Origin of the sequence: Streptomyces sp. NPDC008001 (assembly GCF_042958085.1) — a bacterium.
Classification (GTDB): domain Bacteria; phylum Actinomycetota; class Actinomycetes; order Streptomycetales; family Streptomycetaceae; genus Streptomyces.
The window spans coordinates 167,576-224,911 of record NZ_JBIBIZ010000009.1; the positions used below are offsets into that span (position 1 = coordinate 167,576).

At 74.4% G+C, this 57,336-nt stretch carries 46 protein-coding genes and 1 tRNA gene (2 of these 47 only partly in view); 26 read left to right on the forward strand and 21 right to left on the reverse strand.

Annotation, left to right across the window (positions count from 1 at the left end; all coding sequences use genetic code 11):
• Positions 1-1,020: the final stretch of an ATP-dependent RecD-like DNA helicase gene (locus ACFZCD_RS24565; RefSeq protein ID WP_391834308.1), read on the forward strand. It extends 1,221 nt beyond the left edge of the window; 1,020 of the gene's 2,241 nt are visible here — the last part of the coding sequence; the start codon falls outside the window, past its left edge; it ends in the stop codon at positions 1,018-1,020.
• A 265-nt stretch (positions 1,021-1,285) separates the two neighbouring features.
• Entirely contained in the window at positions 1,286-2,572 is a 1,287-nt protein-coding gene (locus ACFZCD_RS24570) for a citrate synthase (RefSeq protein ID WP_391834310.1), read from the forward strand.
• A 460-nt stretch (positions 2,573-3,032) separates the two neighbouring features.
• Here the strand turns inward: ACFZCD_RS24570 and ACFZCD_RS24575 are convergent, their stop codons facing one another.
• The 5 genes from ACFZCD_RS24575 to ACFZCD_RS24595 all read right to left on the reverse strand — a co-directional run bounded on the left by ACFZCD_RS24575 (position 3,033) and on the right by ACFZCD_RS24595 (position 7,092).
• Positions 3,033-3,305 (reverse strand): heavy-metal-associated domain-containing protein, encoded by a 273-nt coding sequence (locus tag ACFZCD_RS24575; RefSeq protein ID WP_391834836.1) that lies wholly within the window; start codon positions 3,303-3,305, stop codon positions 3,033-3,035.
• Between the two features lie 161 nt (positions 3,306-3,466).
• Positions 3,467-3,673 (reverse strand): helix-turn-helix transcriptional regulator, encoded by a 207-nt coding sequence (locus tag ACFZCD_RS24580; protein ID WP_391834312.1) that lies wholly within the window; start codon positions 3,671-3,673, stop codon positions 3,467-3,469.
• Positions 3,674-3,861: 188 nt separating this feature from the next.
• Positions 3,862-4,878: a Gfo/Idh/MocA family oxidoreductase gene (locus tag ACFZCD_RS24585; RefSeq protein ID WP_391834314.1), complete on the reverse strand. Its 1,017-nt coding sequence runs from the start codon at positions 4,876-4,878 to the stop codon at positions 3,862-3,864.
• Between the two features lie 248 nt (positions 4,879-5,126).
• The gene (locus tag ACFZCD_RS24590) at positions 5,127-6,152 is read right to left on the reverse strand and encodes a Gfo/Idh/MocA family protein (RefSeq protein ID WP_391834316.1); all 1,026 of its coding nucleotides are present in this window, start codon (positions 6,150-6,152) and stop codon (positions 5,127-5,129) included.
• 19 nt (positions 6,153-6,171) lie between these two features.
• On the reverse strand, positions 6,172-7,092 hold the full coding sequence (locus ACFZCD_RS24595) for a sugar phosphate isomerase/epimerase family protein (RefSeq protein WP_391834318.1): 921 nt from the start codon (positions 7,090-7,092) through the stop codon (positions 6,172-6,174).
• Positions 7,093-7,288: 196 nt separating this feature from the next.
• Between ACFZCD_RS24595 and iolC the strand changes: the two genes are divergently transcribed.
• The 6 genes from iolC to ACFZCD_RS24625 all read left to right on the forward strand — a co-directional run bounded on the left by iolC (position 7,289) and on the right by ACFZCD_RS24625 (position 15,954).
• The gene (gene iolC, locus ACFZCD_RS24600; RefSeq protein WP_391834320.1) at positions 7,289-8,401 is read left to right on the forward strand and encodes a 5-dehydro-2-deoxygluconokinase; all 1,113 of its coding nucleotides are present in this window, start codon (positions 7,289-7,291) and stop codon (positions 8,399-8,401) included.
• Positions 8,398-9,276: a deoxyribose-phosphate aldolase gene (locus tag ACFZCD_RS24605; protein ID WP_391834322.1), complete on the forward strand. Its 879-nt coding sequence runs from the start codon at positions 8,398-8,400 to the stop codon at positions 9,274-9,276. The genes iolC and ACFZCD_RS24605 overlap by 4 nt, the downstream gene beginning before the upstream one ends.
• Before the next feature lie 232 nt (positions 9,277-9,508).
• A complete protein-coding gene (gene iolB / locus ACFZCD_RS24610; RefSeq protein ID WP_391834324.1) occupies positions 9,509-10,408 on the forward strand; it encodes a 5-deoxy-glucuronate isomerase in 900 nt (299 codons plus the stop codon).
• Entirely contained in the window at positions 10,405-12,285 is a 1,881-nt protein-coding gene (iolD, locus tag ACFZCD_RS24615; protein WP_391834326.1) for a 3D-(3,5/4)-trihydroxycyclohexane-1,2-dione acylhydrolase (decyclizing), read from the forward strand. The genes iolB and iolD overlap by 4 nt, the downstream gene beginning before the upstream one ends.
• Before the next feature lie 19 nt (positions 12,286-12,304).
• A complete protein-coding gene (locus ACFZCD_RS24620; RefSeq protein ID WP_391834328.1) occupies positions 12,305-13,798 on the forward strand; it encodes a CoA-acylating methylmalonate-semialdehyde dehydrogenase in 1,494 nt (497 codons plus the stop codon).
• A gap of 59 nt (positions 13,799-13,857) precedes the next feature.
• Entirely contained in the window at positions 13,858-15,954 is a 2,097-nt protein-coding gene (locus ACFZCD_RS24625; protein WP_391834330.1) for an FUSC family protein, read from the forward strand.
• Between the two features lie 102 nt (positions 15,955-16,056).
• Here the strand turns inward: ACFZCD_RS24625 and ACFZCD_RS24630 are convergent, their stop codons facing one another.
• Complete coding sequence (locus ACFZCD_RS24630) at positions 16,057-16,656, reverse strand: TetR/AcrR family transcriptional regulator (protein ID WP_391834332.1); 600 nt, start codon at positions 16,654-16,656, stop codon at positions 16,057-16,059.
• Between the two features lie 94 nt (positions 16,657-16,750).
• Between ACFZCD_RS24630 and ACFZCD_RS24635 the strand changes: the two genes are divergently transcribed.
• The 3 genes from ACFZCD_RS24635 (at position 16,751) to ACFZCD_RS24645 (ending at position 20,642) form a co-directional block, all read left to right on the forward strand.
• Positions 16,751-17,281, forward strand: coding sequence for a PH domain-containing protein (locus ACFZCD_RS24635; RefSeq protein ID WP_391834334.1), 531 nt, complete (start codon positions 16,751-16,753; stop codon positions 17,279-17,281).
• The gene (locus tag ACFZCD_RS24640; protein ID WP_391834336.1) at positions 17,278-18,819 is read left to right on the forward strand and encodes a PH domain-containing protein; all 1,542 of its coding nucleotides are present in this window, start codon (positions 17,278-17,280) and stop codon (positions 18,817-18,819) included. The genes ACFZCD_RS24635 and ACFZCD_RS24640 overlap by 4 nt, the downstream gene beginning before the upstream one ends.
• 170 nt (positions 18,820-18,989) lie before the next feature.
• Positions 18,990-20,642: a sigma-70 family RNA polymerase sigma factor gene (locus ACFZCD_RS24645; protein WP_391834338.1), complete on the forward strand. Its 1,653-nt coding sequence runs from the start codon at positions 18,990-18,992 to the stop codon at positions 20,640-20,642.
• Between the two features lie 80 nt (positions 20,643-20,722).
• Here the strand turns inward: ACFZCD_RS24645 and ACFZCD_RS24650 are convergent, their stop codons facing one another.
• The 3 genes from ACFZCD_RS24650 to ACFZCD_RS24660 are packed head-to-tail and all read right to left on the reverse strand — an operon-like array spanning position 20,723 to position 24,130.
• Positions 20,723-21,478 carry a succinate dehydrogenase/fumarate reductase iron-sulfur subunit gene (locus ACFZCD_RS24650; protein WP_391834340.1) on the reverse strand — a complete coding sequence of 252 codons (756 nt, stop codon included), beginning with the start codon at positions 21,476-21,478 and terminating at the stop codon, positions 20,723-20,725.
• Positions 21,478-23,424, reverse strand: a complete 1,947-nt coding sequence (locus tag ACFZCD_RS24655; RefSeq protein ID WP_391834342.1) for a fumarate reductase/succinate dehydrogenase flavoprotein subunit — start codon at positions 23,422-23,424, stop codon at positions 21,478-21,480. Before ACFZCD_RS24655 ends, ACFZCD_RS24650 begins: the two co-directional genes overlap by 1 nt.
• Position 23,425: 1 nt before the next feature.
• Positions 23,426-24,130, reverse strand: a complete 705-nt coding sequence (locus tag ACFZCD_RS24660) for a succinate dehydrogenase cytochrome b subunit (protein WP_391834344.1) — start codon at positions 24,128-24,130, stop codon at positions 23,426-23,428.
• A gap of 88 nt (positions 24,131-24,218) precedes the next feature.
• Between ACFZCD_RS24660 and ACFZCD_RS24665 the strand changes: the two genes are divergently transcribed.
• Positions 24,219-25,145: a LysR substrate-binding domain-containing protein gene (locus ACFZCD_RS24665; protein WP_391834346.1), complete on the forward strand. Its 927-nt coding sequence runs from the start codon at positions 24,219-24,221 to the stop codon at positions 25,143-25,145.
• A 7-nt stretch (positions 25,146-25,152) separates the two neighbouring features.
• On the opposite strand, the gene crcB is transcribed toward ACFZCD_RS24665, so the two are convergent.
• The 3 genes from crcB to ACFZCD_RS24680 form a co-directional block, all read right to left on the reverse strand.
• On the reverse strand, positions 25,153-25,512 hold the full coding sequence (gene crcB / locus ACFZCD_RS24670; protein WP_391834348.1) for a fluoride efflux transporter CrcB: 360 nt from the start codon (positions 25,510-25,512) through the stop codon (positions 25,153-25,155).
• On the reverse strand, positions 25,509-25,871 hold the full coding sequence (locus ACFZCD_RS24675) for a DUF190 domain-containing protein (RefSeq protein ID WP_391834350.1): 363 nt from the start codon (positions 25,869-25,871) through the stop codon (positions 25,509-25,511). The genes crcB and ACFZCD_RS24675 overlap by 4 nt, the downstream gene beginning before the upstream one ends.
• A gap of 95 nt (positions 25,872-25,966) precedes the next feature.
• Positions 25,967-26,446, reverse strand: coding sequence for a fluoride efflux transporter FluC (locus ACFZCD_RS24680; protein ID WP_391834352.1), 480 nt, complete (start codon positions 26,444-26,446; stop codon positions 25,967-25,969).
• A 522-nt stretch (positions 26,447-26,968) separates the two neighbouring features.
• Between ACFZCD_RS24680 and ACFZCD_RS24685 the strand changes: the two genes are divergently transcribed.
• The 3 genes from ACFZCD_RS24685 to ACFZCD_RS24695 all read left to right on the forward strand — a co-directional run bounded on the left by ACFZCD_RS24685 (position 26,969) and on the right by ACFZCD_RS24695 (position 31,562).
• Positions 26,969-27,937 (forward strand): polyprenyl synthetase family protein, encoded by a 969-nt coding sequence (locus ACFZCD_RS24685; protein WP_391834354.1) that lies wholly within the window; start codon positions 26,969-26,971, stop codon positions 27,935-27,937.
• Between the two features lie 377 nt (positions 27,938-28,314).
• A complete protein-coding gene (locus ACFZCD_RS24690; protein WP_391834356.1) occupies positions 28,315-28,554 on the forward strand; it encodes a chaplin in 240 nt (79 codons plus the stop codon).
• Between the two features lie 212 nt (positions 28,555-28,766).
• Positions 28,767-31,562 (forward strand): tetratricopeptide repeat protein, encoded by a 2,796-nt coding sequence (locus ACFZCD_RS24695; RefSeq protein ID WP_391834358.1) that lies wholly within the window; start codon positions 28,767-28,769, stop codon positions 31,560-31,562.
• A gap of 67 nt (positions 31,563-31,629) precedes the next feature.
• On the opposite strand, the gene ACFZCD_RS24700 is transcribed toward ACFZCD_RS24695, so the two are convergent.
• On the reverse strand, positions 31,630-33,156 hold the full coding sequence (locus ACFZCD_RS24700) for a hypothetical protein (protein ID WP_391834360.1): 1,527 nt from the start codon (positions 33,154-33,156) through the stop codon (positions 31,630-31,632).
• Positions 33,157-33,633: 477 nt separating this feature from the next.
• Between ACFZCD_RS24700 and ACFZCD_RS24705 the strand changes: the two genes are divergently transcribed.
• From ACFZCD_RS24705 to ACFZCD_RS24715, 3 genes are all read left to right on the forward strand, one after another.
• A complete protein-coding gene (locus tag ACFZCD_RS24705) occupies positions 33,634-35,121 on the forward strand; it encodes an AlkA N-terminal domain-containing protein (protein ID WP_391834362.1) in 1,488 nt (495 codons plus the stop codon).
• A 69-nt stretch (positions 35,122-35,190) separates the two neighbouring features.
• The gene (locus ACFZCD_RS24710) at positions 35,191-35,694 is read left to right on the forward strand and encodes a methylated-DNA--[protein]-cysteine S-methyltransferase (RefSeq protein ID WP_391834363.1); all 504 of its coding nucleotides are present in this window, start codon (positions 35,191-35,193) and stop codon (positions 35,692-35,694) included.
• A gap of 2 nt (positions 35,695-35,696) precedes the next feature.
• On the forward strand, positions 35,697-36,809 hold the full coding sequence (locus ACFZCD_RS24715; protein WP_391834838.1) for a DUF5937 family protein: 1,113 nt from the start codon (positions 35,697-35,699) through the stop codon (positions 36,807-36,809).
• 65 nt (positions 36,810-36,874) lie between these two features.
• Here the strand turns inward: ACFZCD_RS24715 and ACFZCD_RS24720 are convergent.
• Positions 36,875-36,947: transfer RNA gene (locus ACFZCD_RS24720), tRNA-Arg, on the reverse strand.
• A gap of 253 nt (positions 36,948-37,200) precedes the next feature.
• Here ACFZCD_RS24720 and ACFZCD_RS24725 point away from each other — a divergent pair.
• The 7 genes from ACFZCD_RS24725 (at position 37,201) to ACFZCD_RS24755 (ending at position 46,784) form a co-directional block, all read left to right on the forward strand.
• Positions 37,201-38,877 (forward strand): dynamin family protein, encoded by a 1,677-nt coding sequence (locus ACFZCD_RS24725; protein ID WP_391834840.1) that lies wholly within the window; start codon positions 37,201-37,203, stop codon positions 38,875-38,877.
• The gene (locus ACFZCD_RS24730; RefSeq protein ID WP_391834365.1) at positions 38,874-41,156 is read left to right on the forward strand and encodes a GTPase; all 2,283 of its coding nucleotides are present in this window, start codon (positions 38,874-38,876) and stop codon (positions 41,154-41,156) included. Before ACFZCD_RS24725 ends, ACFZCD_RS24730 begins: the two co-directional genes overlap by 4 nt.
• Positions 41,157-41,391: 235 nt before the next feature.
• Positions 41,392-41,910 (forward strand): single-stranded DNA-binding protein, encoded by a 519-nt coding sequence (locus ACFZCD_RS24735; protein ID WP_391834367.1) that lies wholly within the window; start codon positions 41,392-41,394, stop codon positions 41,908-41,910.
• A 269-nt stretch (positions 41,911-42,179) separates the two neighbouring features.
• Positions 42,180-43,682, forward strand: a complete 1,503-nt coding sequence (locus ACFZCD_RS24740; protein ID WP_391834369.1) for a Cys-Gln thioester bond-forming surface protein — start codon at positions 42,180-42,182, stop codon at positions 43,680-43,682.
• A 245-nt stretch (positions 43,683-43,927) separates the two neighbouring features.
• A complete protein-coding gene (gene ettA, locus ACFZCD_RS24745) occupies positions 43,928-45,592 on the forward strand; it encodes an energy-dependent translational throttle protein EttA (RefSeq protein ID WP_391834371.1) in 1,665 nt (554 codons plus the stop codon).
• A gap of 2 nt (positions 45,593-45,594) precedes the next feature.
• Positions 45,595-46,026 (forward strand): acyl-CoA thioesterase, encoded by a 432-nt coding sequence (locus tag ACFZCD_RS24750; RefSeq protein ID WP_391834373.1) that lies wholly within the window; start codon positions 45,595-45,597, stop codon positions 46,024-46,026.
• A complete protein-coding gene (locus ACFZCD_RS24755) occupies positions 46,023-46,784 on the forward strand; it encodes a hypothetical protein (protein ID WP_391834375.1) in 762 nt (253 codons plus the stop codon). Before ACFZCD_RS24750 ends, ACFZCD_RS24755 begins: the two co-directional genes overlap by 4 nt.
• 25 nt (positions 46,785-46,809) lie before the next feature.
• Here the strand turns inward: ACFZCD_RS24755 and ACFZCD_RS24760 are convergent, their stop codons facing one another.
• Positions 46,810-47,214 (reverse strand): globin, encoded by a 405-nt coding sequence (locus ACFZCD_RS24760; protein WP_391834377.1) that lies wholly within the window; start codon positions 47,212-47,214, stop codon positions 46,810-46,812.
• A gap of 128 nt (positions 47,215-47,342) precedes the next feature.
• Between ACFZCD_RS24760 and ACFZCD_RS24765 the strand changes: the two genes are divergently transcribed.
• On the forward strand, positions 47,343-48,338 hold the full coding sequence (locus ACFZCD_RS24765; protein WP_391834379.1) for a methyltransferase domain-containing protein: 996 nt from the start codon (positions 47,343-47,345) through the stop codon (positions 48,336-48,338).
• On the opposite strand, the gene ACFZCD_RS24770 is transcribed toward ACFZCD_RS24765, so the two are convergent.
• The 6 genes from ACFZCD_RS24770 to ACFZCD_RS24795 all read right to left on the reverse strand — a co-directional run.
• On the reverse strand, positions 48,319-49,515 hold the full coding sequence (locus tag ACFZCD_RS24770) for an FHA domain-containing protein (RefSeq protein ID WP_391834381.1): 1,197 nt from the start codon (positions 49,513-49,515) through the stop codon (positions 48,319-48,321). The genes ACFZCD_RS24765 and ACFZCD_RS24770 overlap by 20 nt on opposite strands.
• Before the next feature lie 113 nt (positions 49,516-49,628).
• Positions 49,629-51,002, reverse strand: a complete 1,374-nt coding sequence (locus tag ACFZCD_RS24775) for a VWA domain-containing protein (RefSeq protein WP_391834383.1) — start codon at positions 51,000-51,002, stop codon at positions 49,629-49,631.
• Positions 51,003-51,126: 124 nt separating this feature from the next.
• Entirely contained in the window at positions 51,127-52,437 is a 1,311-nt protein-coding gene (locus ACFZCD_RS24780; RefSeq protein ID WP_391834385.1) for a protein phosphatase 2C domain-containing protein, read from the reverse strand.
• A gap of 3 nt (positions 52,438-52,440) precedes the next feature.
• Complete coding sequence (locus tag ACFZCD_RS24785) at positions 52,441-55,056, reverse strand: tetratricopeptide repeat protein (RefSeq protein ID WP_391834387.1); 2,616 nt, start codon at positions 55,054-55,056, stop codon at positions 52,441-52,443.
• Positions 55,053-56,387 (reverse strand): hypothetical protein, encoded by a 1,335-nt coding sequence (locus ACFZCD_RS24790; RefSeq protein ID WP_391834389.1) that lies wholly within the window; start codon positions 56,385-56,387, stop codon positions 55,053-55,055. The genes ACFZCD_RS24785 and ACFZCD_RS24790 overlap by 4 nt, the downstream gene beginning before the upstream one ends.
• 94 nt (positions 56,388-56,481) lie before the next feature.
• Positions 56,482-57,336, reverse strand: the 3' portion of a protein-coding gene (locus ACFZCD_RS24795; RefSeq protein ID WP_391834842.1) for a glutamate ABC transporter substrate-binding protein. Its footprint extends 105 nt past the window's final position; only the last 855 of its 960 coding nucleotides appear in the window; the start codon falls outside the window, past its right edge; it ends in the stop codon at positions 56,482-56,484.

The window sequence follows — 57,336 nt, forward strand, 5'->3', positions numbered from 1 at the left end:
GAGCTCACGGGCGCCGAGGCGTCCACCGTCCACCGGCTCCTGGAGCTCAAGCCGGGCGGTGACGCCGCGTACGACAAGGACCGACCCCTGGACGCCGACCTGGTGGTCGTGGACGAGGCGTCCATGCTCGACCTGCTGCTGGCCAACAAGCTCGTCAAGGCGGTGCCGCCGGGCGCCCACCTGCTCCTCGTCGGCGACGTGGACCAACTTCCCTCCGTGGGCGCCGGGGAAGTGCTGCGGGATCTCCTGGCCCCCGGCAGCCCGGTCCCCGCCGTCCGGCTCACGCGCATCTTCCGGCAGGCGCAGCAGTCCGGAGTGGTCACCAACGCCCACCGCATCAACTCGGGGGCCCAGCCCCTCACCCAGGGGATGACGGACTTCTTCCTCTTCGCCGAGGAGGACACCGAGGAGGCGGGCCGGCTCACGGTGGACGTGGCGGCCCGGCGCATCCCCGCGAAGTTCGGGCTCGACCCCCGGCGGGACGTCCAGGTGCTGGCGCCCATGCACCGCGGCCCGGCCGGGGCCGGCACGCTCAACGGGCTGCTCCAGCAGGCCATCACGCCCGCCCGGCCCGATCTGCCGGAGCGGCGCTTCGGCGGCCGGGTCTTCCGCGTGGGCGACAAGGTCACCCAGGTGCGCAACAACTACGAAAAGGGACAGAACGGAGTCTTCAACGGCACCGTGGGCGTCGTCACCGGCCTCGACGTCGTCGAGCAGCGGCTGACCGTGCGCACCGACGAGGACGAGGAAGTGGGCTACGACTTCGACGAACTCGACGAGCTCGCGCACGCCTACGCGGTGACCATCCACCGCTCGCAGGGCAGCGAGTACCCGGCCGTGGTGATCCCCGTCACCACGGGTGCCTGGATGATGCTGCAGCGCAATCTTCTCTACACCGCGGTAACCAGGGCAAAGCGGCTGGTCGTGCTGGTGGGCTCGCGAAAGGCGCTCGGACAGGCCGTACGGACCGTCTCCGCAGGCAGGAGGTGTACCGCACTGGATCACCGGCTGGGAATGTGAGGGCGTTCGGGGAGGTTTTGTGAAGGGCCGGACGGCCCCCGGATCGGGGCGAAACGGTCCCGGACCAGCGGGAACCGGGGTGGGATTCGTCTCTCATCGGTTTACCAACCGGGGCGAAGGGGGCAGTATGGCCAGGCTGGACGGCACTCAGTGCCGTCTTTAGGCCCTATGGCCGACCCCGAGTGCACGTGCATCGTCCAAATGGGGGAAGGTAGGGGTAGTCAGGGCACCTCGAAGAAGAGGCACAACGTCGGTGAGGGATGACGTGAGCGACAACTCTGTAGTAGTGCGGTACGGGGACGGCGAATACACCTACCCGGTGGTCGACAGCACCGTCGGCGACAAGGGCTTCGATATCGGCAAGCTCCGCGCCCAGACCGGTCTGGTGACCCTGGACTCCGGTTACGGCAACACCGCCGCCTACAAATCCGCGATCACCTACCTCGACGGTGAGCAGGGCATCCTGCGCTACCGGGGCTACCCGATCGAGCAGGTCGCCGAGCGCAGCTCCTTCCTCGAGACCGCCTTCCTGCTGATCAACGGCGAGCTGCCGTCGACCGAGGAGCTGGCGACCTTCAAGGGCGAGATCACCCAGCACACCCTGCTGCACGAGGACGTCAAGCGCTTCTTCGACGGCTTCCCGCGGGACGCGCACCCGATGGCGATGCTGTCCTCCGTGGTCAGCGCGCTGTCGACCTTCTACCAGGACAGCCACAACCCGTTCGACGAGCAGCAGCGTCACCTGTCGACGATCCGGCTGCTGGCCAAGCTGCCGACGATCGCGGCCTACGCGTACAAGAAGTCGATCGGCCACCCGATCGTCTACCCGCGCAACGACCTCGGCTACGTCGAGAACTTCCTGCGCATGACCTTCTCGGTGCCCGCCGCCGAGTACGAGCTGGACCCGGTCGTCGTCAGCGCCCTGGACAAGCTGCTGATCCTGCACGCCGACCACGAGCAGAACTGCTCCACGTCGACCGTGCGCCTGGTGGGCTCCTCGCAGGCCAACCTGTTCGCGTCGATCTCCGCCGGCATCAACGCCCTGTGGGGCCCGCTGCACGGCGGCGCCAACCAGTCGGTGCTCGAGATGCTCGAGGGCATCAAGGCCAACGGCGGCGACGTCGACTCCTTCATCCGCAAGGTGAAGAACAAGGAGGACGGCGTCCGCCTGATGGGCTTCGGCCACCGCGTCTACAAGAGCTTCGACCCCCGGGCGAAGATCATCAAGGCGGCGGCGCACGACGTCCTCTCGGCGCTCGGCAAGTCCGACGAGCTGCTCGACATCGCGCTGAAGCTGGAAGAGCACGCGCTCTCCGACGACTACTTCGTCTCGCGCAACCTCTACCCGAACGTGGACTTCTACACGGGTCTGATCTACCGGGCCATGGGCTTCCCGACCGAGATGTTCACCGTGCTCTTCGCCCTCGGCCGGCTGCCGGGCTGGATCGCCCAGTGGCACGAGATGATCAAGGAGCCGGGTTCGCGCATCGGCCGCCCGCGCCAGATCTACACCGGTGTCGTCCAGCGCGACCTGCCGGTCGAGCGCGCCTGACGCACGGCTGTGCCGTAGAGCACGACAAAAGCCCTGAGAGCCGCCATGGCTCTCAGGGCTTTTCGCATGGCCGGGAAAAGCGCCCCGTTTCCGATCCCCCCACGGGTCGGAGCGGGGCGCTTCCCGTTCCCCGGTACGGATTCCCCCCACGGGATCCGGCCGGGAGCCGTCGGTGCGCGCAGCCGACGCGATCTGCCGGGACGCGTACGTACGGGAGGGCCGCTCAAAGCTCCCCGGAGTACGTGCCCCGGCCACGCGTGGCCGGTACCGTCCCCCAAGACGATCCAGCACTGCCCGGTTAGACCCACGACCCCCCGCAATGGTTACGTTGCCATTGCTGTGATCTAGGTCTCTTGCCATAACGGACGCACCGGGGCAAGAGCCCAAGTGTGTGGGTGTTGTGTCACTTATGTGGGTTACGTGTCGGCCCGGCGTGTGGCGGGGACGGCCCCGTGCGGCGTCAGGCGCGGCCGGCGAGCTCGTAACCGGCCTCGTCCACCGCGGCGCGCACGGCCTCCTCGTCCAGCGGGGCCGCGGAGACCACCGTGACCCGGCCGGTGGCGGCAGCGGCCTGCACCGACGTGACGCCCGCCAGGGCGGAGAGCTCCTCCTTCACGGCGGACTCGCAGTGGCCGCAGGTCATGCCGGTCACGCGGTAGACGGTGGTGGTGGCGGTGGGCTGGGAGCTCATGACGGTTCTCCTCGCAAAGGTCGTCGCGATGGTCGTCGCGATGGGCGTCGCGGTGTTCTCGAACGCGGTGTTCTTGAACGCGCTGTCCTCAAGTGGTGAACACCTTACCCCCTGGGGGTATTTCCGCGGGGGCGAAGCGGGGCAGGAAAGGCGCGCGAAGGGCCCCGGGCCGCTGCGGCCCGGGGCCCGGAAGGGGACGGGGGTCAGTTCTTCGGATCGCGCCGGGAACGGTTGCCCGGGCGGCTCGCCACCCAGGCGCGGACGGTGTCCGCGAACCAGAAGGGCTTGCCGCCCTCGGTGAGGTCGGGCTTGGGCAGCAGCCCGTGCTTGCGGTAGGTCCGCACGGTATCGGTCTGGACGCCGATGTGCGCTGCGATCTCCTTGTAGGACCAGAGTCGACGGTCGGTCATCTCACGCCTCTCCGCTGCGCGCAGCGACGGAGGGGGATCCGTCGGGGGAGCTGCGACGCGGCCTTGTCGATCACCACGACTGTTGTCCGTTGGAACGACGCAGAGTGACCGTCGATGCGGCGCCGTCGTGCGGCTGTGACGGAAGGGGAGCGGGAACGTGACGCCTGTGACGTACGTATGACCCGGTATCAGTCCGGGAGGGCCGTGAGGGCCGTGACGCGCACGGGCCGGTTCTCCCGTCGGGACGTCTCGCAGGCCTCGGCCACCAGCAGGGCGTGCAGCCCCTCGCGGCCGGGGCACGGGTTGGGCGCCTCGCCCCGGGCGGCGCGGACGAAGGCGGTCAGCTCGGCGCGGTAGGCGGCGGCGAACCGTTCCAGGAAGCCGGTCCAGGGGCGTGCGGGCGAGGGCGGGCCGGCGGGCTCGGCCGAGGTGGCGGGCGTCCGGGCGTCCAGGCCCACGACCCACTGGTCGAGCTCGCCCGACAGCTCCGTGCGGACGTCGTACCCGGCGCCGTTGCAGCGGGTCGCCGTCGCCGTGACCAGCGTGCCGTCGCCGAGGGTGAGGAGGACGGCGGCGGTGTCCACGTCACCCGCCTCCCGGAAGAGCGGGGCCGTGGCCCCGCCGGTCGCGCCGCGGGCGTACACCTCCGTCACCTCCTGGCCCGTCAGCCACCGGACGGTGTCGAAGTCGTGCACCAGGCAGTCCCGGATCAGCCCGCCGGACTGCGCCAGGAACGCGGCGGGCGGGGGCGCGGGGTCCGAGGTGACGGCGCGGATCGTGTGCACGCGGCCCAGGCGGCCGGCGCGCAGCGCGGCGCGGGCCGCGCGGAACCCGGCGTCGAAGCGCCGCTGGAACCCCAGCTGCAGCAGCGTCCCCGCCGCGTCCACCTCGCGCAGGGCGCGCAGCGTGCCGGGGATGTCCAGGGCGACGGGCTTCTCGCAGAACGCGGGGAGGCCGGCGCGGGCCGCCCGTGCGATCAGGTCCGGGTGCGCGGCGGTGGTCGCCGCGATCACGACCGCGTCGACGGTGCCGTCGAAGACGGCGTCGGGGGAGGGGGCGGTGCGCGCACCGACGCGTGCGGCCAGGGCCGCGGCGCGGTGGTGTTCGGTGTCCGCGACGACGAGCTCGTCGACTCCGTCGGCCGTGGCGAGGACGCCGGCATGATGCGCCCCGATCCGCCCGGCCCCGACGACTCCGATCCGCATGACTGACTCCGTCCTGTAGGCGATGTGCCTGGGCGCCGCGGCGGCGGTGCGGTGCCGGGTGACACCTGCCGGCTCGGCACCGCCGGAATGGTTGCGGGTGGCTGGTCGCCGTTGCGGCGGGGGTCGGAGCCCGCCCGGGGCGGCCTGGCAAGAAAATCCGCCGCGACGGCGCGCAACCCCCGCCGGGGTGTCCGGCGGTGCCCGACCTGGTCGGCTGCGGCTGCCTGCCGGACGCCCGGCACCGGGTGTCACGCGTACATCGGGGGCCGCGGTGGCAACGTGACTTCCGTTCGGGTGCCCGTGGACTGGGCTCGGACGCCCGCCTCGCAGACCGCCGCCGCCGCGTACCCGTCCCACACGCTCGGCCCCTCCGTCACCCCGCGCCGCGTCGCGTCGACCCAGTGCTGCACCTCGCGGTCGTACGCCTCGCGGAAGCGGTCGACGAAGTCCTGGGCGATGGCGCCGCCCCAGCGCCCGGCGGCGTTCACGTACAGGCCGTGCGCGTCGCCCAGCCGCGCGCTGCCGCGCTCGCCGACCGCCTCGCACTGCACCTGGTAGCCGAACCCGCAGTTGACGAAGACCTCGACGTCGGCCACGGCCCCGCCGGAGGTCTCCAGGAGCACCAGCTGAGGGTCGCTCAGGGCCCCCGGCGCGGCCGCCGAAGGAGCCGGCTTCACCACGCTCACCGCCGTGATCTCCTGCCCCAGCAGCCACCGCGTGGCATCGATCTCGTGCACCACCGAGTCGTTGATCATCATCGCCTCGGTGAAGCCCGGCGGCGTGGCCACGTTCCGGTGCCGGCAGTGGAGCATCAGCGGCCGCCCGAGCCCGCCGCCGTCGAGCAGCGCCTTCAGCTGCAGGTACTCCGTGTCGTACCGGCGCATGAACCCCACCTGGGCCCGCCGGCGCCCGAGCCGCACCTCCGCCTCCATCACCCGCAGGGCGGACTCCGCGCCGGTGGTGAGCGGCTTCTCGCACAGCACGGGCAGGTCCCGCGCGAAGGCGTCCAGCAGGGCCGCCTCGTGCGCGGGCCCGGGGGAGGCGATGAGGACGGCGTCCACGTCGCCGGCGTCCATCGCGGCGGCGGCGTCGCTGTACGCGGTGCAGCCGGGGACGCCGTCCGCCACCCGCTCGGCGCGCTCGCCGTCGACGTCTATGACCGCGCTCACCCGCGCCCCGCTGATGACGCGGTCGAGACGCCGGACGTGGTCGGAGCCCATCCGCCCCGTGCCGATGACCGCGACGCCGAGGGGGTGTCCGCCTTCGTGCTTCATCCGTGCAAGTCTCCTCGTCTCAGACGCCGCAGCCGCGCAGGAAACCCCGCGTGCGCCGGGCGACCGGCAGCGGGCGGTCCGGCGGGCACGGGTACATGTCCTGTTCCACGATGGCGAACAGGTCCGCGTCCAGCCGGGAGGCCGCGGCGAGGACGGGCTCCAGCGCCGGAACGCCCCGCGGCGGCTCGCACATGACGCCCTGCCGGACGGCGGGCCCGAAGGCCGTCCCCTTGGCGAGGACGTCCGCGAGGACCTCCGGGTCGACCTGCTTGAGGTGGAGGTAGCCGATCCGCTCCCCGTACGTCTCGATGAGCCTGACGCTGTCGCCGCCGCAGTACGCGTAGTGCCCCGTGTCCAGGCAGAGGCTGACCAGCGACGCGTCGGTGGCGTCGAGGAAGCGCTCGACGTGCGCCTCGGTGTCGATGTGCGTGTCGGCGTGCGGATGGACGACGATCCCGAGCCCGTACCGCTCGCGCACCTCGCGCGCGAGCCGCTCCATGCCGGCGGTGAGGTGCCGCCACTGCCCGGCGGTCAGCTCGGGGTCCTCGACGATCTCGGCCGTCTTGTCGTCCCGCCAGAAGGAGGGGATGACGACCAGGTGCCGCGCGCCCATCGCGGCGGTGAGCTCCGCGACGGGCGCGACGTGCGCCCACGTCGCCTCCCAGGTGTCCGGCCCGCGGTGCAGCGCGGTGAAGACCGTGCCGGCGGAGACCGTGAGGCCGCGCCGCTGCGTCTCGTCGCGCAGCCGGGCCGGGTCGGTCGGCAGATACCCGTACGGGCCGAGCTCGATCCATTCGTAGCCCGCCTCGGCGACCTCGTCCAGGAACTGCCGCCACGGCAGCTGCGCCGGATCGTCGGGGAACCAGACGCCCCACGAGTCGGGGGCGGAGCCGACCCGGATCCGGTGCCGGGAGGGCGTGTTCGCGTCGGGAGCGGGCATGGTCGTGGCTCTCCTCGGGCTACGGGCCGGGTTGCCCGTAGCCTTCCCCGCGGTGCGGAGGAGTGTCAAGAGTTCGTCCGGACATACGGACGTCACGTCAAGTTGCGCGGCGTTCACGTCTATATGTAAGGACAATTCCTTGACAGGGTCCCGCGCGCCCGGCTAGACCTGAGCCGAATCGTCAGGAAGGGCGCCGATGAGCCAGCCGAGTGCGTGCACGTCTTACGACCTGATCACCATGGGCCGGGTCGGGGTGGACCTGTACCCCCTGCAGACCGGCGTGCCGCTGGCGAGGGCCGAGACCTTCGGCAAGTTCCTGGGCGGCTCGCCCGCGAACGTCGCGGTCGCCGCGGCGCGGCTCGGCCGGCGCGTGGCGCTCATCAGCCGCACCGGCGCGGACCCGTTCGGGGACTACCTCCACGACGCGCTGCGCGACTTCGGCGTCGCCGACCAGTGGGTGACGCCCGTCGCCGCCTACCAGACGCCCCTGACGTTCTGTGAGGTCTTCCCGCCGGACGACTTCCCCCTCTACTTCTACCGCCGCCCCAAGGCCCCCGACCTGGAGATCCACCCGCACGAGCTCGACCTCGCCGCGATCCGGGCCGCCCGGATCTTCTGGGCGACCGGCACCGGGCTGTGCGAGGAGCCCAGCCGGGGCGCGACGCTGGCCGCGCTCGCCGCGCGCGGGCGGCGCGGCGTCACCGTCCTCGACCTGGACTGGCGGCCGCTGTTCTGGGGCGGGGAGGGCGGCGCGTCCGGGGCCGGCGGGCGTACGGGCCCCGCCGCCATGGCCGCCGCCCGGCCGCACTACGCCGCGGCCCTCGCCCACGCCACCGTCGCGGTCGGCAACGCCGACGAGTGCGAGGTCGCCACCGGCGAACGCGCGCCGCACGCCGCGGCGCGGGCGCTGCTCGCTGCCGGGGCCGAACTCGCCGTGGTCAAACGGGGTCCGGAGGGCGTCCTCGCCGTCCACCGCGACGGGACGGCGGCGGAAGTGCCGCCCGTGGAGGTGGAGGTCGTGAACGGGCTCGGCGCGGGTGATGCGTTCGGCGGGGCGCTGTGCCACGGCCTGCTGGCCGGCTGGCCGCTGGAGCGGACGCTGAGGTTCGCCAACGCGGCCGGGGCGCTGGTGGCGTCGCGGCTGTCGTGCTCGGCGGCGATGCCGACGGGGGAGGAGGTCGAGGGGCTGCTCGACGCGCGGGCGGAGGCCCACTCAGCTTCCGACCGGTCCGGCCCGGACACCTGCTGGTCCGGCCCGGGCACCCGCCCGTCCGGCCAGGACCCCCGTACGGAGGTCCCCCGCTCGTGACCGTGCAGATCGCCGACCTTCCCCGCATCCGCAGCCGGCACCCCGAGGCCATTGCCGAAGCCGCCGCCCGGCGGGCCCGGCGGCCGCTCGTCGGTGACAGCGGCCGGCTGATGATCATCGCGGCGGACCACCCCGCCCGCGGCGCCCTCGCCGTCGGCGACCGCCCGTTCGCCATGGCCGCCCGGCCCGACCTGCTGGAACGGCTCTGCCTCGCGCTGTCCCGGCCCGGCGTCGACGGAGTCCTCGCCTCCGCCGACATCCTGGACGACCTGCTGCTGCTCGGCGCGCTGGAGAACAAGGTCGTCATCGGCTCCATGAACCGCGGCGGGCTGGCCGGCGCGGCCTTCGAGATGGACGACCGCTTCACCGGCCCCCGCGCGGAGGACCTGGCGGCGCTGGGCTTCGACGCGGGCAAGCTGCTCCTCCGCATCGACCCCGCCGACCCCGGCTCGCTCAGCACCCTGCACGCGGCCGCCCGCGCCGTCGGCGAGATGGCCGCCCGGCGGCTGCCGGTCTTCGTCGAACCGTTCCTCTCCCGGCGCGTCGACGGACGGGTCGTCAACGACCTGAGCGCCGAGGCCGTCACGAAGGCGATCGCCGTCGCCTCCGGGCTGGGCGGGACGTCCGCCTACACCTGGCTCAAGGTGCCGGTGACGGACGATCCCGCACAGATGGCGAGGGTCATGGAGACGTCGACGCTGCCGGCGGTCCTGCTCGGGGGCGACGTCGGGGACGACCGGGACGCGGCGTACGAGCGGTGGCGGACGGCGCTGCGCCTGCCGACGGTCCAGGGGCTGGTCGTGGGCCGGGCCCTCCTCTACCCGGCCGACGGGGACGTGGCGGGAGCGGTCGACAGGGCGGTGGGACTGCTGTGACGGGTGCGCTGCGCGCGGCGCGGCCGGACGCCCGGGGCCTCCGGCCGGGGCGTCCGGTCCCGCCGTCGCCGGAGCGGCCCCGTCACCGCCGCGCTCGCACGCGGTGGTTGCGCGCCGTCGCGGCGGCGGGAGAACCCCGGTTCCCTCCCCGGAGGGGGACCCGCATTTCACCGTTCCGCGGGGGCGAGCCCCCGGCCCCCGGACGCCGGGGGCGGATCCAGGAGGCCACCCCATGACGCCCCACCCCTACGACACCGACGTCACGCCCGAGCAGGCCGGCTGGGCGTATTCCTCCCTGCGGGTGATCACCCTGCCGGCCGGCGGCGCCCACACCTTCCCCGCCGGCGGCAGCGAGTGGATCGTCCTGCCGCTCAGCGGCGGGTGCACCGTCACCATCGCAACCACCGGCACGGCCCCCACCAGCACGGCTTCCCCCCACACCACCCCCACCACCTTCGAACTCCGCGGCCGCCCCTCCCCCTTCGCCGCCGTCACCGACTTCGCCTACGTCCCCCGCGACGCCACCGCCACCCTCACCACGCCCGCCGGCGGCCGCTTCGCCCTCGCGGGCGCCCGCTGCGAGCGCCGTCTGCCCGCCCGCTACGGCCCCGCCGAAGCGGTTCCCGTGGAGCTGCGCGGCGCCGGCTCCTGTTCCCGGCAGGTCAACAACTTCGCCGCCGCGAACGTCTTCGCGTGCGACCGGCTCATCGCCGTCGAAGTCCTCACCCCGGGCGGCAACTGGTCCTCCTACCCGCCCCACAAGCACGACGAGCACCACCCCGGCGAGGAGTCCGAGCTCGAAGAGATCTACTACTTCGAGATCGCGGACGGCCCCGCCGGCACCCCCGGCGCCGGCTACCAGCGCGTCTCCCCCTCGCGCGCCGGCGGCACCGACGTCCTCGCCGAGGTCCGCACCGGCGACACCGTTCTCATCCCCGACGGCTGGCACGGCCCCTCGATGGCCGCGCCCGGCCACGACATGTACTACCTCAACGTCATGGCCGGCCCGGGCGCGGAGCGCGAGTGGCTCATCCGCGACCACCCCGACGCGGCGTGGATCCGCGACACCTGGCCGGGCCTCGCCCCCGACCCGCGCCTGCCGTTCCCCCAGCACCCGGGAGGAGACCGATGACCCGCCGTCTCACCGTCGCCCAGGCCCTGATCGCCTTCCTCGCCCGGCAGTACACCGAGCGCGACGGCCGCCGGCAGCGCCTGGTCGCCGCCTGCTGGGGCATCTTCGGCCACGGCAACGTCGCCGGCATCGGGCAGGCGCTGCTGGAGTCCGGCGACGCCATGCCGTACCACCAGGGGCGCAACGAGCAGGCCATGGTCCACGCGGCCGTCGGCTACGCCCGCCACCGCGACCGGCTCTCCGCCCACGCCGTGACGACCTCCATCGGCCCGGGCGCCACCAACCTCGTCACCGGCGCGGCCCTCGCCACCATCAACCGCATCCCCGTCCTCCTCCTCCCCGGCGACACCTTCGCCACCCGCCCCGCCGACCCCGTCCTGCAGCAGCTCGAACACCCCGGCGCGGGCGACGTGTCCGTCAACGACTGCCTGCGCCCGGTCTCCCGGTACTTCGACCGGATCACCCGGCCGGAGGCGCTGATCCCCGCCGCCCTGCAGGCGGCGCGCGTCCTCGCCGACCCCGTCGAGACCGGCGCCGTCACCCTCGCCCTGCCGCAGGACGTGCAGGCCGAGGCGTACGACTGGCCGGAGGAGTTCTTCGCCGAGCGGGTCTGGCACGTGCGCCGCCCGGCCCCAGACCCCGCCGAGCTGGCCGCGGCCGCAGCAGCCGTACGGGCCGCCCGCCGCCCCCTGCTGATCGCGGGCGGCGGCGTCCACCACAGCGAGGCCGAGGACGCGCTGCGCGCCCTCGCCGACGCCACCGGCATCCCCGTCGCCTCCACCCAGGCCGGCAAGGGCTCCCTGCACCACGCCCACCCCGCGGACGTCGGCGGCATCGGCCACACCGGCACGGCCGCCGCGGACGACCTGGCCCGTACGGCCGACCTGGTCATCGGCGTCGGCACCCGCTACAGCGACTTCACCACCGCCTCGAACACCCTCTTCGCCGCCCCGGACGTGCGCTTCGTCAACCTCAACATCGCCCCCTTCGACGCCCACAAGCTCGCCGCCCTGCCGCTCGTCGCGGACGCCCGCACGGGTCTGGAGGCGCTGGCGGACGCACTGGCCGGCCACCGCGTCACCAAGGCGTACGAGGAGGAGTGCGCGGCCGGCAAGCAGGCGTGGGAGCAGGCCGTCACACGGGCATTCACCGTGCGCGACGAGGCCGCGCTCCCCACCCAGGCCCAGGTCCTCGGCGCCCTGGACGCCGTCGTCGACGGCACCGACGTCGTCGTCAACGCCGCCGGCTCCCTCCCCGGCGACCTGCACAAGCTCTGGCGCGCCCGGTCCCGCCGCCAGTACCACCTGGAGTACGGCTACTCCTGCATGGGCTACGAGATCCCGGCCGCGATCGGCGTCGCCATGGCCGAGCCCGGCCGCCCGGTGTGGGCCCTCGTCGGCGACGGCACGTACCTGATGATGCCGACCGAACTGGTCACCGCCGTGCAGGAGGGCATCCCCGTCAAGGTGGTGCTGATCCAGAACCACGGGTACGCCTCGATCGGCGGCCTGTCGGAGGCCGTCGGCGCCGAGCGCTACGGCACCGCCTACCGCTTCCGGGCCGCCGACGGCACCTACACGGGCGCCCCCCTCCCCGTGGACCTGGCCGCCAACGCCGCCTCCCTCGGCATGCACGTGCTGCGCCCCCGCACGGCCGGTGAGCTGCGGGAGGCGCTCGCCGACGCGCGTGCCTCCGCGCGCCCCACATGTGTCTACGTGGAGACCGAAACAGCCGACACAGTGCCGGGCGCGCCCCCTGCCCAGGCGTGGTGGGATGTGCCTGTCGCCGGGGCCGCGACCCGCCCGGCCGCCCGCAGGGCCCGGGAGGAGTACGAGCGCGACCCGCGTGGTCTGCGTGCCCGCCGCCGCTATCTTTGACCGTAGGAGAGGCCGAGCCATGAAGACCGTCAACCACTGGATCGACGGCAAGGCCGTCGAGGGCGCCTCCGGCACGTACGGGCCGGTCACCGACCCCGCGACGGGCGCGCGGACGACGCGGGTCGCCTTCGCCTCGGCGGAGGAGGTGGACGCCGCCGTCGCCGCGGCCAAGGCCGCCTTCGCGACGTGGGGCACGTCCTCCCTCGCCACCCGCACCGCGATCCTCTTCCGCTACCGCGCGCTGCTCGACGCCCACCGCGCCGAGATCGCCGAGCTGATCACCGCCGAGCACGGCAAGGTGCACTCCGACGCGCTCGGCGAGGTCGCCCGCGGCCTGGAGATCGTCGAGCTGGCGTGCGGCATCACCACGCAGCTCAAGGGCGAGCTGTCCACCCAGGTGTCCGGCGGCGTGGACGTGGCGTCGATCCGCCAGCCGCTCGGCGTCGTCGCGGGCATCACGCCCTTCAACTTCCCGGCGATGGTGCCGATGTGGATGTTCCCGCTGGCCGTCGCCTGCGGCAACACCTTCGTGCTCAAGCCCAGCGAGAAGGACCCCTCGCCGGCGATCCTCCTCGCCCAGCTGGCCGCCGAGGCCGGGCTCCCCGAGGGTGTCCTCAACGTGGTCAACGGCGACAGGACGGCTGTCGACCGGCTGCTGACCCACCCGGACGTCGCCGCCGTCTCCTTCGTCGGCTCCACGCCCATCGCGCGCCGCATCCAGCGCGTGGCCACCGAGCACGGCAAGCGCGTCCAGGCGCTCGGCGGCGCCAAGAACCACATGCTGGTGCTGCCCGACGCCGACCTCGACGCGGCCGCCGACGCCGCCGTCTCCGCCGCGTACGGCTCGGCCGGCGAGCGCTGCATGGCCGTTTCCGCCGTGGTCGCCGTGGGCGCGGCCGGCGACGAGCTGGTGGCGAAGATCCGCGAGCGCGCCGAGAAGATCAAGATCGGTCCGGGCGACGACCCCTCCTCCGAGATGGGCCCGCTCATCACCCGGGAGCACCGCGACAAGGTCGCCTCGTACGTGCGCGGCGCGGCCGCCCAGGGCGCCGAGGTCGTCCTCGACGGCACCGGCTTCACGGTCGAGGGCTACGAGAACGGGCACTGGATCGGGCTGTCCCTGCTCGACAAGGTGCCGGTCGGCGCGGACGCCTACCGCGACGAGATCTTCGGCCCGGTGCTGTGCGTGCTGCGCGCGGAGTCCTACGAGGAGGGGCTGGCCCTCATCAACTCCTCGCCGTGGGGCAACGGAACGGCCGTCTTCACGCGGGACGGCGGCGCGGCCCGCCGCTTCCAGCTGGAGGTCGAGGCGGGCATGGTCGGCATCAACGTGCCCATCCCGGTGCCGGTCGGCTACCACTCCTTCGGCGGCTGGAAGGACTCCCTCTTCGGCGACCACCACATCTACGGCAACGACGGCGTGCACTTCTACACGCGCGGCAAGGTCGTCACCACCCGGTGGCCCGACCCGGCCGACAGCGGCGTGGACCTGGGCTTTCCCAGCCACCGCTGACGACCGCCGAGCACCTCCCGCTGCATGGAACACAACCCTCCGGAACGTAAGCTCGGGCCATGACCTGGTCCAGCGCGCTGCGGAAGGCCGCCCGCGACGGGCTGACGATCGAGCGCACCAAGCTGACGCCCGTGGTCGCCGCCCGCGGGGCGCTCGGCGTGGCGATCGTCGTCGGGGTCACCCTCTGGGCGGGGACCCCGGCGCTCGCCGTGTCCTCGGCGTTCGGCGCGTTCTCCGCGGGCCTGGTGACGTTCCAGCGCAGCTGGCGGCCGCGGCCGGTGCTGGCGCTCGCCGTGGCGGTCGGACTGGCCGTCAGCACGTTCCTCGGCTACGTGGCCGCCTTCGACCCCGTCGTCTTCGGGACCCTGCTGACCGTGTGGACGCTGCTCGCGGGCATGGCCTGGGCGGTCGGGCCGGTCTCCGGCCTGGTCGCCACGCAGACCATCGCCGTCATGCTGGTCACCGTCACGCTGCCGACGTCCGTCATGGGGGCGCTGCACCACGCCGGGCTGATCGCGGTCGGCGGGCTGGTGCAGGCGGCCCTGGTCGTCCTGCTGCCGGTCCGCCCCTGGGGCGCCCAGCGGGACGCCCTCGCCGACGCGCTGGCCGCCGAGGCGGACTACGCGCGCCGGCTCCGGCACGACCCGCAGGCCCTCTTCGACCCGCAGCCGCTGATGGACGCCCGCGAGGCCGCCGAGCTGACGCCCCGCCAGGCCCGCAACCGGCCCCGCCAGCTGGGCGGGCCGCGCGGCGTCGCCGAACGGCTGCGGCCCGTGCTCGCCTCGCTCGCCGACCCCGTCCTGGGCGCCCCCGCCGAGGGGCCCGAACGGGACCGCGTGCGGGACCTGCTGGGCGCCGCCGCGACCGTCCTCGACGCCGTCGCCCGCGCCATCCGGTGGGGCAAGCCCGTCAAGCTGCCCGACGAGGCCACCGAAGTCCTCACCGTGCCCGCCACCGGGCCCGTCCTCCACGGCGCCGCACGCCGCTCCGCCCTGCGCCTGATGGCCCTCCTCGGCGACGCGGTCGACGCCACCGACGAACCGGTGCGCCGGGCCCCCGCCCGCGGCGGAGACGGCCACCGGCACCTGCTGCGGCCCTCCGTGCCCCGGCTCGTCCCCGTCGTCCTGCGGGCGCTGCGGCGCGAGGCGCGCTGGTCGTCGCCGGTCGGGCGGCACGCGGTGCGGGTCTCCGCGGTGGTGATCGCCGGCTACGCGGCCGGCACCGCACTCCCCTGGGGGCACGGCTACTGGGCGCCGATGACCTCCGTGATGGTGATGCGGCCCGACTTCGGGCAGACGTACTCGCGGGGCGTCGCCCGGTTCGCCGGGACGGTGGTCGGAGTGGCCGTCGCGGGGGCGCTCATGGCCTTCACCCACCCCGGGCTGTGGGTGTGCGCGGGGCTGGCGGTGGTCTGCGCCGGCCTGATGTACCTGCTGATGCGCACCGGCTACAGCGTGACCTCCGCCTGCATCGCCGCCTACGTCGTCTTCCTGCTCGGCATCGCGGGGGAGGGCTGGTCCCAGACCATCGAGGCGCGCGTCGCCCTCACCCTGATCGGCGGGCTCCTCGCCATGGCCGCCTACGCGCTCTTCCCCACCTGGGAGACGCCCCGCCTGCGGGACCGGCTCGCCGACTGGCTCACCGCCAACGGGCGCTACGCGCTCGCCGTGCTCGGCGCCTTCGCGCAGCCGGGGGAGCGCAAGCCGCGCCGCGTGCGGGAGGCCCTGCTGGACGCGCGCGCCGCCCGTACGGCCTGGGAGGAGATGGCCGGGCGCGCCCTGACCGAGCCCGTCCGGCACCGCGGCCTCTCCCGCAGCTCCGAGCGGGCCGCGGAGGCGGCGCTGGCCACGATGGGCCGGGCGACGCTGCTGATGGAGGCCCACCTCCCGGACCGCGACGCCGAACCGTCGAAGGGGGCGGAAGGTTTCGCCGCCGCGCTGGAGGGCGCCCTGCCGGACGCGGCGGCGGCCGTGCGCGAGCGGCGGCCCCTCGACTGGACGGCCCCGCGCGAGGCGCTCGCCGCGTGGCGCGCGGAGGACGGTGAGGAGGGCGTGGCCATCCGCGGCTCGGAACTCCTCATGGATGCCCTGGACGAACTCGCAACGGCCCTGTCCCCGGGCCCGGGCGGCCGCAACCGCGCTTCGCGCCGGCCGTAGGGTCCGGCCGGCCTCCGCGGCGCGGCCGCACGGTGCCGGGCCGGCCGGTCCTCACGGAGTGGACAGCGGCCGGTCCTCACGGAGTGAACAGGCAGCCGGTCCTCATGGAGTGAACAGGCGGCCCAAGTGGGCGTCCAGGAGTTCCCGGGCCTCTTCCGGGGCGCACGCGTCCAGGAGGAGATGCGTCGTCAAGCCGTCCGTCAGGGCGATCAGAAGCATCGCTTCCGCGTCCGGGTCGCGCGACGCTTCCACCTCGCCCCGCGCGATCCCCTCCCGCACCTGGCCCGCGAAGAAGGCCCGCAGCGCCGGCACGCCCTCCTTCGCGTGGTCGCGCAGCCGCTCGTCGTGCAGGGCGCGCACGAAGTACGCGATCTGCACGAGGTTCCCCGTACGGCTCTCGTCGTCCAGCGGGAGCATCTCCATGACCGTCTCCCGCAGGACGTCCCGCGGCGCCGGCGGCGCGGCGAGCCGCATGAGGCGCGTGCGGATGCGCCCCTCCGCCAGCCCGCTCAAGTACTTGAGGGCGAAGACGAGCAGCTCGTCCTTGCTGGAGAAGTAGTGCTGCAGCTGCCCCAGCGAGATCCCGGCCTCCGCCGCCACGTCCCGCAGGCTCGCCCCGTCGAGCCCCCGCGCGCACGCGATGCGCCACAGGGCCTCCGCGATCGCCCGGCGCCGCTCCTCGTGGTCCACGCGCTTGGGCACGACCACCACCTCATCTTTCCAAGTCGCTCGTATTGCTATAGCTTATTCTCAATACAACTGACTTGGAAAAGCGGGAGCGGGGAACGACACGGCCATGGCACGACACGGACAGACGACGATCAGGCTCAGGCCGCCCCGCAACGGCGTCGACCCCCGCGCCCGCCGCTGGTGGACGGTGCAGGCGTGGCTGACGGTCAGCGGCCCCCTGCTGCTCACCGCCGTAACCCTCCTGGTCCTCTCCCTCCTCTTCTTCCCCGGCGCCCTCCCGTGGCTGGGCCCGCTGGTCCTCGGCGTCCTCGTGCTGCCCGCCGCCGGGTACGTGCTGGCCATGCCCCGGCTGCGCTGCCGCATCCACGCGTGGGAGGTGGGGGAGAGCGCGGTCTACGCGGCGGGCGGATGGCTGCTGCACAAGCGCCGCATCGCCCCGCTCTCCCGCGTCCAGACCGTCGACACCGTGCGCGGCCCGCTGCAGCGCGCGTTCGGCCTCGCCACGGTCACCGTCACCACCGCCTCCACGGCCGGCGACGTCCGCATCACGGGCGTGTCGGACGAGGACGCGGAGCGGATGGTGGCCCGCATCACCGAGGCCGCCCGCCTCGTCCCCGCGGACGGTGACGCCGCATGAGCGACCCCCGCATGAGCGACCCCCGCATGAGCGACCCCGGCGCGAATGACCCCAGTGCGATCACCCCCGGCCCGGCCGAGCCGTGGCGCACCCTCGACCCCCGCACGCTCGCCGTGCACTGCACCTGGATGGGCGCGCCCCTCGGCTCGCTCGCCCTCACCGCGCTCGCCACCGGCGGCCGGCTCGACACGCGCGCGTGGATCACCCTCGCCGTCATCGGCGCCGTCTTCGCGGCCGTCACCACCGGCGGCATCATCACCTGGCGCCGCACCCGCTACCGCGTCACCGCCGACGCCCTGGAGCTCCACACGGGCCTGTTCACCCGCAGCGTCCGTGCGATACCCCTGCGGCGTGTGCGCAACGTCGACATCACCGCGAACCTCGTCCAGCGCCTCCTCGGCCTCGCCGTGCTGCGCGCCGGCACGGGCGGCGGCGGACGGGGCGGCGAGCTCTCCCTGGACGCCCTCACCCGCCCCGAGGCCGTGCGCCTGCGCGCCGAACTCCTCGCCCGCGCGGGCGCCGGCCACGCGGACGACCCGGTGCTCGCCCGCGCCGACCTGCGCCGCCTGCGCTACGCCCCGCTGACGTTCTGGGTCGTCGGCGGCGTCTTCGCCGCGGCGGGCGCGGTCTGGCGGGTCCTCGACGGGATCGGCATCGAGCCCTGGCGCATCGGCTTCGTGCGCCGCGCCTTCGAGGACTTCGGCAACAGCGCGCTGTGGCTCACCATCCCGCTCGGGCTCCTCGCCGTCACTGCCCTCGGCAGCGCCGGCGCGGTCGCCCTGTACGCCGAGAACTGGTGGAACTACCGCCTGGAGTGGACCGACGCCGCCACCCTGCGCGTCCGCCACGGCCTGTACACCACCCGGTCCGTCTCCATCGAGCGCGCCCGCCTGCGCGGCGTGGCCCTGCGCGAGCCGCTCCTGCTGCGCGCGGGCGGCGGCGCGAGCGTCCGGGCCGTGGCGGGCGGCCTCGGGGACCGCGAGCAGAACCGCAAGCGCAGCGTCGTCCTGCCGCCCGCCTCGCGGGACGAGGCGCTGCGCGTGTGCGGCGGCGTGCTGGGCGTGCCCTTCGGCCCCGTGGAGCTGACGGCCCACCCGCGGGCCGCGCTCCGCCGCCGCGTCTTCCGGGCCTTCGCGTGGTGCGTGCTGCCGCTCGCGGCGGCGCTCGCCGTGCTGGGCGCCCTTCTCACGCCCGTCCTGCTGTACTGCGCGGCGGGCTGGCTCGTCGTGGCCGCGCCGGTGGCGTACGGGCTCGCGCGCGACGCCTACCGCGGGCTCGGACACGGCTTCCGGGGGCGGTTCCTGTTCGTGCGGTCCGGCACGTTCGGCCGGGAGACGGTCGCGCTGGACCGGTCGGCCGTGCTGGCGTGGACCTTCACCGACACCCCCTTCTCGCGCCGGGCGGGCCTCGTCACGGCGACCGCCGCCGTCGCCGCGGGGGAGGACGGATATCGCATACGGGACATGCCGGTCGCCGGTGCGGCGGCCTTCGCGGACGCGGTGACGCCGGGGATCCTCACGGAGTTCCTGGAGCGCTGAGGGCGTTCGACGGGTAACGCGTCACTCCGTCACCGGACATAGGCGGATATTGTCATGCCCTCCGAAGAATTCCCGGGAAGTTTTTGTTATCCGTAGACCCCACGCGCATCTCCTATGTGCCGGACCGGAACGGACCGGCCCGAACGGAATGCCGGAGAAGGGTGGCGGACGTGAACAGTCAGAGCGTGGCCGTGGTCGAGGCGGCGCGAGCCGGGGACCCGGCGGCACAGGACGAGCTCGTCGCCGCCCACCTGCCGCTCGTCTACAACATCGTCGGCCGGGCCCTCAACGGTCACGCCGACGTGGACGACGTCGTCCAGGACACCATGCTCCGGGTCATCAACGGCCTCGGCGAGCTGCGCGACGCGACCGCGTTCCGGTCCTGGCTCGTCGCCATCACCATGAACCAGATACGCAGCCACTGGCGGGAGCGCCCGGAGGCTTCCGTCAGTGGCCTGCAGGAGGTCGCCGAGGTCCCCGACCCGGAGGCGGACTTCGTGGACCTCACCATCGTCCGGCTCGGTCTGCAGGGGCAGCGCAAGGAGGTCGCCGAGGCGACGCGCTGGCTCGACGACGACGAGCAGACCGTGCTGTCCCTGTGGTGGCTGGAGGCCGCCGGCGAGCTCACGCGCGCCGAGGTCGCCGCCGCCCTGGAGATGACCCCGCAGCACGCGGCCGTCCGCATCCAGCGCACCAAGGCCCAGCTGGACACCGCCCGCGGCGTCGTCCGGGCCCTGGCCGCGCACCCGGTCTGCCCGCAGCTCGGGGACGTCGTCAGCTCCTGGGACGGCACGCCGTCCGCCCTGTGGCGCAAGCGCGTCGCCCGCCACGTGCGCGGTTGCGGCCGCTGTGTCGGAGCGATGTCGGCCCTCGTCCCGGCCGAGGGGCTGCTCGTCGGGCTCGGCCTGGTGCCGGTCGGGGCGGCGCTGCTGGGCTGGTGGCGCGGCGGCTCGGTGCTGCACACGGAGTCCGTCGGCCACGCCTCCCCGGCCGCCGCTGCCGAGGGTACGCGCGCGGGTGCGCGCGTGGGCCGTCGCCGCGCGGGGAACGGCAACCGCGGCCACCGCGCGAGCCGCCCCCGCAACGCCAGGCGGACCGCGGCCGGAGTCGCCGCCCTGGCCCTCCTCGCCGGCGGCGCCCTCGGGGGCCTCTACCTCTTCACCGACTCCTCGGACGAGCAGAGCGTCTCGGCCAAGGACGACCAGGCCACGCAGAACCGGGTGAAGGCCCTCGACGCCGGCGCGTCCGCGCTGCCGCCCAGCGCATCGCCGTCACCCTCCGCCGGCGCGAGCGCCTCCGCCTCGGCCAAGCCCTCCGCGTCCGCCTCCGCCTCGTCCTCCGCGCCGGAGCCGAGCCGGTCCGCCACCCCGGCGAAGCCGTCGTCCGAACCGACGACCGCGAGCCCGGCCAAGCCCGCCCCCAAGCCCGCCAACCCCGGCGGCGGCTCGCTCGGCCAGCAGGTCACCGCACTCGTCAACGCCGAGCGCGCCAAGGCCGGCTGCTCGCCCCTGACCGAGAACAGCACGCTGGACGCGGCCGCCCAGGGCCACTCCGACGACATGGCCGCCCGGGGCTTCTTCAACCACACCAACCCCGACGGCAAGGGCCCGGGTGACCGCATCACCGCCGCCGGCTACAACTGGAGCACCTACGGCGAGAACATCGCCTACGGGCAGCAGACGCCGGCCTCCGTCATGGACTCCTGGATGCACAGCGACGGCCACCGCAAGAACATCCTCAACTGCTCCTTCAAGGAGATCGGCGTGGGCGTCAACAAGGCCCCGGGCGGTCCCCGCTGGACCCAGGTCTTCGGCGCCCGCTGACCACCTCCGGGAGCGACGCGGACCGCTTCACCCGGTCCACGCCGCCCGGGTGCCGGCGAGCGTGGAGGCGGCGGCCGGCCTCAGCCCTTGCGGCGGCCGCCCTTCACCGTCGCCCGCAGGTACTCCCGGTTCATCGTCGCGATGGACTGCAGGGGGATGCCCTTCGGGCAGGCGACCGCGCATTCGCCCGTGTTCGTGCAGCCGCCGAAGCCCTGGTCGTCCATCGCGTCCACCATGCCCAGCACCCGCGACTCGCGCTCCGGCGCGCCCTGGGGGAGGACGTTCAGGTGGACGACCTTCGCGGAGGTGAAGAGCATCGCCGAGCCGTTCGGGCAGGCGGCCACGCACGCGCCGCAGCCGATGCACTCCGCGTGCTCGAAGGCCAGGTCCGCCACGGGCTTCGGGACGGGCGTCGCGTGGGCCTCCGGGGCGGAGCCCGTGGGGACGGAAACGTAGCCGCCGGAGCCGATGATGCGGTCGAAGGCGGAGCGGTCCACGACCAGGTCCTTCACGACCGGGAAGGCGGCCGCCCGCCACGGCTCGACGTCGATGGTGTCGCCGTCGCGGAAGTGCCGCATGTGCAGCTGGCAGGTGGTGGTCCGCTCGGGGCCGTGCGCCTGCCCGTTGATGACCATGCCGCACGCCCCGCAGATGCCCTCGCGGCAGTCGTGGTCGAAGGCGACCGGCTCGTCCCCGGCGAGGATCAGCTCCTCGTTGAGGTGGTCGAGCATCTCCAGGAAGGACATGTCCTCGCTGATTCCGGTGACCCGGTACGTGGTCATCGCGCCCGCCTCGCCGGCGTTGCGCTGGCGCCATATGCGCAGGGTGAGGTCCATCAGGCGTAGCTCCGCTGGGTGGGGTGGACGTATTCGAAGGTCAGCGCTTCCTTGTGCAGCACGGGCGGCTCGCCCGTCCCGGTGAACTCCCAGGCCGCCGCGTACGAGAACTCGTCGTCCTTGCGGGCCGCCTCGCCGTCCGGGGTCGCGCTCTCCTCCCGGAAGTGGCCGCCGCAGGACTCCGTGCGGTGCAGGGCGTCCAGGCACATCAGCTCGGCCAGTTCCAGGTAGTCGGCGATGCGGTTGGCCTTCTCCAGCGACTGGTTGAGCTCCTCGCCCGTCCCCGGCACCTTGACCCGCCGCCAGAACTCCTCCCGCAGGGCCGGAATGCGGTCGAGCGCCTTGCGCAGGCCCGCGTCCGTGCGGGCCATGCCGCACTCGTCCCACAGCAGCTCGCCGAGCTCGCGGTGGAAGGACTCCGGGGTGCGGTCGCCGTCACTGGCCAGCAGCCGGCCCAGCCGGCCGGTGACCTCCGCGACCGCTTCCGCCACCGCCGGGTGGTCCTCCGGGACGGCGTCGTGCGGGTGCCGCGCCAGGAAGTCGCCGATCGTGGAGGGCAATACGAAGTAGCCGTCGGCCAGGCCCTGCATCAGGGCGGAGGCGCCGAGCCGGTTCGCGCCGTGGTCGGAGAAGTTGGCCTCGCCGATCGCGAACAGGCCCGGCACGGTGGTCTGCAGGTCGTAGTCCACCCACAGGCCGCCCATCGTGTAGTGGATGGCCGGGTAGATCCGCATCGGCACCTCGTACGGGTCCTCGGCGGTGATCCGCTCGTACATCTCGAAGAGGTTGCCGTACCTGGCCTCGACGGCCTCGCGGCCCATCCGTGCGATCGCGTCGGCGAAGTCCAGGTAGACGCCCTGCCCGCCGGGCCCGACGCCGCGCCCCTCGTCGCAGACGTTCTTCGCGGCGCGCGAGGCGATGTCGCGCGGCACGAGGTTGCCGAAGGAGGGGTAGATCCGCTCCAGGTAGTAGTCGCGCTCGGCCTCCGGGATCGCCGCAGGCGGCCGCGTGTCGCCCTTCGCCTTCGGCACCCAGATGCGGCCGTCGTTGCGCAGCGACTCGCTCATCAGCGTCAGCTTCGACTGGTGGTCGCCGGAGCGCGGGATGCAGGTGGGGTGGATCTGGGTGAAGCAGGGGTTCGCGAAGTACGCGCCGCGGCGGTGGGCCCGCCAGATCGCCGTGGCGTTGGAGTTCTTGGCGTTGGTGGAGAGGTGGAAGACGTTGCCGTAGCCGCCGCTCGCCAGGACGACCGCGTCCGCGAAGTACGTGCTGACCGCGCCCGTGATCAGGTCCCGGGCGACGATGCCGCGCGCCCGCCCGCCGGCGACGATCAGGTCGAGCATCTCCGTACGGGCGTGCATCTCGACGTGGCCCGCGTCGATCTGGCGGCTGAGCGCCTGATAGGCGCCGAGCAGCAGCTGCTGGCCCGTCTGCCCGCGCGCGTAGAAGGTCCGGGACACCTGGACGCCGCCGAACGAGCGCGTGTCCAGCAGCCCGCCGTACTCGCGGGCGAACGGCACGCCCTGGGCCACGCACTGGTCGATGATCTCCACCGACACCTGGGCGAGGCGGTGGACGTTGGACTCGCGGGCCCGGAAGTCGCCGCCCTTGACGGTGTCGTAGAAGAGGCGGTGCACGGAGTCGCCGTCGTTGCGGTAGTTCTTGGCGGCGTTGATGCCGCCCTGCGCGGCGATCGAGTGGGCGCGGCGCGGCGAGTCCTGGTAGCAGAACTGCACGACGCGGTAGCCCTGCTCGGCGAGGGTGGCCCCCGCGGCGCCGCCCGCGAGCCCCGTGCCGACGACGATGACGGTGTGCTTGCGCCGGTTCGCGGGGTTGACGAGCCTGGCCTCGAAGCGGCGGCGGTCCCAGCGCTCGGCGACCGGGCCGCCCGGGGCGGCGGTGTCGGTGAGGGGGTCGCCCACGCGGTAGTCGGGGTATGCGGTCATGTCAGCTCACGACTCCAGTCAGGACGCCCACGGGCACGGCGATGAAGCCGCAGGTCAGCATCAGCGCCAGCGCATTGGCCAGGAATTTCAGCGCCCGGTCGCGGCGCGGCGAGTTCGCGCCCAGCGTCTGGGCGGCGCTCCAGAACCCGTGCCGGACGTGCAGCCCTAGGGCGAGCATCGCGACGATGTAGAAGGCGGTGACGGCCGGGCGGTCGAAGGAGGCGACGAGGTTCTCGTACGGCTTCCCCTCCTGGGCGTTGGGGTTGACGGTGAGCGTCGTCAGGTCGAGGACGTGCCAGACGACGAACAGCGCGAGGATCACCCCGCCCCAGCGCATGGTGCGCGTCGCGTAGCTCGCGCGCGGGCGCTTCCGCTCGTACTTCCTGGGACGGGCGGCGAGGTCGCGGCGGCTGAGCTGGTACGCGGCCACGCCGTGCAGCACGACCGCCGTCCCCAGGCCCGCGCGGGCCATCCACAGGAACCACTTGTAGTGCAGGAAGGGCTCGCCGACGGTGCGGATCCAGTGCCCGTAGTGGTTGAACTCCCCGGCCCCGAAGAACACCTTCAGATTGCCCACCACATGGGCGACCAGGTACGCCAGCATGATCACGCCGGTGACCGCCATGACCGCCTTCTTGCCGACGGTCGATCGCCACACGGAGCCGATGAGGGACGGAGGACGGTCCGCCCGGGTCGCCAGTGCCATGGCACCAGACGCTAGGCAGCCCCGGATCGATCCGTCCAAGACATGATGGGGCTGGTTTCCATAGGCTCTGCCTATCTATGCTGCTGACGTGCAATTCCAGCAGCTCCGCTACTTCGCGACCCTCGCCGAAGTCCGTCACTTCACCCGGGCCGCCGAGGCGCTGCACGTGGCCCAGCCGTCGCTCTCCCAGCAGATCCGCGCCCTCGAACGGGAGCTGGGCGCGGAGCTCTTCCGGCGCGCCCGCGGCAACATCACCCTCACCGACGCCGGCGCGGCCCTGCTGCCCCTGGCCCGGCAGATCCTCGCCGACACCGAGACCGCGCGCCGCGAGGTCCAGGAGGTCGCCCAGCTGCGGCGCGGCCGGGTCCGCCTCGGCGCCCCGCCCAGCCTGTGCGCGAGCCTCGTCCCCGACGTGCTGCGCGCCTACCACGCCCGCTACCCGGGCATCGAGCTCCTCGTCGACGAGGGCGGCTCCCAGGACCTCGTCCGCACCCTCGCCGGCGGCGGCCTCGACCTCGCCCTGATCATCACGCCCCTGGCCGTCGGCGCACCCGCCCTGGCCACGACGGAGCTCCTCCGCGAGGACCTCGTCGCCGTCACCGCCCCCGGCGAGCCCCCGCCCACCCGCCGCCGCGCCCTGCGCGTGGCCGATCTGGAGGGCCTGCCCATGGTGATGTTCCGCCGGGGCTACGACCTCCGCGAGATGACCACCGCGGCCTGCCGAGCGGCCGGCTTCGAGCCGTCCTTCACCGTCGAGGGCGGGGAGATGGACGCGGTCCTCGGCTTCGTCCGCGCGGGCCTGGGCCTGGCGGTGGTCCCGGGCATGGTGGCCGCCCGCTCGGGCCTGAGAGTCACCCCGTTCGAGGGCGGCCGCATGCGCCGCACGATCGCGCTGGCCCACCGCAAGGACGTGGCCCCGCCGCGAGCGGCACGGGAGCTGCGGACGGTGCTCCTGGAGCACTTGGGCGTGGGCGTGGGCGGGGAAGAGGCCGCGGGCGGGGGAGGGGCGGAGTGAGCGGGGCTCACCCCCACAGGCCCTTCCCCAGCGCCACCCCCGCGAACGCCGCGCCCAGCCCGCACACCACGCTCAGCGCCGCGTTCGCCACGGCATAGCCGCGGGCGCCCTCGCGGGCCAGGGTGAGCGTCTCGTACGAGAACGTGGAGTACGTCGTGAGCGCGCCGCACAGCCCCGTGCCCAGGAGCAGTCGCCAAGGGGAGGGGGCGGCCGCGGTGAGGACGCCCAGGATCAGGCTGCCCACGACGTTCACGGTGAACGTGCCCCATGGGAAGACCGAGTCGTGGCGCGCCTGCACCGCACGGTCGGTGAGGTAGCGCAGCGGTGCGCCGGCCATCGCGCCGGCGACGACGAGGAGCCAGTTCACGCGCCGTCCTCCGGAGCGGGCGGCGCCGGCGGCGGCCCGAGCTGCGGGATCTCGACCGGCTCCAGCGTGACCAGCCGCTCCCCGGTGACCTCCGCGAGCACCGGCAGGAAGGCCCGTACGCGCGCCTCCGCGTCCACGATCACCACCGCCACGGGCAGGTCCTCGCTCAGCGACAGCAGCCGCGTGGTGTGGACGACCGAGGAGGCGCCGTACCCCTCGACGCCGCGGAAGACCGTCGCCCCCGCGAGCCCGGCGGCGTGCGCCCGGTGCACGATCTCGGTGGACAGCGGGTGGTGCTGCCAGCGGTCCGACTCGCTGAGGAAGACGGTCAGGCGGAGGGCGTTGCCCCGGAGCGTCATGCCGGCCTCCTCCGTTGCGGGTTCCGTCAGGGCGTCAGGCCCGGAGTCCGCCCGGGAATCCGCCCAGGAGTCCGGCCGCGGGTCCGGCCCGGGCTTCACCGGGTGCTCCGTCGCAGCAGGAACGCCCTTGTGGCGGTGGCCGTGGCCCAGACCGCCGCCAGTGCCGTGGCGAGCGTGGCTGCCAGATAGGCGAGCGCCGTCGCCACGTGCCCGCCCCCGGCGAGCCCCTGCACGTCCACCGTGTACGTCGAGAAGGTGGTGAAGCCGCCGAGCACGCCCGTCCCGAGGAACGGCCGCAGCAGCCGGTGCGGCGCGGCGAGTTCGCCGATCACGACCAGCAGCACCCCGATCAGGGCGCAGCCGGCGACGTTGACCAGCAGCGTGGTCCAGGGAAAGGCGCCGGCCGGTGTGGGCCACAGCAGCCCGGCGCCGTAGCGGGCCGCGGCTCCGGCGCCCCCGCCGAGCGAGACCGCGCAGACGACCGGCCCCTGGCCGCGGGCGGCGGACGGCCGCCCCGGGGCGCGCGTGCGCGTCCGCGGGCCGTCGGTGACCGTCCCGGGCCGGGTCGTGCTCATACGGTTCGCCTGCCTCCTCCTCGCGGGCCGCACCGGGCTCGCCGGGCATTCCCAGGCTATCCGCCCGCCGGTGACGCCGCGCGGGCGCCATCATCGTCCGGCCCCGCCCGGCGACGGCCCGAAGCCGACGGGTGCGGGGGCGGCCGCGGCCCGGCACCGGCAGTCCGCGGGTACGGATCCGCTCCAGGTCACAGGGGTGAATCGGAGGATGATACGACCGGTGTCCGGCGGAATCAGCCCGGGACGGCCGTGCAACGACAGCCGATTATGAGCCACCCGCCCGCCGTGCCCGTACGCGCGCGGGGGCCGCAAGCCGCCTCTTGTGGCCGCCCGGGCGGTCCGGGGAGGGCGGAGAGAGCGCCATGAAGCAGGAGGGATGACGCATTCCGGTATGGCAGGAAACTGTCGCTTCCCGAGCGCTTCCGTGGGCAGCCTTCTGGCCGGTCAGGCTCCGCCGCCGAGGGCGGGGCATCCGCCCGGCAGGGTCGGTCGCAGGACCGAAACCGATCCAGGAGGCACACGATGACGACGCAACCCCGGCTGCCCCGCGCCGTGGCGCCCCGGGAGCCGGTCCCGCAGCTCCAGCGCGCCGGGATGCTCGACCAGGTCGAGAAACGGCTGCGCGGCCTCCTCAATGACGAGCACCGCCGCTGGCGCACCGCCGACGCGCGCGGCGCCGGACTCGTGGAGTCCCTCGCCGAGCTCGTCGCGGTGGGGGCCGACCGGGTCCGCCCGGTCATCCTCCTCACGGGCTATCTGGCGGCGGGCGGCGACCCGGAAGGCTCCGCCGCCGTCGAGGCCGCGGCCGCCCTCGAACTCCTCGACACCTGCACCCTCATCCGCAGCGACGTGCGCGACAACGCCGCCCTGCGCCGCGGCATCCCCGCGCTGCACGTCAGCCGCGCCGCCGAGCACGAGCGCAACGGCTGGGCCGGCGACGCCCGCCGCTTCGGGGAGTCCACCGCCACCCTGGCCGGCGACCTCGCCCTCTCGCTCGCCGAGCGGCTCGCCGCGCGGCTGCCCGCCCCCGCGTGGCAGATCTGGGACGAGATGCGCACGGAGCGCGTGATCGGCACGTACGCCCACGAGGCGATGACCGCCGAATACCTCGACGACCCGTGGCCCGGGCGGTGCATATCGGGATGCGACCGGGGCTGCACTGCGGGCTGGTACGCCCTGCGGCACCCGCTCCGGCTGGGCGCGGCGCTCGCCGACCGCCCCGACCTCGACGCCGCCTACGACGCCTACGCCCGCTCGCTGCACGCCGCTTGGCGGCTGCGCGGCTTCCTCGACGGCGGCCCGGAGTACGACTGGGACGCCGAGCTGCTGCGGGAGATCCTGCTGGAGCGGGAGGAGCGCGGCATCGCCGAGCGCCTCATCCGCGAACTGGTCGACCGGGCCTCCCGGACCGCCGCCGCCTCCCGGCTCGCGGCGGGGTGGTGCGAGGAGCTGACGGCGTTCGCGGTGCGGATGGCGGCGGAGCGCGGGTAGGGGCCGGCGGGCCGCCTTTCCGGTGCCCCGCCCCGCTGCGCCGTACGGGTAATTCTGCGGAACCGCATACGGAGCGCTTTTCCTATCCGCGACTTCCTTTCCCCCTCTTCCCTCCGGGCGCGCCCTCACAGCGCATTAGACCGACGACCTGCCGAAATGACTGCAGGGCCGGGGGAATCCGCCGGGAATTTCTCCGTGGTACCAGCACGGACCGGGCCACGGACAAGGCCACTCACATGGGGAGAAGCCCGGTCACCCATCCGCACTACGGACGAAACCTTTGCGAGTACGGGGCGTTGAAAAGCACACCCCGGCCGTCACCGGCCGGGTGCCTCCCTGTACGACCGAGCAAGACCAAGCAGCAAAGGTGTCTCCGCATGTCACGAATCGTCAAAACGGCTGCCCTGACCGCCACCATGGGCGCGGCGCTCGCGGGTATCACCGGTACCGCGCTCGCCGACTCCGTCGCCAAGGGAGCGGCCGTCGGTTCCCCGGGCGTCATCTCGGGCAACGTCATCCAGGTCCCGATCCAGATCCCGATCAACCTCTGCGGCAACACGATCGACATCGTCGGACTGCTGAACCCCGCCTCCGGCAACGTCTGCATCAACGACTGACGCGAGCAGAGAACCGGCGGTTTCCGGGGTGCCCCCGCCCCGGGCCGCTTCCGTGTGGCGCCCCCGATTCCGTCGCGGGCGCCACGCTGCGTCTGCGGGGCGTTCACCGGCCGGCTCCCCGGGCCCCGTCCCCCGTGGCCCCCTCCCCAGCCGGTGATCTTCCCGCTAGCGTGGTCCCACCGGTGGGGCGGGGCGAGTGGGGGAGACGTGCGGTGGATCCGTTCACGATGACGGCGGTGCTGGCGGCCGTTGACACGGCGGCGTCGGGAGCGCTGTCGGGCGCGGCGGGGGAGCTGGGGCGGCGGACCGCGGAGGGCCTGGCAGGCCTGGCCCGCCGGGCCTGGCGCAGGGACCGTGACGGGGAAGGGGACGGGGACGGTGGCAGGGAGGGGAGTGAGAGCGGTGACGAGCGCCGGGCCGATGGCGGCGGGCGGGGCGCAGGCGGTGGCCGGGGCGCAGGTGGGCGGGGCGAGCCGCCCGCCGCTCCCGCCGACGAGGACGAACGCAGGGCACTGGCCGCCCTCCTGATCGAACAGGCCCGCGCGGAGCCCGGCTTCGCCCGCGACCTGGCCGCCTGGCTGCGCGAGAGCGAGTGGCTGGCGGCGGCCGTCACCGTCCCCGCGGCGGCTCCCGGCACGCCCCGCCCCCGGATGCTCCCGCCGCTCACGTCCGCCTTCACCGACCGCGAGGACGTCCTGGCGGCGGTCACCGGGCTGCTGGACGAGACGGCTGCGGGAGCCGGTGAGGCCGGGGGAGCCGACGAGGCCCCGTCCCGTACGGCCGTGACCACGGCCCCGCACATCGCTCTGCTCGTCGGCCCGGCCGGCGTCGGCAAGACCGCGGCCGCCGTGCACTGCGCCCACGCGCTCGCCTCGCGCTTCCCGGACGGCGAGTTGTACGCCGATCTGCGCGGCGCCTCCGCGGCCACCGCCGTCACCCCGTCCGAGGTGCTCGTACGGTTCCTGCACCACCTGGGCGTGCCGGCCGACCGGGTGCCCGCCGACGAGCAGGGCCAGGCCGCCCTCTACCGCGAGCGCACGGCGGGCAGGCGCATGCTCGTCCTGCTCGACAACGCCCACAGCGCCTCCCAGACCGCCCCGTTGCTGACAGCGTCGCCCGGCTCGCTCGTCCTCGTCACCAGCCGCCACCGGCTGCCCGCGCTCGTCCGCGACCACGGCGCGCGGATCGTCCGGGTCGGCCCGCTCTCCGACGCCGACTCCTTCCTGCTGCTGACCCGCATCGCCGGCCCGGACCGCGTCGCCGCGCAGCGCACGCACGCGGAGGCCGTGGCGGCACGGTGCGGGGGCATTCCGCTCGCGCTGTGCGAGACGGGGGCGCGGGTGCAGGCGCGGGAGCAGCTGAGCTGGGAGCGCGTGGAGCGCGAATTCGCCGCATTCGCAGAAGGGGAAAGGAGCTTGAGGGGCAACCGGCCGGGACAGGATCGGGGGATGCCCGACAACTCTGCTTTTCCTGATGGGGATTTCCCGGAAGGCAATGCCTTCGGTGGCAATGCCTTCGGTGGCGATGCCGACTCGCTCGGCGATGCCGGTTCGCTCGGTGGGGCGGCTTCTCTCCACGGGGCCGGTTCTCTCCGCGGGGCTGTTTCTCCGGTTTCTCCCGTGGAGCCGGCCCTCCTCGCCACCGACCTCTCCTACCGGGACCTGGCCCCCGACGCCGCCCGCCTCTACCGGCTGCTCGCCCTGCGCCCCTGGCCGGACATCTCCGTCGGCGCCGCCGCCGCGGCGGCGGACACCGGCGAGGGCGACGCCCGCCGCCTCCTCGAAAGCCTCGCCGCCGCCCACCTCCTGGAGGAGACGGGGGAGGAGCGCTACCGCTTCCACGACCTCGTCCGCCGGCACGCCGAGCGCCGCGCCCACGAGGAGGACGGCCGCGGGGCGACGGCCCTCGCCGTCCGCCGCACGGTCACCTGGTACCTGCGCTTCGCCGCCCGTGCCGACGCTCTCGTCATCCCCGGCCGGTGGCACCTCGGCCCCGCGTACGCCCGCACGCCGGGCGGCCCCGGTCCGGGTTTCGGCTCGGCTTCCGGCTCTGGCTCCGGTTCCGGTTCCGGCGAGCGCACCACCGAAGCGGCCCGTGCGGCCCTGGCCGGGCTGCGGCGCGAGCGCGCGAATCTCGCCGAGGCCGTACGGGCCGCGGAGGAGTACGGGTTCGACGAGGAGGCCTGGCAACTGTGCGAGGCGACGTGGGGCCTGCACCTGCGCCTCGGCTTCCACGAGCAGTGGGTGGCCACGCACCTGCGGGGCGTCGAGGCGGCCCGCCGCTCCGCCGCGGGCATCGGCGACCCGCGGGCCGAGGGCCGCATACGGACCCAGCTCGCCTTCGCGTACATGGGCCTCGGCCGGTACGCGGAGGCCGAGTCCCAGCTGACCGCCGCCGCGGCGGCCGACGAGCGGGCCGGCCACCACCGCGGCCGCGCCACGGCCGCCGAGTCGCTCGGCCTGCTCCACCTGCGGCAGTGGCGGTACGAGGCCGCCGAGGAGTGCTTCCGGCAGGCCCGCCGCATCCTGGGCGGCATCGCCGAGGACGGCGACGGGGCGGCCGACGTCCCGCGCGCGGATGCGCTCCTCGCCCACCACCTCGGCCGGGCCCTGCGCGGCCAGGGCCGCCACGACGAGGCCGTGACCCAGCTGACGGACGCGCTCGCCCGGTTCCGGGCCCTGCCCCGCCGCGACCTCTACAACGAGGCCCGCGTCCGGATGAGCCTGGGCGAGACCCACCTGGCCGCCGGCGACCCCGCCGCGGCCCGTACGCCCCTCGACGAGGCCCTCGCCGTCATGGCGGCCGAAGGCGCCGTACTGCAACAGGCGGACGCCGCCGAACTCCGCGCCCGCTGCGCCGCCGGCCGGGACGACGCGGCACGGCACCTGCGCCTGGCGAGGTCCCTGTACGAGGAGGTGGGCGACGCGGCGGGAGCGTCCCGGACGAGCGCGCTGCTGCGGGAGCAGGAGCGGGAGCAGGAGCGGGGGCGGGGGCAGAACGGCGGTTGACGGCCTGGCGGCGGTTCCGGGCCGGGCCGTTGCCCGGCGAGGTCAGGCCCCGGCAGGCGCTGGTCCGCTAGTCGGCGCGCTCCACGTCCACCCGGTGGTGCACCCTCCCCGTCACCACCGTGATGCCGCTCGACACCGCCTCCTCCGGCGACTTGCCGCCCGCGAGCCAGGCGTGGAGGGCGGAGGCGTGGGCCGCCGGGTCGCACAGGTCGGGCCGGCCGTCGGGGGCGGGGCGGGCGGTGAGGTGCAGGAGGTCGCCGCCGCGGGTGCGCACGGTGCAGTGCCCGGGGCCCGTCACGTACACGGCGAGCCCGCAGCCCGGATGGCGGCCGAGGACCTCCGCGGCCCAGGCGGCGGGCGGGCCGACGCGCGGGTCGTCGGCCGCCCCGTACCGCACGATCACGTCCGCGATGCGCAGCCTGCCCGGGTCGGGGGTGTCCTCGTGGACGGAGGTGTGGGCGTCCCAGCCGATGCCGTCACCGGAGCCGTCGTCACCGAAGTCGTCGTCGCCGAAGTCCTCGCCGGCCGGGCCGTCGTCGGCGGCGCAGCGCACCACGGCGATCTCCGGCGGGCCGGAGGCGTCGGTCAGCCGGGTGAGGACGTGGACGGGCGCGGTGCGCTCGGCCGGCGCGTAGGACGGCAGGCGGAGCGGGTCGAGCAGGGCCGGGCGGCCGGCGGGCTCGGGGATGCCGATCAGGTCGTAGAAGGCGCGGCGCAGGAGGCCGGCGGAGCGGCCGGGCGCGGAGCTGACGTGCTCGGCCTGCGCGCGGTAGCGGCCGGGCTCGTAGTGGTCGACGGCGTGGTCGATCTGGGCGCGCAGGCCGTCGTACGGGCGGAGCCGCGGCGCGGTCCGGCCGAGGGCGGCGACGGGCGAGTCCGGGTCGAGGGCGCCGCCGGGGAAGGCGCCGAGGAGGACGGGCCTGCCGATGGCGGCCGCGTAGTACGTCACGGAGCCGTGGTCGCCGATCACGCAGTCGGCGGCGATCAGCGCCTGCCGCCAGTCCTCCAGCGGGTCGACGAGCGCGAGGCCGGCGCGGCGGGCCCGGTCGAGCCAGGCCCGTATCTGGCCGGGTCCGTGACCGTGCCAGATGTTGGGGTGGAGGACCGCGGCCGTGCGGTACTCGTCGGCGGGGAGCTCGGCGGCGAGTCGCGGCAGGAGGGACGGCAGCAGATCGCCCTCGGAGTCGTCGTCGCCGAAGAGGGAGCCGGGCGACCAGGTGGAGTTGACGACGACCAGCCGCTGGCCGGGGGCCACGCCGAGGGCCCGGCGGAAGCGGTCCCGGTACGGCAGGGCGGCGAGGATGCGGTCGTAGCAGGGGTCACCGGCGAGGACGGCGGTGCCGGCCGCCTCGGGGCAGGCGGCGCGCAGCCGGCCGAGCTGCTCGGGGTGCGAGAGGACGGTCGCGGCGGCGAGGGGCCGGCCGTCGTGGAGCAGCCAGTCGGGCGAGAGCCCGAAAACGGGGGCGCCGGGCGACCGGTGTCCGGTGTCCGGTGTCCGGTGTCCGGTGTCCGGTGTCCGGTGTCCGGTGTCCGGTGTCCGGTGTCCGGTGTCCGGTGTCCGGTGTGGCCAACCTCTTATTGTAGCCAACTCCATGCGAGAGTATGGCCAAATCCCCGCAGATAAGCTCCAGTTCACCGCCGTAACTGGCGGATACGGCCAAGTCGACGGGCGTCTCCTTGGCCTGTTCCCAGGGCAGCACGGGCAGCCCCACGGACGCCAGCAGCTCCGGCACCCCGGCGAGGAACGGCGACGACCCGGTGCAGGTGACGAGCAGCTGCACCCGGAGGTCGTCCCGGAAGAGCGGCAGGACGTCCAGCAGACGGGTCGCGGAGGTGACGTTGTGCACGACGAACAGGACGCGGCGGCACGCGCCCCGGGTCACCCACCGGTGGGCGTCCTCCCCGACGGGCACCCGCAGCCGGTACGGCCCGTACGGCGGCTCGTTCGTCACATGCATCCCAGCATCCCCCCAGAGATCCTCAGCCCCAGCGGACCCACTGAAGCACAGCCCCGACATGGATGTCGGATTTCCGCCGGATCGACGGCCGCGCACCGGCCAATACTGGCGGCATGCACAACGACGTGGACCGCTGCGTCCGAGCCGTACAGTCCAAGGACGCCCGCTTCGACGGGTGGTTCTTCACCGCAGTGACGACCACCCGCATCTACTGCCGACCGAGCTGCCCCGTCGTGCCGCCCAAGCCGCGGAACATGACCTTCTACCCGAGTGCGGCCGCCGCGCAGCAGGCCGGTTTCCGGGCCTGCAAGCGCTGCCGGCCCGACGCGAGCCCGGGCTCGCCGCGCTGGAACGAGCGGGCCGACCTGGCGGCCCGCGCCATGCGCCTGATCGCCGACGGCGTCGTGGACCGGGAGGGCGTGCCGGGCCTCGGCGCGCGGCTCGGGTACAGCACCCGGCAGGTCGAGCGGCAGCTCCTCGCCGAGCTGGGCGCCGGCCCCCTCGCGCTGGCCCGCGCGCAGCGCGCCCAGACGGCGCGGCTGCTGATCGAGACGACGTCCCTGCCGATGGGGGAGGTCGCCTTCGCCTCCGGTTTCGCGAGCATCCGCACCTTCAACGACACCGTGCGGGAGGTCTTCGCGCTCTCGCCGAGCGAGCTGCGGGCCCGCGCGGCGGGCCGGGAAGGCGCCGACGCCGCCAAGGCCGCGGCCACCGCCGGCACGGTGGCGCTGCGCCTGCCCTACCGCGCGCCGCTCTTCCCGGACAACCTCTTCGGGCACCTGACGGCGACGGCCGTGCCCGGCACGGAGGAGTGGCGGGAGGGCGCGTACCGCTGCACGATGCGGCTGCCGCACGGGCACGGCATCGCCACCCTCCGCCCCGCGGACGGTCACATCGAGTGCCGGCTGGCCCTGACCGACCTGCGGGACCTGGCCGCCGCGGTCAGCCGTTGCCGGCGCCTCCTCGACCTGGACGCGGACCCCGTCGCCGTCGACGGCCTCCTGCGCGAGGACCCGCTGCTGGCCCCGCTCGTCGAGCGCGCCCCCGGCCGCCGGGTGCCGCACACGGTGGACCCGGCGGAGTTCGCCCTCCGTGCGGTGCTCGGCCAGCAGGTGTCCACCGCCGCGGCCCGCACCCTCGCCGGCCGCCTGGTGACAGGCCACGGCACCCCGGTCGACGACCCGGACGGCGGTCTCACCCACCTCTTCCCCACCCCCGAGGCGCTCGCCGGACTCGACCCGGAGAGCCTCGCCATGCCCGGTACGCGCCGGCGTACGTTCACCGCGCTCGTGGCGGCGCTGGCCTCCTCGGAGCTCGACCTCGGCCCGGGCAGCGACTGGCAGCGGACCCGGGAGCAGCTGGCGGCGCTGCCGGGCGTCGGCCCCTGGACCGTGGAGACGATCGCCATGCGTGCCCTCGGCGACCCGGACGCGTTCGTCGCCACCGACCTCGGCGTCCGCCTGGCCGCCGCGGCCCTCGGCCTGCCCGCCACACCGGCGGCCCTCGTCCGCAGGTCGCGGGCCTGGCAGCCGTGGCGCTCGTACGCGGTCCAGCACCTGTGGGCCACGGGCGACCACCCGATCAACCGCCTGCCGGCGTAACCACGTCTCCGGACCCGCTCCGGGCCTGCTCCAGAACTGCCCCAGCCCCGGCCCCCCACGGAGGAACCCATGCCCACCCGCTCCCACACGATCACCGACAGCCCGTACGGCCCGCTGACCCTGGTGGCCACCGACGGCAGGCTCTGCGGCCTGTACATGGAACAGCAGCGCCACCGCCCGCCCCAGGAGACCTTCGGCGAGCCCGACCCGCACCCGCGCCCGGAGATCTTCGCCCGGACCGAGGAGCAACTGCAGGAGTACTTCGCGGGCGGACGCACGGAGTTCGACCTCCCCCTGGCCCTGGCCGGGACCGAGTTCCAGCGCACCGTCTGGCACGCCCTCCTGGAGATCCCGTACGGGGAGACCGTCTCGTACGGCCGGCTGGCCGACCGCATCGGCCGCCCCGCCGCGTCCCGGGCCGTGGGACTGGCCAACGGCCGGAACCCCATCGGCATCATCGTCCCCTGCCACCGCGTCGTCGGCGCAACAGGCGCTCTCACGGGCTACGGTGGCGGCCTTCCCCGCAAGCGGCGTCTGCTCGACTTCGAACAAGCAGGCATCATGACGTCGTGAGCGTGAGCATAGACATCGCGGGACTGCCCACCGAGCGGATCGTCTTCGAGACCTCTCCCCTGGGCGAGTTGTGCCTCGCGCTGCACGCGCTGGCGGAGCCCGGCCACCACCCGGGGCTGGCCGGCTGGGTCACGGCGACGTCCGCCGCGCTCCGGCCGGACCTCGCCGACCGGCTCCAGGAAGCGGACTTCCTGTGGCGCACCACCTTCTCCGACGTCTTCATGCCCTTCGCCGGGCTGCGCGGCGGCACGGGGAAGCCCGGGGCGACGCTGGCCGAGGAACTGGACCTGCTCGACCGGCTGGACGAGGAGCAGTTCGTCACGACGGCCCTGGAGTTCGCCTGCCTCGCCTCGTACGGCAAGGGCGGCCCGTCGCCGTTCACCCACCGGCCGACCCGCGCCAGGACCCTGGAGCTGGCAGCCGCCCGCGGCCCCCGGCAACTGCAGTTCGCCGAGCGCCTGCTGAAGGACCCGGCGTCCGTACGGGCCTGGGTGCGCCGCCTGATCGAGGACTGCGACGAGGCGTTCTTCGCGGACATCTGGCGGCGCGTCGAACCGCGGCTGGCCGCCGACATCCGGCACAAGAGGGAACTGCTGCGGCGCAAGGGCCTCCGCGAGGCGCTCGCCGCGGTCTCCCCGGCCCTCGCCCTGGAGGACGGCGGCCGCCGCATCCGGGTCGACAAACTGGCGGACGGCCGGACCACCGCCGTGGACCCCGCCGTGGGGCCGGGCCTCGTCTTCGTACCGTCGCACTTCGGCTGGCCCCACCTGATGGTCCTGCACCGGCCGGAGTGGCGCCCGGTCGTCCACTACCCCGTCGGCTCGCCCGAACTGCCGGCGCCCACCTCCGTCGACCTCCTCAAACTGCGCCTCGAAGCGCTGGCCCACCCCGTCCGGATGCAGGTCTGCCGCAGCACGGCCCGCACCGCGCACACCACGGGCGAACTCGCCGGCGTCCTGGGCATCAGCCCGCCGGAGGTCTCACGCCACCTCTCGGTCCTGAAGAAGGCGGGCCTGATCACTCCCCGCCGCCGCGGCCGCTACGTCCTCTACCAACTGGACGTCCGCGCGGTCGCCCGCCTGAGCAGCGACTTCCTGGAAGGCATCCTCCGCTGACCCCCACACCCCCTGACCAGCAAAAACGCCCCTCCCGACGGGAGGGGCGTGCAGTGTGGAGCGAGCGCCCCCGGCAGGACTCGAACCTGCGGCCAAGCGCTTAGAAGGCGCCTGCTCTATCCACTGAGCTACGGGGGCCGGTGTGTGGTGCGGCGGTGTCGCGGACGGCTGAAGCCCCGGGCTCGGTGGTGCCGTGACCTTGCCGGGGACAAGGATAGGGCTCCGTTCACCTCGTCCCGGTTGCTTCACCTCCGTGCCACGATGTGGAGGTTTAGTGAAGCGGTCCTGATAATCGCAGGCGGGTACGAATCTTGCACCGTTTTTCACGCCTCAGGCGACGGGTGTTGTGTACTCGTTATGCCTGAGTCCCGTGCGCCACGCCTCGCGCGCCATGGCCTATACGCTTCAAAATCACACCAGAATTGGGCATTCTGCACGTGTGGCGACCTTGGACGTACGGCCCCGACTGCTCGACGCGCTGTCCGCACTGCGTGACCGTGTCGACGCCGCACGCTTCCCCCTCCCTCTTCCCGGCGCCGCCCGCGCCCGCCGGAACCGTGCCGAACTCCTGGCGCAACTCGATGACTACTTGGTGCCCCGCCTGTGCGCCCCCGAAGCGCCGCTGCTCGCGGTCATCGGGGGATCGACGGGGGCCGGGAAGTCCACCCTCGTCAACTCCCTGGTGGGACGGCGGGTCACTGAGGCGGGGGTCCTGCGGCCGACGACCCGTACGCCTGTACTGGTCTGCCATCCGGACGACCACCACTGGTTCGCCGGGCAGCGCGTGCTGCCCGAGCTGCGCCGGGTGTGGGTGCCCGCCCAGGACCTCGCCGCCCTCTACGACACGGACCCCGACGGCCGCCGCGGGGACGAGGACGACGGCGGCGAACCCCCCTCGCTGCGCATCGAGACCGACCGCGCCATGCCGCCCGGACTCGCCCTCGTCGACGCCCCCGACATCGACTCCCTCGTCGCCCGCAACCGCGACCTCGCCGCCGAGCTGATCTGCGCCGCGGACATCTGGGTACTCGTCACCACCGCGACCCGGTACGCCGATGCGGTGCCGTGGCACCTGATGCGCACGGCCAAGGAGTACGACGTCACCCTCGTCACCGTGCTGGACCGGGTACCCCATCAGGTCGCCGGCGAGGTCTCCAAGCACTACGGCGCGCTGCTGGCCGCCGCCGGCCTCGGGGACGTGCCGCGCTTCACCATCCCCGAACTCCCGGAGTCCGCGGGCGGCGGCACCGGGCTGCTGCCGGACACCGCCGTCGCGGGGCTGCGCGCCTGGCTCCACCAGCGCGCGCAGGACCCCGCCGCCCGCGCCGTGGCCTCAGCCCGCACCGTCGCCGGACTGCTCGCCTCGCTGGGGTCCCGGCTGCCGGGGCTCGCCGGCGCCGCCGCCGTCCAGCACGCCGCCGCCGTCCGGCTGACCCAGCGCGTCGAGGACGCGTACGCGAAGGCCACCGCGCGCGTACGGGACGGGGTCGCGGCCGGAGACGCCCTCGCGGGCGACGCCCTCACCCACTGGCGCGGCCACCCCGACGACAGCACCTCCGACGAACTTCTCGGCGCGCTCACGGCCGCCCTCGCCGCCCTGGTCGGCTGCGCCGTCGCCGCCGCCGACGAGGAGGTCGCCGCGGCCTGCGCGGGCGACCCCGCCGCCGACGCCGTCCTCGCCCCGCGCGACCCCGACGGGGCCATCGGCCGGATCGGCGTCGCCGTACGCCGCTGGCGGCGCTGCCTGGAGGAGCTCGCCGAGGAGGAGGTACGGGCCGCCGAGCGCGGGGCCGGACTCGACGCCGACCGGGTCGCCGCCCTGCTCGCCGCCGCCCTCCTCGGCGGCGGACAGGCCCGCCCGGCCGCGGACGGCCTCGCCGGACTGCTGGGCGCCCGGGCCGCCCGGCGGCTGCACGACCGCGGCGGCCTGCTCCTCACCGAGTGCCTCGACGGCGTGCTCGACGCCGAACGCGACCGCCGCACCGCCCCGCTCGAAGCCCTCGACGTCACCCCCGATCACCAGGTCGAGCTCATCGCCGCGCTGTCCGTACTGCAGAGGGAGAGGTGACCACCGTGCGCCCTGCCGACCAATCTGCCGATCGAGCCGTCCCGTCCGCCGACCGATCCGCCGACCGGAGTGACGGATCGCGGGACGGACGGTCCGCCGGCCGCCGCCCCCCACCCGACGCCCCCGCCGGCATCTGGGACGACGGCCTCATCGCCCGCCGTGCCCGCCCCGACCGCCCCCCGCGCGCGGGCGGCGGCCCCGAAGCGCGCACCGCGCCCCCACCGCGCCCGGAGACCGCCCCGCGCCCCCCGGCGATGCCCGCGCAGCACCCCGGCGCCGCGATCCTCCGGCCGCGCCTGGACGCCCTCCGGGAGCTCGTCGGGCTCTCCCGGGCCCGGCTGGACCGCCGGACGCTCGCCGAGGCGGGACGCGTCCTGGAGGAGGCCGTCGCACGGCAGCGGCACCCGCTCGACCTCACCGTCGTGGCCATCGCCGGGGCGTCGGGCAGCGGCAAGTCCACCCTGTTCAACGCGCTCGGCCGGGCCCAGCTCTCGGAGGCGGGCGTGCGCCGCCCCACCACCGCCGCGCCCGTGGCCTGCGTGTGGACGGAAGAGCCCGAGCGCGCGGACGGGGTGCTCGACCGCCTCGGCATCCCCGCCCGCTCCCGCCGGCAGCCGGTCCGCCCGTACGACCCGGCGCTCAACGGGCTCGTCCTGCTCGACCTGCCCGACCACGACTCGGCCTGCCCCGGCCACCGCGAGCAAGTCGACCGGCTCCTGGGCCTCGTGGACGCGGTCGTCTGGGTCGTTGACCCGGAGAAGTACGCGGACGCCGTCCTCCACGAGCGCTACCTGCGGCCGCTCGCGGGCTACGCAGAGGTGTCGTTCATCGTCCTCAACCAGATCGACCGGCTCGGCACGGACGCCGCGGACCAGGTCCTCGACGACCTGCGGCGGCTCCTGGACGAGGACGGCATCGCCCTCGGCGAGCACGGCGAGCCGGGGGCCGAAGTACTGGCCCTGTCGGCCCTCACCGGCGACGGCGTCGGGGAACTGCGCGAGAGCCTCGGCCGGTTCACCGCCTCGCGGAGCGCCGCGCTGCGCCGGCTGACGGCCGACGTGGACGGCGTCTCGGCGCGGCTGCGCAGCGCCTACGTGGCGGACGGGCGGCCGGGCCTCACGGAGTCGGCACGGCACGAGTTCGAGGACCGGCTGGCCGAGGCGGCGGGCGCGCAGGCGGCGGGGCTCGCGGCCGAACGCGCGTGGCTGCGGGACGCGGGACGGGCGTGCGGGACGCCGTGGACGCGGGCGCACCGGTGGTACGTACGGGGGCGCGCGGGACGGAAAGCGGCGGGTGCGGCGCGTGCGGCGGGGACGGCCGGTGCCGCAGGGGTGACGGGCGTCGTGGCCACGGGCGCTGCGAGTGCGACGAATGCGATGAGTGCGACAAGCGGCGTGGGCGTGGGTGCGGGGGTTGCTGCGGCTGCTGTGGCCGGGACCACGGCTGCGCCCGGAGGGGCGGGAGTGCCCGCTGCCGTCGCCGGACCGGCGACGGCGATGGCCGGCCGCCCCGTCCCGTCCGCGAGCCGCGCCGTCTCCCGCCCCCTCGTGGAGCAGGCCGTACGGGCCCTCGCCTACGAGGCGTCCAGTGGCCTCCCCGACCCCTGGGCGCTGGCCGTCCGCGAGGCGGCGCGGCGCGGGGCCGAGGGGCTCGCGGAGGCCCTCGACGCGGCGTCCGCCGCCGCTGCCGCCGCAATGGCCGCGGCGGGTCCGGGCCGCGCGGGAATGTGGCGCACCGGCGCCCGCCGGGCGAGCGCCTGGTGCACGGGCGTGGCGCGCCAGGCGGGGCCGGCCACGGCCGGCGGACGCGGCGCCTCAGGCGGGACCGGCGTCCGTACGGATGGCCGCACGGACGGCCGTACGGGGGGCCGCGCCGGCGGGTGGATCATCGGTGGCCGGCGGGCCCGCGGAGGCGGGCCGGCGCGGCCGGTCCGGCCCGGCTGGTGGGCCGTGGCCGCCGCGATGCAGTGGGTGCTGTCGGCGCTGCAGGTGCTCACCGCGGCGTGGCTGCTGGGCCTGCTGACCGGTGCCTGGGACGGCGAGTGGTGGATCCCGGCGCTGCTGCTGACGGGCACCGTCGCGGCCGGCCCGGCCCTGGCCTGGTGCTGCCGGGCGGTGGCGCGGGGTCCGGCGCGCCGCTACGGGCTGGAAACGGAGCGGCGGCTGCGGAACGCCGCCGCCTGCTGCGGCCGGGAGCGGGTGCTGGAACCGGTCGCCGCGGAGCTGTTGCGGTATCAGGAAGTGCGCGCCCAGTACGTGATCGCGGCGGGAGAGGCGTGAGGGAAGCGGCATGAGGGACGCGGCGTTTGCCGGGTAAGCGCGTGAGGGTGACGGACTTCTCCCCAATCGGCCCGTCGTCCACAGCCCCCGGCGGGATCTCCCAAACGGCGGCAGCATGGCTCCCACGAAGCAGCGCACGAAGCAGCACGGCGAAGCACACGTAAGCAGCACACGAAGCGGCTCGTGAGCAGCCACAGAGCAGCTCGCGCAGCAGTTGCCGAACGGGGGGATCCGTATGAACGAGACGCTGGTGACGGTCGTGGGAAACGTCGCGACGGAGCCGGACTACAGGGAATCGGCGAACGGCTCGCCGTCCTCGCGCTTCCGGCTGGCGGCGACGGTGCGCCGCTGGGACCGGGCCGAGGGGGAGTGGGCGGACGCGTACACGAGCTTCTACACCGTGTGGGCGTGGCGCTCGCTCGCGGCCAACGTGGTTGCGTCGCTCGGCGTGGGGGAACCGGTCGTCGTCCAGGGCAAGTTGCGCATCCGGGACGAGGAGCGCGAGGGGAAGCGGTGGGTTTCGGCGGACATTGACGCCGTGTCGATCGGCCATGACCTGAGCCGGGGAACGTCGGTGTTCCGCAGGGTCGCGCAGGCAAGGCCGTTGCCGGCGGAGCCGCCCCCGCCGTCCGCTCCGAAGTCGTCCGCTCCGTCTGCTCTGAAGTCGTCCGCTCCGGCCGGTCCGAAGTCGTCCGAACCGACCGGCACGGATCGGGAGCCCGCCGCCGTCGGGGCCGAGGCGCCGCCCTTCTGAAATAGCCGGTTTGTCCCGGTGATTTATCGATATTGCCAGGTCAGGCCGCGTTTCCCTGGTAACGATTCCGATTCGGATCGATTGAGCGGCCCCTCGCGTGGGGATGGCGCCGCGCCCGCTCCTTAAGATCACGTTCACAGCAACGTGCAACGGGGGGCCGCGGCGACGTGTCAACGGCTGCGAGCGACAGCGTGCAACGGGGGCTTCTGAGTCTTGAGTTCGGTGGCGAGGCGCGCCGACTGGTTCTGCGTTCGCCCGGAAGGAAGTCGATGATTTCTGTCAGGAGGCGGGGAGCCGCCCGCCTTGCCGCAGCCTGCCTGGCGACGGGACTGGCCGCGGTGGGCACGATAGCCGTGGCGGGCCCCGCCGCCGCGGACGACGCGCCGCAGAACCCGGGGGGCGTCACCGCCACGCTCGGCAGCATCACCGCCGGATCGGGCGTCGTGGTGCACGACCGGCGCAGAACGGCCGAGATCCCGGCGGGCCTGTTCGAGATGAAGGTCGACGGCGGCGGCTCGCTGCAGACCTACTGCCTCGACATCCTCACCAACACGGTGGACGGCGCGCGCTACCGCGAGGTCGGTTCCGGCGAGTCGTCCCTGCACGCCAACAAGGACGCGGGGAAGATCCGCTGGATCCTGCAGCACTCCTACCCCCAGGTGAACGACCTCGCCGCGCTCGCCAAGGACGCCGGTACGGGCCCGCTCGACGCGAACACCGCCGCCGCCGGCACCCAGGTCGCCATCTGGCGGTACTCGGACGGCGCCAAGGCCGACGCGAAGGACCCCGCGGCCGAGAAGCTCGCCGAGTACCTCTACAAGAGCGCGAAGGACGTCGAGGAGCCCGAGGCGTCGCTGACCCTGACCCCGCCCGCGCTCTCCGGCAAGCCCGGCCGGAAGCTCGGCCCGGTCACGGTGCGGACCACGGCGAGCAGGGTCACCCTCACTCCTTCGGGTGATGCCACCGCCCGGGGCGTGAAGATCGTCGACAAGGACGGCAAGCCGGTCGCCGCCACCGGCAACGGCGGCGAGTTCTACGTGGAGGTCCCCGCGGGCGCCCCCGACGGCTCCATGGCGCTGAAGGCCACGGGCGCCGCCAAGGTCCCGGTCGGCCGGGTCTTCGTCGGTGACCACACCACCACCCAGGCGCAGATCCTGGCCGGCTCCAGCGAGAGCACCGTCTCCGCGGGCGTCACCGCGCACTGGGCGGCCAAGGGCGCGTCCCCGGCCCTGTCCGCCCGCAAGAACTGCGCCAAGGGCGGCGTCGACGTCACCGCCGACAACCAGGGCGACGCCCCCTTCACCTACGAGCTGGCCGGCGCGCAGCACACCGTCGCGCCCGGCCGTTCCGAGACGACGCTGGTGAAGGTCGGCGAGGACCGGGCGTACCGGTTCACGATCACCGGGCCGGGCGGGCTGTCCAGGACCTTCTCCGGGATCATGGACTGCGCGACCTTCGCCTCCGCCGCGACCGCGGCCCCGGCCGCCGGGGCGGGCGGCTCCGGGGCCGGTGCGGGGGCCGGCGCCAAGGACGGCGGTTCCGGCCGGGACGGCGGGGACAGCAGCACCAAGGCCACCCTGGCCTCCCGCATGGGCCCGGCGTCGGCGGGCGGCGGCACCGGCAAGGCCGCCGTCAGGGCCGACGGGGACCTGGCCGCGACCGGCGGCAGCAACACCACACCCACGATCGCCGGCATAGCCATCGCCCTGATCGTCGCCGGCAGCGGCGCGGTCTACCTGCTCCGGCGGGAACGGGCGTCCGGCGGGGAATGACCACCGCCGCCGGGGAGTGAGCTCCGGCGCGAGGAAAAATGAGCACGGCCCAGGGAGCCCGGCCGGGGCGTGAGCCCCGGTGGGCGGGGTGCCGTGGGGCCTCCGGGCCCTCCGGTGACCGGCCCGGAGCCGGCCGCGCCATTATCGGGTTTCCGCCCCGGGCGTCCGGTGCGGCAAGATGGGTGTATCTGCCCTCACGCGGCGGAGCCGCACATTGGCCCTTCTCGATTGCCGGACGGTTTCTCTTGGCTGAGTACATCTACACCATGCGCAAGACGCGCAAGGCGCACGGCGACAAGGTCATCCTCGATGACGTGACGCTGAGCTTCCTGCCCGGTGCGAAGATCGGTGTGGTCGGCCCCAACGGTGCCGGTAAGTCCACCGTCCTCAAGATCATGGCGGGCCTGGAGCAGCCGTCCAACGGCGACGCGTTCCTGTCGCCGGGCTACAGCGTCGGCATCCTGATGCAGGAGCCGAAGCTCGACGAGTCCAAGACGGTCCTGGAGAACGTCGAGGACGGCGTCGCGGAGATCAAGGGCAAGCTCAACCGCTTCAACGAGATCGCCGAGCTCATGGCGACCGACTACTCGGACGCCCTGCTCGACGAGATGGGCAAGCTCCAGGAGGAGCTCGACCACGCCAACGCCTGGGACCTCGACGCCCAGCTGGAGCAGGCCATGGACGCCCTGGGCTGCCCGCCCGGCGACTGGCCCGTCGTGAACCTCTCCGGTGGTGAGAAGCGCCGCGTCGCCCTCTGCAAGCTCCTGCTGGAGGCCCCCGACCTGCTGCTCCTCGACGAGCCCACCAACCACCTCGACGCCGAGTCGGTGAACTGGCTGGAGCAGCACCTCGCCAAGTACACGGGCACCGTCGTGGCGATCACCCACGACCGGTACTTCCTGGACAACGTGGCCGAGTGGATCCTGGAGCTCGACCGCGGCCGCGCCATCCCCTACGAGGGCAACTACTCCACCTACCTGGAGAACAAGGCCGCTCGTCTGAAGGTCGAGGGCCAGAAGGACGCCAAGCGCCAGAAGCGCCTCAAGGAAGAGCTGGAGTGGGTCCGCTCCAACGCCAAGGGCCGCCAGGCCAAGTCCAAGGCGCGCCTCGCCCGTTACGAGGAGATGGCCGCCGAGGCGGACAAGATGCGGAAGCTGGACTTCGAGGAGATCCAGATCCCGCCGGGCCCGCGCCTGGGCAACATCGTCGTCGAGGTCAACAACCTCTCCAAGGCCTTCGGCGAGAAGGTCCTCATCGACGACCTGTCCTTCACCCTGCCGCGCAACGGCATCGTGGGCGTCATCGGCCCGAACGGCGCCGGCAAGACCACGCTGTTCAAGATGATCCAGGGTCTGGAGACCCCGGACTCCGGCGAGATCAAGGTCGGCGAGACCGTCAAGATCTCCTACGTCGACCAGAGCCGCGCCAACATCGACCCCAAGAAGACGCTGTGGGCCGTCGTCTCCGACGAGCTGGACTACATCAACGTCGGCCACGTCGAGATGCCGTCCCGTGCCTACGTCTCCGCGTTCGGCTTCAAGGGCCCGGACCAGCAGAAGCCGGCCGGCGTGCTCTCCGGTGGTGAGCGCAACCGCCTGAACCTGGCGCTGACCCTCAAGCAGGGCGGCAACCTGCTCCTCCTCGACGAGCCGACCAACGACCTCGACGTCGAGACCCTCTCCTCGCTGGAGAACGCCCTGCTCGACTTCCCGGGCGCCGCAGTGGTCGTCTCCCACGACCGCTGGTTCCTGGACCGAGTGGCCACGCACATCCTGGCCTACGAGGGCAACTCCAAGTGGTTCTGGTTCGAGGGCAACTTCGAGTCCTACGAGAAGAACAAGATCGAGCGCCTCGGTCCGGACGCCGCCCGTCCGCACCGCGCCACCTACAAGAAGCTCACCCGGGGCTGATCGTGGCGCGTCACCTCTACTCCTGCCCCCTGCGCTGGTCCGACATGGACGCCTTCGGCCACGTCAACAACGCGGTGTTCATCCGTTACCTCGAAGAGGCGCGGATCGACTTCATGTTCCGGCTGGCGCCGGGGGAGGGGAGCACGTCGTTCCAGGGCGGGTCCGTCGTGGCCCGGCACGAGATCGACTACCTGCGCCCCCTGGTGCACCGGCATGCGCCGGTGACCGTGGAGACCTGGGTGACCAAGGTGGGCGCCGCGTCCCTGACCGTCGCCTACGAGGTCAAGGACGAGGACAACGTCTACGTCCGGGCCAGCACCGTCGTCGTCCCGTTCGACTTCGAGGCGGGCCGGCCGCGCCGGATCACCGACGAGGAGCGCATGTTCCTGGAGGAGTTCCGGGACGACGCCGCGGAGGAGGCCGTCGCCGCATGACGGGGCTCCAGCCTCCGCCCGGCCACCGGTTGCGGTTCGCCGACGCCCGGGAGGCGGCCGACCTGGTCGCCTTCCTGGCCCGGCTGATCCACTACGACCGGGCCGCCGTCGTCCGGCTGCAGGCCGGCGGCGGGGTGCTCGGCGTCTTCGGCCGCCCGCCGTCCTTCGAGGTCCTCGCGATCCGCACGGCCGTGCTGGCCCACGGCGGAGCGCTGGACGTCACCGTCTCGGCGGGGCAGCTCGCCGACGCCCTGGACGCGGCACCCGCCGGGCCCTCGGGCGAGCTGGAGATCACCGTCCCCGGCGCCGTCACCGGCCCGCCCTGGGCCGGTGTGCTGCCGCCCCGCGGCGGCTGGCGGCGCGTGGCGGGGCTTCCCGGCCAGGAGGCCCTGCGGGGCGCGGTCGGGGCAGCGGTCGCGGAGTTCCGCGCCCGCGACGAGGCGCTGCCCGAACAGCGGCGCACCCGGGCCGAGCGCGACCGCATCGGCCGCGAGATCTGGTCCCGCACGCTCGGCGACACCGAGCTCCCGCTGCGGGCGGTGCATGCGGCGCAGTCCCTGGGCTTCCTGCGGCCCGGTCTGCAGACGGCGACCGCCGCGCGGAGCGCGGTGCGGGGCGGCGGTACGGGGACGGCGCTCGCGCCCGAGGAGCCGGTGGCGCTGTTCGCGGCGCCGGGATGGCTGCGCCTGAGCACGCCCTACGGGTCGGTCGCCGTGCGGCTCGGCGGCGTGGCCGGGCTGACGGTCACGCCCGCCTGAGCGGGCGGGCCGGACGGGCCCGTCCTCAGCCCTCCGCGTTGACCATCGACGCGGCGGCGTACGTCAGGTAGTTCCACAGCTGTTTCTCCAGCTCCGGAGCGAGCTGCAGCTCGTCCACCGCGTCCCGCATGTGCCGCAGCCAGGCGTCGTGCGCGGCCCGGTCCACGGTGAAGGGCGCGTGCCGCATCCGCAGCCGCGGGTGACCCCGGTTCTCGCTGTACGTCCGCGGCCCGCCCCAGTACTGCATGAGGAAGAGGACCAGGCGCTCCTCGGCCGGGCCGAGGTCCTCCTCGGGGTACATCGGCCGCAGCAGCGGATCCCCGGCCACGCCCTCGTAGAAGCGGCGGACCAGACGCCGGAAGGTCTCCTCGCCGCCGACCTGCTCGTAGAAGGTCTGCTCCTGAAGCGTGCCGCGCGGAATCTCAATCACCCCTCCATGGTCTCAGACGCACCGGCCGAGGACGGGAGGTCTAGGACCATCGCACGAACCCCGGCCGCCCCCGTGCCCCGCCGCCACGACCCCGTGCACCGCCCCCGGCCGCGTCGCACAGTGGAGACATGGGCCGTACCCACCTGAGAGAGGACGCCGAGCTCTCCGCCGCGCTGCGGGAAGAGCTGGTCAGGGGGCTGCAGGCCGCCGGGGAGCTCACCGACCCGCGGTGGCGGCGGGCCTTCGCCGAGGTGCCCCGCGAGCTGTTCGTCCCGGCCTATTACGTCGGTGTCGTCGGCGGCTACCGGCGCCTCTCCGGCGACGACGCCGACCCCCTGCGCCACGAGAGCTGGCTCGTCGGCGCCTACGCGGACGAGCCGCTGGCCACCCACGTCCGGGACGGTGAGCTGGTCTCCTCCAGCAGCCAGCCGTCCCTGATGGCGAAGATGCTCGCCGCCCTCAACGTCCAGGACGGCCACACCATGCTGGAGATCGGCGCGGGCACCGGCTACAACGCGGCCCTGCTCGCCCACCGCCTCGGGGACGACAAGGTCACCACCGTCGACCTCGACCCGGAGATCACCGGCCCCGCCCGCGAGCACCTCGCCGAGGCCGGCTTCCACCCGGAGGTCGTCACGGGCGACGGCGCGCTCGGCTGCCCGTGGCGCGCCCCCTTCGACCGGATCCTGGCCACCTGCGCGATCACCCGGGTGCCGCCGGCCTGGATCGCGCAGACGCGGCCCGACGGCCTGATCCTCGCCCCGCTCGCCACCGGCCTGGTCGCCCTGCGGGTCAAGGACGCCACCCACGCGGAGGGCCGGTTCCTGCGCACCCCCGCCTATTTCGTCCCGCTGCGCGGAGCCGCCCCCGCACCCGTGCCCCGGATCCGCGGCCTGCCGTGCCGGCTGCTGCAGAGCGACCGCTTCCGCTTCCTGCTGGCGCTGACCGGGGGCGCGCTGAACCCCGCGGACGCCCACGGCCTGTGGCGCGCCCGGGGCCGCCCCGGCCGCGAGCGCTTCGGCGTCTCGGTCGCCGGCGGCGCCCAGTGGGCGTGGCTGGACGACCCGGACGGGGCGTGCCGGTGGCCGCTGGGCGGCGCGGGTCTCAGCCCCGGCGCAGCGTGATCGTGGTCCACGCCCCCACGTGCACCCGGTCGCCGTCCTGCAGCGGCACCGGCACGTAGGGCTGGATCGGCGTCTCCGATCCGTTGATCGTCGTGCCGTTGGTGGAGTCCTGGTCGACCACCGCCCAGCTGCCGTCCGGCTGCTGCACGAACATCGCGTGCTGGTGCGAGACGCCCGGGTCCTCCGGCGGGCGCGACAGGTCGATGTCGGGGGACTCGCCGGTGCTGTGCCGCTTCCGGCCGACCGTGACCTGCGGCCCGTTCAGCTGCAGCTGCAGCTCGGGGGAGTACGCGGGGAGGTTGAGCCCCGCGGCCTCGGGGCCGCTGCGGTTCATCATCGCCATGAAGTACTCGCGGTCGGGCGCCACCACGGCCGTCCACCCCGCCGGCGCCTGCTGCTGGCCGCCCTGCTGCCCCGGCACGCCGCCCGTCGCCCCGTGCTCGTAGCCGTACGGCGAGGCGGGCGGTGCTGCGGGCGATGATGAGGGCGGCGCCGAGGGCGTGCTCGGCGGCGGCAGCATCCAGTCGCCGGCGGCCTCGTCCGCGTACGACGGCTCGCCGTACGACGGTCCGGCATACGGAGAAGACGCGTCCGCATACGGCGAAGACGTGTCCGCGTACGGGGAATCCGCATACCCCCGGTCCGCGTACGGCGAGGCCGTGTGCGTCTCCGGAGTGAGCGGCTCCGCCGGGCGGTTGATCCGCGACGGGCGCGAACCGTAGTACTCGTACGACTGCGGCGGCTGGGTGTGCTGCGGCGGGGGCGGCGGAGCCGACTGCAGGCCCTGCGGGGCCAGTGGGGGCGGCGGCCCGAAGGATGCCCCCGTCCGCGTCAGGAAGTTGTAGCGGCACTCCTCGCAGAAAGGTGCCTGCGCCTCGCGGGGAGTGCGGCAGTGCGGGCACAACTCAGCCTGCACGGTCGTGTCCCCGGTGTGCGTGCTGCCGGTGTGTGCGCTGCTGCTGTGCGGGCCGAAGCCGTGGCCGGCGGCGCTCTGCGGGCCGCTCGGGGGCGGCAGCGGCGGGCCGGCGGGCGGCGCGGGGGGAGGCGGCGGGACGGCCCCGCCGGCTCCGGGGGCACCGGAGGGGGCGGACCGGTCGGGCGCCCCCGACATGCGGTGGCCGCACACCTCGCACCAGTCCTCGGCCGTCGACTGGTGGCCGTTCGGGCAGGTCGGCATGTCGGTTGTTCCCCCTCGTGTGCCTTCGTTGCGGTCGTTGCCGGTGCTCGCCGCCCGGCTCGGGCGGATGGGCCGCGCCACGGCACACTGTGCGGCCGCCGCGCCTCCCGGCGCTACTTCTTCACCCGTACGGTTTTCGTCGAGCGCGTTTCGAGGGTCATCTGCGCCTCCGCGGTGACCTTCGCCTTCAGCCGCACAGTACCCGTCGCGGCGTCCACGACGTCCACCACCTTGGCGAGGAGCTTCGCCGTGTCCTCGTTGCCGGAGCGGCTCGCCAGCTGGACGGCGCGGCCGAGCTTGGCCGTCGCGCCGTCCAGGTCGCCGGAGCGGCGCAGGTCCAGGCCCTCCTGGATGTACCGCGCCAGCTCGGCCTGGCCGGTGTAGTGCGCGACCTGCGCGTTGATGGACGTCGACGCGGCGAGGTCGTCCGTCCAGATCGCCCGCACCAGCCCCTGGGCCAGCACGCGGGGTGAGGACCCGTCAGGCGCGGGCAGCACCAGCGAGACCCGGGCGGCGAGCATCTCCTCGCCCACCCCGGCGGCGGGCACCCGCACGCACAGGTGGTAGTCGCGGGACTCGTCGCCCCAGGAGCCGGTCGGGTAGTCGCCGATGCGCGGGCCGGCGTCGACGCGCCGCTCGGTGAGCGTCTCCAGGGACGGCGCGACCTGCTTGAGGAACGCGACCTCGGCGCCCTGCGGCGTCCACAGGCGCAGCGCGACGTCCGCGACCTCCTTGCCCATCGCCGTCTCCATCATCCGCGTGAAGTCGGCGGCCAGCCCTGCCGGGTCGGCGACGATGTCCGCGGTGCCCAGCAGCGCCGAGGCGATGCCGGTGACCTCCTTGACCTCCCAGTCCGTGCCCACGCCGCGCGCGTCACAGGTGAACCGGCCCGCGCAGTACTCCAGGGAGGCGCGCAGCGCGTCGGGCTCCTCGTGCTCGTTGCGGCCGTCGGTGAGCAGGATGCCGTGCCGTATGGGCGCCTCGGACGACTCCAGCAGGCCGGCGGCCAGGCGCAGCCAGGTGCCGATCGCGGTGCCGCCGCCCGGAGTGAGCTTGCGCAGGGCCTCCTTGGCCTGCTGCCGGGTGGTGGCGCCGGCGACGGCGAGCCGCCCGCCGCCGGGATAGGCCTCCTGCGCCTGGTGCGTGCCGGCCACCACGGCGAAGGCCACGCCGTCGCGCAGGGTGTCGATGGCGGCGGCGGTGGCGGCGCGGGCGTTGCGCATCTTGGCCGGCGGGTAGTCCATCGAGCCCGAGCAGTCGACCATGATGACCACGGCCGCGTCCGGCCCGGGGGCCCGCAGCTCGTAGGACGACGGCGACTGGCGGGGCACGGCCGGGGACACGAGCGGCGCCTCCGCCATGGTCCCCCCGCCCGTGGCGGTGACGGTGACGATCGCGTTGACCTCGCGCCCGCCCTCGGGCAGGTGGGCGTTCTGGTACACGTCGACCGTGAACCGGTGCTCGCCGGTCTTGGAGAATATGGCCATCTGATCCGCTCCTCGGTACTCCGTCCGTGCCGGGCACGGGGGAGCGCCGGCGCGCTGGTGCGGGGCAGCACCCGCGTCGCATCCCCCCGAGGCGTCTCCCGGCTGTCGCCGGGGAGCCCTGGCCTCAGGCCGATCCTGCCCCCTCGGGCGCCAGGGGGAACGGCAGTACGGCCACTGTTACGTTGTCGTGGCCCCCTCCGTCCAGGGCGTGGGCCAGCAGTTGCCGTGCGCACTCCAGCGGCCGGGAGCGGGCGTCGGGCGGGGTGACCTCGGCCATCTGCTCGGCGGACTCGGCGTAGTTCCACAGGCCGTCCGTGCAGACGATGACCACGCCCTTGCGGTCGGGGTGGAAGGACGCGGTGTGCGGCTCGACCTCGTAGGCGTCCGCGCCCAGCCAGCCGGTGATGGCGTGGGCCCGCTCGTCCGCGTACGCCTCGGCCTCCGACAGCAGGCCCGCCGCGACCATCTGGGCGGCCCAGGAGTCGTCCTCGGTGAGCCGGGCGGGCTGGGTGGAACGGTCCTCCGGCACCCAGTACGCGCGGCTGTCGCCGACCCAGCCGACGGTGAGGAGGTCGCCGGTGACGACGGCCGTCACGATCGTGCAGGCGGGGGCGTTCTCGTGGCGGTGCGGGTCGTGCTGCAGCGGCCCGCGCGCGGGCGCGGCCAGCGAGTTGACCGCCTCGGCCGCCCGCATGATCGCGTCGTGGGTGGCCCCGCGCGGGTCCTCGCCCTGCGGCAGGGCCGTGACCAGCACCTCCCGCGCGGCGGCGCAGGCGGCCGCCGACGCCTCGTCGGGGCGGGTCGCCGACGACACGCCGTCACTGACGACGGCGACGGTGGCCGGGGCCCCGTCGGAGAGGGCGATGGCGGACACGGCGTACGCGTCCTCGTTCCGGTGGTGGCGCAGTCCGCGGTCGCTGACCGCCGCCACGCCTGGCAACTGGTGCTCCATGTGATCCCGTTCGCGCGGCTGTGCATGCCCGCAGTGTTCGCAGTACCCGTCCTTGTCGATCATGCCGGATCGGCACGACCCGCAGCTCCGCCCGGTGCCGTTGACCCCCGGGCGGGCGGTGTCCGGCCCGGGCGGCGCCCCCGGGACGGCGGGGGCGGCCTGCGGCGGGACCCCCAGCGCAGCGCCGGTGCGCGGGTCGGGGGCGCCGGGCCCGGCCGAGGCGTCGGCGCCCGGCGGCCACGCGGGCCGGTGCGGGCCGTCGCCCGGGGGCGCGGGAGGCGCGAGGGGCGCCCGTACGGCCGTACGGGCGCCGGGCTCGGGCAGCGCGAGCCGGTAGTCGGACGGGCCCTCGTCGCGGAGGGCCGGCGGCGGCACCGCCGACAGGTCGGCACCGCAGCCGCCGCAGAAGTTGTCCGCCGGGTCCAGCGGCTCCTGGCAGGCGGGGCACGCCGTCAGCTGTGAGGGGCGCGGCACTTGCGACATCGATCACACCCATGTCCTGGGGCGGAAACGGTTTGCCCGCTCCACCAGTTCGATCCGTTCCTCGCCGCGCTGGGCCAGCCGCGCGAGCACGCGGTACGAGCGCTCCAGCCCGAAGCGCAGCTCGCGCTCGTCCAGGCCGCGGCCCAGCAGTGCACCCGGGCGGGCGGTCTGCGGGCCGCCGCCCGCGCCCGGGGAGCCCGACAGCACCCAGTCCAGGGCACTGCCGAGCACTTCCGCGGAGAGCCGCTCGCGGCGCACGGCGTCCAGGCCGAAGTCCGCGAGCCGCTCGACCTGGCCCGCGGCGGCCACCAGGTCGTCCAGCAGCGGCTCCTGCGGCGAGCGCCGCCGCAGCCGGGCCCGCACCGCCGCGACGCGCGCCGCGGTGTAGTGGATGGACGCCTCCGGCACGGACTCCAGGGCGCGCACCGCGCCCGGGCGGTCCCCGCCGGCCAGCCGCACCCGCGCCAGCCCGAACGCGGCGCTGACGTAACTCGGGTCGGTCGCCCACACCAGCCGGTAGTACTCGGCGGCGTTGTCCAGCTGCCCGAGGACCTCCGCGCACACGCCGAGGGCCAGCTTCGGGGCGGGTTCGCCCGGGAAGGCGTCGTAGACCGCATCGAAGGACAGCGCCGCCGTCTCCTTGTCACCGCGGACCAGTGCGTGGAGCCCGCGGTACCAGACGATCCGCCAGTCGCCCGGGTGGGCGGCCTCCAGGCTCTCCAGAGCATGGGACGCCTGCGCCTCCTCGCCCAGTTCCAGCTGGGCCCGGATCCGCCGCAGCCGCAGCTCCGGCGACTCGGCCGGCGCCGCCTGCAGCGCCGCGTACAGCTCGGCGGGCTGCGAGGCGATCAGCCCCGCCAGGAAGCCCGCGTTGGGGTCGCCCGGGGCGACCAGCGGCACCGGCAGGGCGAGCGCGGCGGCACGGGCGTCGAGCGCGGCGACGGGCGCGCCGGGGGACGGCGGGGGAGAGGGAGGCGCGGCGGCGCCGGGCGCGACCGCGGCGACCGGACGGGCCGCCGCCCGGGACAGCAGCGCTCTGCGGCCCGGCACGGACCGGCCGGCCGGCACGCGCCCGCCCAGCGCGGACACCTCCCCGTCGGCCTCCTCGAACAACCGCGTGTCCACCACGCGCAGCTCCGGCCCGAACAGCGTGGACAGCGCCGGCCGCGGCCGGCCCGTCTGCAGGGCGACGACCTCCCGCAGCACCCCCGTCAGCTGGTCGGCCATCTCCTCGGCGGACGCGAACCGCCGCGCCGGGTCCGGGTCCGTGGCCCGTACGAGCAGCCGGTAGAACGACTCGTAGCGGGAGAACACCTCGATGTGGTCCGGGTCGGGCAGCCGGTCCGCGAAGACGTTCGTGTAGCCCTGGAAGTCGAAGGTGAGCACGGCGAGCGTCCGGGCCACCGTGTACAGGTCGGAGGCGACCGACGGGCCGACCTCGGCGACCTCGGGGGCCTGGTAGCCCACCGTGCCGTAGATCGCGCTGTCCTGGTCGTCCATCCGCCGGACCGCGCCCATGTCGATCAGCTTGAGCTGGTCCTGCTGCTGGATGGCGTTGTCCACCTTGAAGTCGCAGTACAGCAGGTTGCGGCTGTGCAGGTGGCCGAGCGCCTCCAGCGCCTCGATCCCGTACGCGCACGCCTGCTCCACCGGCAGCGGGTCGCGCCGGCCGTCCGGCGTCCGCCGCCCGTTGGCGATCTCCTTCAGCGACTTGCCGCCGACGTACTCCATAACGATGTAGCCGTCGAGGCTGCCGGTCCGCTGGTCGAGGTGCTCGACGAAGTTGTAGATGCGGACGATGTTGGCGTGCTCGATCTCGGCGAGGAAGCGCCGCTCGGAGACCGCCACCGCCAAGGCGTCCTCGTCACCGGTGTCCAGCAGGCCCTTGAGGACCACCCAGCGGTCCGACACGGCCCGGTCGACGGCCAGGTAGATCCAGCCGAGCCCGCCGTGCGCGAGGCAGCCCGCCACCTCGTACTGCCCGTGCACCACGTCCCCCGCGCGCAGCTTGGGCACGAAGGAGTACGGATGACCGCACTTGGTGCAGAAGCCCTCCGTACGGCCGGGCCGGCCGCCGCGCGCCCGGCCCACCGGCGCCCCGCAGTCGCTGCGGCTGCAGAACCGCTTCCGCTCCGGTACCTCCGGGTTCTCCAGCACGGCCGTCCGCGGGTCCGGACGCGGCACTTCGGGCACCTTGACCAGCCCGGCGCCCAGTCTGCCGCGGCCGGACCCGCCGGCGACCGAGCCGGAACTGCGCACCGACACCGAGCGCGTGGACGGGCCCGAGCCCTCCGACCCCGGCAGGGAGCGCGACAGCCGCCCCGGCACCGACCGGCGCGACGACGACGAACGCGCCGACCCGGACCGGGACGACGAGCCCCCGGAGCCGCTTCCGCCACTGCCACCACTGCCGTTGCTCTGCGCGCCGGCCTGCGGTCCGCTTCCCTGCGATCCGCTGCCCTTCGAGGAGCTGCCCCCCGTGACGCCCGTGGCGGGTGACCCCACCATCCCGTTCGGCGACACGACCGGCGCCAGCCCGCACGTGTCGCAGTACAGCTCGCCGCCGCCCACGTCCTCGTACGAACCGGCACACCCCGGCCGCTGACACGCCTCGCTCACGAATCCCCCCTCCGGCCCGTGGCCCGCTCCCCGGCACCCGGCGCCGCCAGCGCCTCGGCCAGCGCCTGCTGATAGCGCAGAACGGCCTGCTCGGCGGCGATCAGATCGCACGGCGCACTCCACAGCATGCGCCGCGCCGCGTCGTACCGCTCGATGAGCAGCGCGTCCTCCGCGAGGCCGTGCCGGGCGGTCTTCGCCTTGTACGCGTCCAGGCGGCCGCGCAGCTCCGCCCGGACCGCCAGCGGGGCTGTCACCGCCGTCAGCGACTCGCGGGCGCGCAGCAGCTCCTCCTCGGCCCGCTGCTCCAGCCCTTCCAGGAGCGGGGACAGCCGGTGCCAGCGCGCGTGTCTGCGGTGGTCGGCGGCGGCCGCCAGCTGCTCGTAGAGGGCCGTGGGCGGGCCCGAGACGGCCGGCACCACGGACGCGGCGATCTTCGACAGGACCTCGACGCGCGCCTGCCGGGCCTCGTTGAGGGTGCGGTCCGCGCGCGAGAGCACGTCGCGCACGTGCATCAGCCGCTGATCGGCGTCCTGCCGGACGTCCAGGACGGCCTCGACCTCCCGGCGGACGTCCTCCAGGGCCCGCGCGGCCCGGTCGTAGCGCGTGGTGTCGGGGCGGCCGCCGCCCGGCGCCGAGCTGGGCGAGGCCCCCGCCCAGAAGGCCAGCGGATCCGCTATCACCTCGGCGCGCAGCGCGGTCAGTTCCCGCGTGATCTGCTCCAGGTCGTCGCCGGCAGGGTGCTCGCCGGGCCGCACGCCCACCGAGTGGGCGAGGGAGCGGGTGCGCCGGAGCTCGGCGGCGAGCAGGTCGATCCGGGCGGGCAGCGCGGACCACACGGCGTCGGCGATGACGACGACGTCGAGGGCCTGGGCGTACCAGCCGTTCATCCGGTCCAGCAGCTCCTGCAGGCTCAGCCGCTCGCTGAGCCGGGCCGCCGGGCCCGCCGTGGCCCCCGGGAGGCCCGCGGCGCCGAAGGCGGCCGTGCCGTGGCCGGGCAGCGTGATGCCGGAGCCGCGCAGCAGCTCGGTGAGCTCCGACAGCTCGCCCTGCGTGGGCCAGCGCCGGCGGGCGCGCAGCTCACGGGCGGTGGTCAGAGCGTCGGTGTAGGCGTCGAAGTACGCCCACAGCTGCCCGATGAGGGCCTCGGCGGCCGCCCACCGGCTCCTGGTCTCGCCTGCGAGCTCCGCCCCTTCGAGCAGGCGCCGCCCCGCGTGGTCCTGGAGGGCGAGCAGCGAGGACTCGACGGCCTCGTGCTCCGCTCCGAGCCTGGCCAGCGCACGGTCCGCCTCCTCGCGGGTCAAGGCCGGCCCGGTGGGCTCCGCGACCGCCATCGATCCCCTCTCCTGTCCGCTCTCCCGTCCGCGGCGCGCGCCGCGGCCTGTCCGTCACGGCCCGTCCTTCACGGCCGCGCTCCCCGGCCTGCCGTCAGTCCTTGTACTTGGGCGCCGGCGGGGCGGTGATCCCCTTCAGGTCCTTGGCGAGCCACCTCTCGTACGCCTGCATCCAGAGGCTTGCGGCGCCGCCGCTGCGGTAGTCCTCCAGCACCTTGTTGACCCGGCGTACCAGGTCCGTGTCCGCGAGGTTCATCGCCACGCCGTACGGTTCGCTGGTGAACGGCTTTCCGACGAGCTCCACGGACGGGTCCTGGGCCGCCTGGCCGGCCGCCAGCGCCCTGTCGTTGACCACCGCGTCGACCTCGCCGAGCTGGAGCCGCACGAGGCAGTCGAGCTGGTTGGGAACGGTCAGCAGGGACGAACCGTGCGGTTCCTCCCGGACCTTGCTCTCGGCCGTGGACCCCTCCGCCGTACAGACCTTCTTCCCCTTCAGCGAGTCGTCGAACGCCGTCACCGGTGACCCCTTGGGAACCATGACCTGCTGCCCGGTCTCGAAATAGGCCGTGGAGAAGGCCACTTGCGCGATCCGGTCGCAGGAGATGGTCATCGTGCGGGCAACGATGTCCACCTTGCCCGTTTGGAGGGCGGCTATGCGCCGGCTCGTGGGGATCGCGAGAAAGGTGACCTTTCCGGGGTCGCCGAGGATGTCCTTGGCGATGGCGCGGACGAGGTCGATGTCGAAGCCGCCGAGCTCGCCGTCGGCGGGGTTGCGGTAGCCCCAGCGGTAGCTGTTCTGGTCGACGCCCGCGATCAGCCGGCCGCGCGCCTTGATGCGCTGCACGGCCGGGCCGTCGGCCGCGCCCGAGGGCCGCAGGCTGGCGTCGGGATCCGTGCACTGCGCGGCCGCCGCCGCCCCGGCACCGTCCTCGGGCGCGCGGGCGGCGTG

Coding starts and splice junctions, on each gene's coding strand:
- ACFZCD_RS24580 (WP_391834312.1), bottom strand. CDS start 3,673: ATGACCGACCGTCGACTCTGGTCCTACAAGGAGATCGCAGCGCACATC.
- ACFZCD_RS24585 (WP_391834314.1), bottom strand. CDS start 4,878: ATGCGGATCGGAGTCGTCGGGGCCGGGCGGATCGGGGCGCATCATGCC.
- ACFZCD_RS24590 (WP_391834316.1), bottom strand. CDS start 6,152: ATGAAGCACGAAGGCGGACACCCCCTCGGCGTCGCGGTCATCGGCACG.
- ACFZCD_RS24595 (WP_391834318.1), bottom strand. CDS start 7,092: ATGCCCGCTCCCGACGCGAACACGCCCTCCCGGCACCGGATCCGGGTC.
- iolC (WP_391834320.1), top strand. CDS start 7,289: ATGAGCCAGCCGAGTGCGTGCACGTCTTACGACCTGATCACCATGGGC.
- iolB (WP_391834324.1), top strand. CDS start 9,509: ATGACGCCCCACCCCTACGACACCGACGTCACGCCCGAGCAGGCCGGC.
- iolD (WP_391834326.1), top strand. CDS start 10,405: ATGACCCGCCGTCTCACCGTCGCCCAGGCCCTGATCGCCTTCCTCGCC.
- ACFZCD_RS24620 (WP_391834328.1), top strand. CDS start 12,305: ATGAAGACCGTCAACCACTGGATCGACGGCAAGGCCGTCGAGGGCGCC.
- ACFZCD_RS24625 (WP_391834330.1), top strand. CDS start 13,858: ATGACCTGGTCCAGCGCGCTGCGGAAGGCCGCCCGCGACGGGCTGACG.
- ACFZCD_RS24635 (WP_391834334.1), top strand. CDS start 16,751: ATGGCACGACACGGACAGACGACGATCAGGCTCAGGCCGCCCCGCAAC.
- ACFZCD_RS24640 (WP_391834336.1), top strand. CDS start 17,278: ATGAGCGACCCCCGCATGAGCGACCCCCGCATGAGCGACCCCGGCGCG.
- ACFZCD_RS24650 (WP_391834340.1), bottom strand. CDS start 21,478: ATGGACCTCACCCTGCGCATATGGCGCCAGCGCAACGCCGGCGAGGCG.
- ACFZCD_RS24655 (WP_391834342.1), bottom strand. CDS start 23,424: ATGACCGCATACCCCGACTACCGCGTGGGCGACCCCCTCACCGACACC.
- ACFZCD_RS24660 (WP_391834344.1), bottom strand. CDS start 24,130: ATGGCACTGGCGACCCGGGCGGACCGTCCTCCGTCCCTCATCGGCTCC.
- ACFZCD_RS24675 (WP_391834350.1), bottom strand. CDS start 25,871: ATGACGCTCCGGGGCAACGCCCTCCGCCTGACCGTCTTCCTCAGCGAG.
- ACFZCD_RS24680 (WP_391834352.1), bottom strand. CDS start 26,446: ATGAGCACGACCCGGCCCGGGACGGTCACCGACGGCCCGCGGACGCGC.
- ACFZCD_RS24685 (WP_391834354.1), top strand. CDS start 26,969: ATGACGACGCAACCCCGGCTGCCCCGCGCCGTGGCGCCCCGGGAGCCG.
- ACFZCD_RS24690 (WP_391834356.1), top strand. CDS start 28,315: ATGTCACGAATCGTCAAAACGGCTGCCCTGACCGCCACCATGGGCGCG.
- ACFZCD_RS24700 (WP_391834360.1), bottom strand. CDS start 33,156: ATGGAGTTGGCTACAATAAGAGGTTGGCCACACCGGACACCGGACACC.
- ACFZCD_RS24705 (WP_391834362.1), top strand. CDS start 33,634: ATGCACAACGACGTGGACCGCTGCGTCCGAGCCGTACAGTCCAAGGAC.
- ACFZCD_RS24710 (WP_391834363.1), top strand. CDS start 35,191: ATGCCCACCCGCTCCCACACGATCACCGACAGCCCGTACGGCCCGCTG.
- ACFZCD_RS24725 (WP_391834840.1), top strand. CDS start 37,201: ATGGCCTATACGCTTCAAAATCACACCAGAATTGGGCATTCTGCACGT.
- ACFZCD_RS24735 (WP_391834367.1), top strand. CDS start 41,392: ATGAACGAGACGCTGGTGACGGTCGTGGGAAACGTCGCGACGGAGCCG.
- ACFZCD_RS24740 (WP_391834369.1), top strand. CDS start 42,180: ATGATTTCTGTCAGGAGGCGGGGAGCCGCCCGCCTTGCCGCAGCCTGC.
- ACFZCD_RS24755 (WP_391834375.1), top strand. CDS start 46,023: ATGACGGGGCTCCAGCCTCCGCCCGGCCACCGGTTGCGGTTCGCCGAC.
- ACFZCD_RS24765 (WP_391834379.1), top strand. CDS start 47,343: ATGGGCCGTACCCACCTGAGAGAGGACGCCGAGCTCTCCGCCGCGCTG.
- ACFZCD_RS24770 (WP_391834381.1), bottom strand. CDS start 49,515: ATGCCGACCTGCCCGAACGGCCACCAGTCGACGGCCGAGGACTGGTGC.
- ACFZCD_RS24775 (WP_391834383.1), bottom strand. CDS start 51,002: ATGGCCATATTCTCCAAGACCGGCGAGCACCGGTTCACGGTCGACGTG.
- ACFZCD_RS24780 (WP_391834385.1), bottom strand. CDS start 52,437: ATGTCGCAAGTGCCGCGCCCCTCACAGCTGACGGCGTGCCCCGCCTGC.
- ACFZCD_RS24790 (WP_391834389.1), bottom strand. CDS start 56,387: ATGGCGGTCGCGGAGCCCACCGGGCCGGCCTTGACCCGCGAGGAGGCG.